Origin of the sequence: Nocardia sp. BMG51109, assembly GCF_000526215.1 — a bacterium.
Classification (GTDB): Bacteria; Actinomycetota; Actinomycetes; order Mycobacteriales; family Mycobacteriaceae; genus Nocardia.
Genome location: NZ_JAFQ01000004.1, coordinates 3786216 through 3843886, shown reverse-complemented (window position 1 = coordinate 3843886; position 57671 = coordinate 3786216). Strand labels below are relative to the sequence as shown.

Below are 57671 nucleotides of genomic sequence, written 5' to 3'. Positions count from 1 at the left end.
GCGGCATGCCCGAGACCTCGCGAACAGGTCTCGAGATCCGCGACCACCGCCGCCGCCGCATCCCGGCCGCGGCGATAGGTGATCCAGACACGATGACCATGCCGAGCCAAAGCCCGCGCCGTCGCAGCCCCTATACCACTGGACCCACCGGTCACCAACGACGTGCGAACCGTTTCACGCACAGCGCTCGCCCCTCCCGATCCCGGCACGGCGGAATCGCCTTCCGCCCAACCACTTCCGCACCGCCGTACCCTCGGCACGCGCAGGCCGCACCGACCGGTGCGCAGTCGACTCTCCCACCGCCGGTCGACGGAATGCAGAGAACGCAACGCATGACGACCATGTGCGCCGCGCATACCGGTCGCGAAAGTCGCTCCGAGATGCAGCATCGTCCTCGAAGGCGATATCCGGTCCGGGACAGACGGTACGGGCGGGCAGTTGCGTTCATGTCCCTCCCGCTGCGGGCCACGGCTAGCTCATGGAGACGTCCACCTTGTACAGCACGGTCTTCTTGTCGGGGAGACTGACGGTGCCTTCGCCGCGGGCGAGCTTGTAGTCCCGGGTGCCGCCGATGACGGCGCACGGTTGGCCCTCGGTGGATCCCAGCTCGTGCTTGGCGTGGCACGTGAGGAACAGGGCGCCGCCGGACAGTTCCAGGGTCACGTCGCAATTGGAGTACGCGTGGGGTGGTGTGTCCTCGCTGAGTCCGGTGACCTTGCAGTCGACCGCGGCGGTACCGGCGGGTTTGCCCGATTCGTCGGTCAAGTCCTCGTCGATGACGAATGCGTCGCCCAGCTTCGGAGCCGCCGAAGCCGTGTCCTCCATTCGGGTGGCCTTCAGCACGAGCGTCTGGTCCGCCTGGGCGCTCGCCGGCGCGGGCAACCCGATTACCACGGCGGCACAGGCGATTCCGGCCAGCGTCGCCGCCGACAACGGACGAAGAATCCTCCGGTCGAACCTCATCGATTACCCCTGTCTCGTCGTATGAAGTAACAGCGGAATCCAGCGGAGCAACCCTAATACCGGCGAGCGCACCGTCCGGGCATCCGCACCGAACCCCGCCACGAATCGGCGTTTCGCGTAGTTTCGTGGACGATGCACACCGGCGCGAGGTCGACCCTGCGCGCGGAGCGGCACCGGCAGCGTGGTTGCGGCGGCATGCGAAAGAGCGCTGCCCGTTCGACATCGTCCGGCCGGACGGTGCCCGAGCGCGGCTGAATGATCGGTAGCCGGTCCGTGGGCGCTACTTGTCGAGGGTGCCGCTGACATCGCGGACGTCGCCCATGCGCAAGCCATCGTCCCCGAGCGGCGGAAGATCGTTGGCCGCGAACAGGTCTCGGGTGCCGACTGCGTTCAGCAGCCCACCGCGGGCGGTCGGGTAGGGGGCCGCGTCGTTGCGCTCACCGAAATATCGCAGGAGGCAATCGCGGCGGTCGCGCATTTCCCGAATGTTCGCGGTATCTCATCGACAGACTTGTAGACAACAGGAAAGACCGGCATATCCGCACACGACAGGCGATACCGGAAATAGTCAGGCGCCCAACTGCTGCGACCGAATTGCGGACGCACAACGCGAGGGTATGGACTCACGGAGCCGCAGGCCGCTAGACTCCCAGACAGGCTCGATAAGCACCGGTTCCGGGCAGCTCCCGCAGGCGGTGGGGCCGTCGGAACCGCCACGTAGCCGGGCTGTTCCCGGAGCGGAAAATTCTGAAAACCAGATAATCCTGCGCGATAGTTTTTCCGGTTCCGCACGTTTCTTCTCATTTTCGGATCCGGAACTCTCATCGGCCTCGACACTCCCCTCTCCGCGCCGAAAATGCATTGCCGGGCGCTGCCGGCACATGCCGTGTTCCGCGAAATCCGGAACACGGCATTTCGGGAGCGCCGCACCGAGTACAGGAAGGAGGTAGTGATGCCCGTTCTATGCCGCCCCGCCGTGGCCGTCCCCGAGCATGTCGTCACACTCGACGACACCCTGGAACTGGCGGTGGAACTTCACCCCGATCACGAGCAGCTGGACCTGGTGGTCCAGCTGATCCGCAACACCGGCGTCCGCACCCGCCACATCGTGCAGCCGATCGAGGACACGCTGCACCACCCCGGTTTCGAGACCCGCAACCTGATCTACGTGCGTGAAGCGAAGGCGCGCGTGCCCGCCGTGGTCGAGCAGGCCCTCGCCAACGCCGGACTGCCACCGGCCGAGATCGACGCGATCGTCTTCGTGTCGTGTACCGGATTCACCATGCCGCCGCTGACGTCGTGGATGATCAACGATCTCGGATTCCGTTGCGACACACGGCAGATCCCGATCGCCCAGCTCGGATGCGCGGCGGGCGGCGCGGCCATCGGCCGCGCCCACGACTTCTGCCTCGCCCACCCGGGAACCAACGTGCTGGTCGTGGCCTGCGAGTTCTGCTCGCTGTGCTATCAACCCAGCGACACCACCGTCGGAAACCTGCTGTCCAACGGGCTGTTCGGCGACGCGATAGCCGCCGCTGTCGTCGCCGGTGAGGGCGGTACCGGATTCTCGCTGGAACGCAACGGCACCCGGCTGGTACTCGACACCGAGGACTGGATCGCCTACGCGGTCAAGGACACCGGATTCCACTTCCTGCTCGACAAGCGGGTGCCGGGCACCATGGAACAGCTCGCTCCCGCGCTGCACGACATGGCGGCCCGATACGGCTGGGACTGCTCGGCGCTGGATTTCTACATCGTCCACGCCGGCGGCCCCCGCATCCTCGACGACCTGTCCCGGTTCCTCGGCGTCGATCCGGCCAGGTTCGCCTACAGCCGCGCCACGCTCACCGACTACGGCAATATCGCCTCCGCCGTCGTCCTCGACGCGCTGCGCCGCTACTTCGACGACGGTGCCGCCTTCGACGGCGCTCGCGGCCTGCTCGCCGGATTCGGGCCCGGCATCACGGCCGAAATGACCCTCGGTAGCTGGACCACCGACACGCGTTCGGAACCCGAACCCGGCCGGGCGGAACGACAACGACCCCGGCCGCCCGCACACATGATGCGGGCCACCTGAAGGAAGGCGGAGACGACCGTGACCACCCCGACTCTCGATCTCGGCGGCGACCTCACCGTCAACCGGCTCGGCTATGGTGCGATGCACCTGACCGGCCCCGGGATGTGGGGCCCGCCTGCCGATCCCGACGCCGCCATCGCCGTGCTGCGCCGCGCGGTCGACCTCGGCGTCGACTTCATCGACACCGCCGACTCCTACGGCCCGGGCTACAACGAACGCATCATCCGCGAGGCCCTGCATCCGTACCCCGACGATCTCGTGATCGCCACCAAGGGCGGAATGCTGCGCACCGGGCCCGCGGACTGGGGCCACGAACCCGGACGGCAGCCCTACATCGTGGCCTGCGGCCGACCCGAATATCTGCGCCAGCAGGTCGAACTGAGCCTGTACAACCTCGGCCGCGACCGGATCGACCTCTATCAGCTGCACCGCATCGACACCGCCGTGCCGCTGGCCGACCAGCTCGGCGTCCTGGTCGAGTTGCAGCAGCAGGGCAAGATCCGCCACCTCGGCCTGTCCGGGCAGCCCGAGGTCACCATCGACCAGATCGACCAGGCCCGCCGCATCGCCGATATCGTCGCCGTGGAGAACCTCTACAACATCGCCGACCGCGCCGGGGAAGAGGTCCTGCACTACGCGGAGGCCAACGATCTCGCCTTCATCCCGTGGTTCCCGCTCGGGCACGGCGACCTCGTCGGTCCCGACGGCATCCTCACCGGCGTCGCGGCGGACTTCGGCGCCACCCCCGCCCAGCTCGGCCTGGGCTGGCTGCTGCACCACTCCCCCGCGACCCTGGTCATCCCCGGAACCACCTCGATCACTCATCTCGAGGACAACATGCGCGCCGCCACCCTCACTCTCGCCCCCGATCGATGGGACGCCCTCGCCGAGTTGTGTTCCCACTCCACCCCGTGGCGGCCGACCCCACACACCGGACAGGAGCGCCGCGCATGACCGCCGTCGTCCACCCGCACAGCGCGATGCTGCGCACGATCTACGCCGACCTGACCCAGCTGGAACGGTTCGCCACCGACGACATCGTCCTGCACCCGGCCGACCGCGACCGGCAACCCCGACAGGTGCGGGGAAAGCACGCCGTGGCGGCGCACGAACACGCACTACTCGATCGCACCGACAACACCCTCGTCATGGACGTCACCGATATCGTCGCCGACGACTACTTCGGTGCCGTTCTGGGCACGCTACGCGCGAGCCGCCCGCGCACGATCGCGGTGCCGTTCTGCGGGCTGTGGCGCTTCGTCGGCGGCCGCATCGCCGAGCACTGGGAGAACGCCCACGACCTCGCGGCCTTGGCGCACCTGCGGGAGCCCAAATGAATTGGCCCTCCTCGGGTTTGCTCCCCGCTCGACGGCTGGGCCGGATACTTCTCCTCGGACACGTTCGATCCGCTACAGCCGACCGCTCCGCTCGTGACGCTTCGCCCGCGGTAGGCATGAACGAAAGAGGTGGTTCGGGTGAACTTCCCTCCGGAGGCCGACGATACGGCGGGAGATTCGCGCCCGGTTCACGTCCTGCTGACCGGCGGGCCCGCGGGGCTCGGACCGGTGGCGCGGGCGACCGAACGCGACCGGGTAGCCGGTCGTCTGATCGTGGACTTCCACGGCCGCCACTGGCATTTCGTGGCCACCGGGGCCGGCACCGAAATCGACGGGCAGATGCTTCCGATCTACAGCTGGAGTTATACGACCGCCATCGCCGAGTAGCGTGCGCCGGCCTCGACAGCCGCGGGGTTGCCGGGCGAAAAGCGGCAACGGCAACCATCTTCGCCTCATCGATCGGGAAACTGTAAGGCGCACACCAGTTCCGGGACGTGGGGTAGCAGTTCGTCGCAGAGTGCTCGGCGGCGCTGCCACACTCGTTCGAGTAGATGGGGTGCCACCAGCAGCTGGTCGGTGACCGATCCCGCATGCTGTTCGACCCAGGAGAGCAGGTGGTAGCGCAGTACGGCGGATATCGGGTGGGGGGCGGTGTCGGCCGCGTCGCCCACCAGTTGGATCACGATGCGGTCGGCACGGGCCGCTCCGGCGGTGCGCGCCAGGGCCAGATTGTCGTTCCAGGCGGTGAACTGGCTGTCGCCGGCCCGGGTCGCGGCCGCTATCGCGTTGATCAGGCGCTGCTGGAAATATCGTTCCACGGAGTGCGCCAGCGCCAGGCACACCCGGGGCATCGTGGGATCGGCATCCGCCGGCGGCGAGAACTCGGGTGCCGGCGACCGGTCGTCGCCGGGGCGGGCCATCGCGTGGGCGGTGTCGAGCAGGATGAGTTCGTTGTCGCCGCCGGCGCTGAAATAGGCGTGCACGAGGCCGTGGTAGCCGTTGAGCCGATCGTCGGCCACGAAGCCCACGGATCCGCTGCGCGCGCGGCACATCGCGATGACGTCCGCGCTCATCCGGGTGGTCGCGGCCTTCAGCAGCGGCAGGTCGGGGTCGACCGCCGACCAGGGCGCCCACGTCGTGTCGGCCCGCGCCGAGGGAACGATCCGGTCGACTCCCGTGACATGGTTGGCCAGGACCGTCGAAACGTAGGCGCCGGAAAGGGATCCGAGAACCGCCTCCTGCTGTGACCGATAGCGCATCAGTGGCTGCTCGGGAGCGAGCCGCCCCATGGTCAACCGGCCTGTCGTATGCGTATGCAGGAGGATGGCCGATTCCCTGGCGACGCCGGCCGCCGCGGCGATGATGCTGCGCCAGACGTGCGGCGCCGGAGCGCTCATCGTCCGGGTGAGCCGGGCGGACGGGTCCGGCCCGGCGGCGCCGTTGTGTGCCCGGGGTGCGGCTGGTCGCCGACGCGGGCGGCGGGTCTCCGCGAATGCGCGCACCGCCGAGGTCGCCGCGCCGACCGACCGGAGAATCAGCGGCACACCGGCCGCCGAATCATCGGCGCCGGCACGAGGATCCGGGGGCTGAACACCGTGGTCGGCCGGATCGCTTGCGGGATCGTGGAATCGGCCCGCCCCGTCGATGCGGGCGCCGTTGCTCAACCAGGAATGGAACGGAATCCGCTTGTAGCAGAACCGCGTATAGGCGAAGTCGCACGCCAGCGCCGAGGTCGCCGGGGCCGGGGTGATCTGGACTCCGCCGGCGACGGCGCCGTGCCGATCCTTGATCGGCAGCACGAAGGTGAATATGCCGCAGTCGGTTCCGCCCACGATCAACCGCGCGTAGACCGCCGCGATCTTGGGGACTGCCGGATGACCGGCGCTGTTGGGGAACTTCGTCGCATCCGGGTCCGGTGTGTGCAGGATGAATTCCCGTGTCAGCGGGTCGAAGCGGGCCTCGGTGCGCAGGTGCACCTGACTGTTGCTGCGGGCCGCCTCGGTCATCAGCGCGCTGCCGAAACTGGTCATCGACTGGAGAGCCGACCGCAGTTCGTCCAACCCCTCCGATCGGCCGTGCGGGTCCGAGGCAAGGATGGGGGCCAGCACCAGGGTGTAGTGCACGAGGAGGATATGGAACATCGCGGGGTCGGCACTCGCCGCACGCGCCAGCAGGGCCGCCAGCGCCGGTGGCTGCGCGAGCAGGACGTCGGCCCGCGGCGCCGCCTTCCCGGCCTCCGCCGCGCGGGCGTACGACAGGCCGATCCGTTGCTGCCGGTTGAGATCGTCGGGCTGATGGAAGAAGCCGGCGGGTATTGCCCGAGATAACCAGGTGGCGATGCCGTCGGGTCCCGAATAGTGCTGTGGCGGAAATACGAAGTGTCGCAGGCTCTCCTGCGCCGACTCGGATCTCGCTGTGACGATCGGTTCGGATTCTGTGCTCATCTCGCCGCCTCGGATGTCAACTCGGTTGGCGTGCCCGGTCATTCGTTCGGATGCTCGGCCTCGGTGATGTCGACGCCGGGACATCGCGGCCGATGTCGTGGTGACCGGGTATCCGACGCCCCTGGTGATGGTCGGCATGGCTGCGTTCCCCTCCGGATAAGGGGTGGCGAACCGACGGTAGGCCCTACAGGGCGGTCGACGGCAAAATTTCTTGGGCATGCGTCCATTGAAAACTCTTGGGTGACAAACCTTTTTGGCCGACCCGCCCGGGGCCGGGGTTACGTTCACGGTCGGTGCTCCGCCGCGCGGCGGGTCGTCTGCTTCTCGTCCCGGACATGCCACTGTGAGAGGGGAAGATCATGGTGACGGACACGTTTCGAACGGGCCTGCTCGACCTGGCGCTCGTTCCCAGGCTCACACCCGATCTCACCCTGCGAGCCAGTCAATGGCTGGCGCAGCTGGCCGGGGTGGACGCGTTGTTCCTGCCGGATCATCTGGTCGGGCTCCTGCCCAGTTCGGTGTGGCGGCCCGAGGACTTCGGCGCCGCCCGGCTGACGCCGAATGCCAACGCGTTCCACGAACCCTGGACGGCGCTCGGCTACGTTGCCGCGCAGAACAATCTGCGCCGGCTGCGGCTGGGCATCGGGGTGACCGACGCCGGGCGCCGCAATCCCGCGGTGACCGCGCAGGCCGCGGCCAGCCTGCACCTGTTCACCCGCGGCCGGGCGATCCTCGGCCTGGGCCCCGGCGAGCGGGAGAACAACGCGCCCTACGGCGTCGCCTGGGATACGCCGGTCGCGAGGTTCGAGGAGGCGGTCGAAACCATTCGGGTGCTGTGGGAATCGGGCGGCGAGCCGGTCACCCGGGACTCGAAGTTCTTTCCGCTGCGCGACGCCGTCTTCGACGTCCCCCGCTATCGCGGGACCAGACCGGAACTGTGGATCGGCGGCCACGGACCGCGCATGCTGCGTGCCGTGGGCCGGTACGCCGACGCCTGGTTTCCCGCCTATCCGCAGACGCCCGCCCAATATCGAGAACATCTCACCGCGGTCCGGGACGCGGCCTCGAACGCCGGCCGCGACCCCCGTTCGATCGTTCCGGCGGCGATGCTGTTCGTCATCACCGGGCTGAGCGACGACGGAATCGAGGAGGCCGTCGAGTCGGTCGCCGCGCGGGCCTTCGGATTGTGTATGTCGTCGGAGGTGTGGGCCCGGCACGGGGTGCAACACCCGCTGGGCGACAACTTCTCCGGAATCCAGGATCTGTTGCCGCACTTGCTGGATCGCGACACGGTGCTGTCGTATGCCGAGAAGGTCAGCCCGGCCATGGTGCGCGACTATTGCGTCGTCGGTAAGCCCGATGAGATCCGTGACCAGATCGCGGTGTGGCGCGATCACGGTCTGCGCTACCCGGTGCTGGTGAACTTCAGCTCGGTCCACCCGAAGTTCGGCCCCGTGCTGACCTCCAACCTGCCCATCATCCGGGCCCTGCGCAAACTGCGGCAGTTGTAGCCGGACCGGCCCGCTACCGAGGCCCCGCTACCGGGGCCTCGAGGCGTGTCCGGCGGAGTTCCGTGAACGGCCGAGGTCGGCCCGCTGCACGGCCAGCGAGCAGGCGGACCCGATGTGCCGGAGATGGTGGTTCGCCGATATCAGGTTGAGCCTGTCCACGTGGTCGCTCACCGCGATCGCGGCGCGCGTGTCGCCACTCGCGTCGGTGACTCCGAGGGCAAGGCATCCGATGTCCGGCACGTAGTTGCCCAGGCTGGAGACGACGCCGTGGGGGCCGGTCGGCATCGTCTCCTCGGCGAGCGCCGCCATTTCCGAGCCGGTGCGCGACGGCCTGCCGCCGGCCCGGACGGCCCGATCCACCGGCTGTGCTCCGGATCCGGCCGACAGCAGAACCTTCCCGATCGCCGTACAGTGCGCCGGGGCCCAGTCTGCGTACCGTGACGGCGTCCGAATAACCCTGTGCCCGAATATCTTCGCGAGGTACCACACCTGACCACGCCGCAGCACTCCGAGATACACGGCCCCGCGGGTGCGGTTGTGCAGATCGACCAGGAATGGAATGGCAACGGCCCGTAGCGATCTGGCGTCGAGATCGGACTCCGGCTGGAGCCAATCGTGGATGCGGCCACCCACCGAATAGGTCCCCTGGTCACTGGCGATCATGTTGTGCGCGAGCAGAACTTGCAACAGCCGGTGAGCCGTGGACCTGGGAAGCTCGGCGCGCCGGGCGATTTCTGCCAGCCGGACCGGCCGTCCGGCGTCCCCGAGTATCTCGAGCACCGTGAGCGCCCGGTCGACGGCATTGGCCCCGGCTATCTGTGGTTGCGTATCGATACGATCCGGGCGATTCATCGGGCGTACCCGGCCGAGCCGTCGACGTCGTCGAATGCCATGGCGATATCCTGTCTCACGGATCGGGGATTCGGAGGCGAGCAATTCCAGGGCGTAGCGCAATTCAGGGCACAGCACGATGCAGGACACAGCGCCGCCGTGTGGATCGGCGACGGTTCTCAGAGTAGGAGCGGTCCCGGGAGCCGCGCCCAAAAATTGTTGGGCACGACAAACTTCCGGCGTAGTCGATCCGGGGCCGATCCGTGCTCGGGCCGGACCGGACGGGCGACCGGACCGGCTAGGATCGTCGCCGGCGATCGCGGAGCCACACCGCGCCACCGACCAGCGCGGCGGCCACGACCGCGGGCTTGCCGAGGCCGTTGCCGTAGGCCCCGGCTCGTTGCAGGGCCGCCGGTTGAACGACCGTGGCACGCACGCCGAATCGTCCGGAGGACAGATCCCGGAACACCTCTCTCGCCTGCCCCGCGACCGTCACGCCACCGATGAAGAACTCCATGGCGTGGCGCGCCAATTGCGGCCTGGACAGCGTCTCCGACAACAGATTTCGCATCACCGGGCCGAGGCATTCCTCGAACTCCACGATCGGGCTGATCTGCGGGGCGAAGCAGCGTATCGATCCCTCGACATTGGAAAAGGACTTGCCGAGCAGACCGACGAGCGGGCTGGATCGGATGCCGCGTTGCGCGGAGGCGCGAAGCACGGCGCTCAGCGTCGCGCCGAAGCTCAACTGCTCGAGCGAGGAGGTCACGAGCCTCGGCACCAGCAGGGACATATCCTGTGAAAAACCCTCGATATCCGCCCACTCGGTGCACTGGCCGGCCTCCATCCAGGCCCGCGCGAGAGCGTTTCCGTCATTTTGGGCGATGCTCGTCAGAATCAGCAGCAGCAGTGCGCTGAGATGCCGGTCGAGGCGGCCCACCATCCCCCAATCGATCAGCCAGGCCCCCGCGCCGGGGTGCACGAATATATTGCCGGGATGCGGGTCGGCGTGGAAGTACCGGTGCACGAAATAGCTGTGGTACATGAATCTGAGGAGATCCCGGCCGATCGCCTCGCGTTCGTGATCGCTGAATGTTCCGGGGTCGACCGCGCTGATCCCGGCTCCGGGCGCCATGCTCTGGAGCAGAACTCGAGGAGTCGTATGAATGACCTCGGGTACCGAGATGTAGGCAAAATCCCGGGCGAGGCGCCGAGCTTCCTTCATATTTTCCGCTTCGACCGTGAAATCCAGTTCGGGACGCATCGCATCGGTGATCACCCGGATGACACTCCCTATGTCGATGACCGCGTCGAGCCGGGGAAACAGCCTGCTGACGATCGCGCCCGTCCGATGCACGTGGACCATATCGGTCAGCACGCGGGCTCGCGTCCCCGGACGCTGTATCTTCAACACGGCATCGGTGCCGTCCGCCAGGGTCACGCGATACACCTGTGCGAGCGATGCCGAGCCCAGCGGATCGACCGTATCGATATCGGCGAACCAGCTCCGCCAGTCGGGCCCCAATTCCTCGCACAGTACGGGCTCGAACAACTCGAACGGTTCGACGGTGACGTTGCTCTGCAGCGCCTCCAGTTCCGCGATCATCTCGCCGGAGACGAAATCCGGCCGGGTGGCGAGAACCTGACCGATCTTGGTGAAGAACGGTCCGAGCTCCTCGAGCGTTTTCCGCACGGTCACCGCCCGCTGCGACCGGCGCCGGGCCATCCGCTGCTCGGCGGTCCCGTCATCGTTGTGGGCGGCCAGGAAATCGGCCGCCAGCCTGCCCGCCAGTCCCGCGTACAGAATGCCTCTGCGCAGGCTCATGCGGGTGTTCGACGCGGTGCGTCAGACCTGTCCTCGTCGCGGGCCGAATCGCTCGGGTCCTGTCCGAATACCGCACGCACCGTATGCCGGGCACCGCGTTCGATGCCGCCGGAATTGTCCAGGACCGCATCCGCACAGTCCTTGGCCCCGTCGACGCATTCCTTCGCTCCGTCCAGGACGCGACCGACATACTTGACCAAACCGGTCCGTTCCGTAGCCATTGCGCTCTCCTTACGTAATACACAAACACTCATTCCGTGGTGGATCGGCCGTGTGCGCTCCTTTCTGTCCGGTCGACGGCCAGCGACCGCGCCAGCGATACGCCGAACGCATTCAGCGCCAGGTCGGCATCCCTGACGATGCCGGCGCTGATGTGGAATACATGGCCCTGATCGGTGTATTCGCTGTACCGCACGGGGATCCCCGCCGCGCGGCACTTGTCCCGGAGCCGTTGCGACGAACGCCGCAACGGGCAGAGCTCGGCGGTATCGAGGACCATCGGAGGAAGGCCGGCCATATCGGCCAGCAGCGGAGACATTCTCGGATCGCTGGTGTCGGCGGAGGCGCAATAGGCGTCACTGAACCGGTTGAGCAGTTCGGTGGTCAGCACCGGATCGCGGTTGTGCGCCGGGAGGTCGACCCGAGCCTCTTCTCTCAGATCCAGCGCGGGACAGATCATGCCGAGCACGGTGGGCAGGGGAAGACCTTGTTCACGTGCCGCCACGGCCAGGGACAGGGTCAGCCCGCCGCCGGCCGAATCGCCGGCGACCACCACTTCGCCCTGCGACTCCACTTCGCCCTGCAACTCGGGCACGTCGTCGACCAGGGCCGAGTACAACGACAGCACGTCGTCGACGGCCGCCGGGAACGGATCCTCCGGCGCGAGGCGGTAGTTCGGAACATAGGCGACCGCGCCGAGCTGGTCCGCCAGGCGGCTGACCAGGCCCCGATAGGTGCGTGCGTTTCCCAGGCAGAAACCGCCGCCGTGGATATACAGCAGCATCCGCCCGGGCACGGTCTCGCACGGCGTGTGCACCTCGGTGTACAAGCCGCCGACGATCTGCCGGGTGACACCGACACCGGATTTGGCCGGTATCAGATGGGAGAGCAGTTCGTGCCGCCGGCGAAGCTCCGGTATCGTCGCGCGGGCCGAGAACTCGCGTGCCGCGATGATCCGGGCATATCCTCTGAGCACGGGCCCCGGAACAGGTATCGAAACCAACGGTTACCCCCTTACCGGCACAGCGGCTCGTTGCCAGAGCCGCGGTAGTTCGTGTAATCCGGGAAAAGCGGTATCCACCGCAAAGAACACATTCGTCACGCCGTTGTAGGCACCCGAGAACATGGAAATGGGACAGTTACTCGGCAATGTCGAGAAGGGAACGATCTCGGTCACCGGGGCGCCCTGAAAACTCAGCGGCCGGTACACGGACAGATGGGACGTACAGACGATGGCCCGCGGCGGGCTCAGCACCTGGAGTATGTGTTGCTGTAATACCCGTGCCGGAGTCACATCGTGCAGCACGCGCATCGCCGCGCGATGGCGCGGATCGCGCTGCGTCCGCGCCGCCGCGATCACGTGCTCCCACTGCCGAGCGGGATCGTCGAGATGGCAGGGCAGGGAGAACGGCGCGAAGGTGAACAGGTTGCCGGGCAGATGCACCTCATCGGCGCGATGCAGATCGACCATCGCCAGGGCCGGGATCGGCCGGCCCACGGCGGGGGGCCAGTATTCTTCGCTCCAGGTGCGCAGCGCGGCGGTCAGACGGGCCAGCACGGTGTCGCGGCTGCGGCCGTCGGGGACCGTGACATCGGGCCGCAACGAATCGGTGGACACGCGGATCCGCGCATCGGTACGGGTGCCGTGCATCGGCCGGTTCGGATCGTTCCAGATGTTGTTGACGGCCAACGATCCGACGACCTTTGCGGCGACGTCGCGGAAGGCGGCGGGCCCCGGCTTGCCGGACGCGTTGTGCGGCACGGACTTCGGCTCGGCCTCCGCGAACAGTGTGTGCAGGGAGTGGGCGACTCCGGCGCCGTCGTGAGTGGTGTGGTGAGCACGATAGGCGATCGCGAAACGCCCCTCCGCATGCCCCCGCAGCAGCCACATGTCCCACGGCGGTCCCGTTGCCGGCAGCGGGATCGCCGGCAGCTCCGCCAGCGTGGCCGCATACTCCCGGTCTCCGGGGTCGAGCGTCTTCTCCCGGACGCGGGCGTCCATGTCGAGCCGGGGGTCGTATTCCCAGTGTGGGCGCAGACCAGGCCCTTTCAGATAGTGGGTGAGCCGGGGAAGCGCATCGAGGCGGGTCGCGACGTGGCGGCGCAACTCGTCCACCGAGGGGGCCCGGCCCTCCAGCTCGAGTACGCATCCCACCGTCATGCTGCGCCAGCGCCGGGAGAGATCGTTCATCGCCCGGTCCATGGGTTTGGCGCGGAAGCGAACACTCACGGCGACACCTCCGGGGAAGGACGTGGATGACTTGGAGACGACACTTGTTAATGTCCAGCACGACCGCCCGCCGCCGATTCGGAGATACCGGACATTCTTCGGCGACGGAATCCGCACGGCTGCACCAGGTTACGCTGGTGTTTTCCAATTGGCTTCTGCCACATGATGTTACCGCCGTCGCGCTACACCGGACAGTACTGTTCCATACCGTGGAACCGCGCGTCCGGTCCGAGCGGCCGGACCAGGACCGGAGGTCAGCCGCCGAAAGCGCTGTATGCACTCCTACTTTCGGGCGAGACAGCTATCATCAAGCATACGAGCGGGGCCCGGGGACACTGTGATTCGAGGAGGCGTCGTGTTTGATTCACTCTCGTCGAGAATCGACAGGCCGACTGTGGGCGAGCGGATCGAATTACGGCGCAGGCAGCGCGGATTGTCGCGGCGGGTGGCGGCCAACCTCGTCGGGCGCAGCGAAGAATGGCTCCGGCTGGTCGAGATCGGGCGGCAACGACTCGACAGCATCGAACTCATCGCGCGACTGGCGGCGGTACTCCGCATCGACAATATCAACGAGTTGATCAGCCTGCCCGTTCCTCCGGTGGCTCCCCATACCGACACGACCGGCGACACGGTGCGGGCGATGGGGCGAGCGATTCTCGAACCCCCGGCGTTCCTGGTACGGGGCGACGGGCCGCCGGTGGCCGAGTCGCCCCAGGAACTGCTCGACAGGCTGTCGCAGTGCCGCCAGGCCTGGATATATTCCGACAGCAGATACTCGACGCTCCGCCGACAACTTCCGCCGCTCATCACGGCATACCGGAATTGCCGCCGGCACCTGCCCACCTCCGATACGGCCGACCCGCTCACCGATGCCTATCATCTCGCCCGGGAACTGCTGACCGATCTCGGCGCCCACGGCCTGGCGTGGACGGTCGCGGACCGGGCGATGACGCTGTCGTCGGACGTGGAGCAACCCTTGCGATTGGCCGCCTCCGTATGGCATACGTCCAACGCCCTCATGCATATCGGCCAGGTGGCCGAGAGTCGCGAGTACGCACTGGCCGCCGCCCGGTTCCTGTCCGTGAGTTCGCAGGGTTTCCCGGATCGGGCCGTGCTGACCGGTGCCCTGCAACTGTTGGCGGCGCAGGCGACGGCCGCGGCGCACGACCTTCCCGCGGCGACCGACCTGATCGCCTCCGCGAATCGGCTGGCCCGTGAACTCGGGACCGATTATTACCGGTACGGTGTCGCCTTCGGCCCGACGGAGATCGGTATCGCACGAATCGAAATGGCTCTGGTTCGCGCCGACTTCGACGAGGCCATCCGCATCGGCACCGAATTGGAGGTCGGCGACGACCACCCGCTGAACGGCCGCCTGCGGTACTACGTCGCGCTGGCCTCCGCATACACGAAGCACGGTGACGACGTCGCGGCGGTATTCATGCTCGCCCGGGTGGCGGAGGCATGCCCGGAACATCTCCGGTACGACTCGGGCGCCTGCGCCACCCTGCAACGTCTCGTACAGAACGACAATCGGGTGATCAGCCGGGAACTTTCCAGGCTCATGTCCCTCGCCACCCTGGGCCGGTCGGCCTGATTCGGCTGCCCGACAGCGGTTTCGGATCGCGGGCCTCGCGTCGGGCGGCCGAATGTGCCGGTTGGTTCCATGGTATGGAACGGCGGCTGCCCGGAATGCGGCATGGTCGGTATCGTCAAGTGGCAGAAGCTATTTGGGGAAACGTCATCGGTCACAGGACAATTCCGCCGGAGGGGGTCGGATGACTTCTCGCACACAAGATCTGGCCGGAATGGTAGCTCTGGTCACAGGCGGTTCGCGGGGCATAGGAGCCGCTGTCTGCCGCGCACTCGCCGACGACGGCGCCATGGTCTCGGTGAACTACCGGACCAGCAAGTCCCAGGCCGACCGGGTCGCCACCGATATCGCCGACCGGGGCGGGCGCGCCGTTGTGCTACAGGGCGATGTCGCCGATTCCGATGCCGCGCAGGGTCTCGTGCGGCAGACGATCGCCGAGTTCGGGGGCCTGGACATCCTGGTCAACAACGCGGGTATCGCCGACAGCAAGCTGCTGCGCGACTGTGGTCCGGGCGACTGGGCCACTGTGATGAGCGTGAACTTCGGCGGGGTCTTCCACTGCACCCGGGCCGCGCTGGAGCATTTTTCCGCTCGACGCAGCGGAGCGATCATCAATACCTCCTCGGTCATGGACTCCCGGGGCTGGGTGGGTGAGTCGGTGTACGCGGCGTCCAAGGGCGCCGTCAGCGCCTTCACCCGCTGTTGCGCGCTGGAGGCCGCGCCGTTCGGCATCCGGGTCAACGCCGTCCTGCCCGGGTTCACCGAAACAGATCTCATCGATACCTATCTCGAGACCGCGACGGCCAGAAAGATCCGCGCCCAGATTCCCGCCCGGCGGTTCGCCCGGCCCGAGCATATCGCCGAGGTCGTTCGCTTCCTCGCCGGTCCGCGTGCCGAATTCCTCAACGGCGCACTGATTCCCGTCGACGGCGGCATCACCGCGGCGCTCGGGCACGGCCGACCCGGGCCCTGAACACCCCACACCACCGGGCCATCACCCATCGACGACTATCCGGAGGATGCGACGTGGCTATCGAAGACACCATCAAGAAGATCCTGGTCGACCAACTGTTCGTCGCCGTCCCGGCCGCGCAGATCGGGCTGGACGACGGCTTGCGCGATGAGCTCGGCGTCGACTCGCTCGGATTCGTCGAACTTCGCGCCCAGTGCGGCGACACCTTCGCCGTGCAGATCACCGACGACGATTTCGTCCCGGCGAATTTCGCGACGGTTCGCAAACTGGCCGCCTTCATCTCGGACCGCCGCGCGACCGCGGCTCCCGAGAATCGAGTCGAATCATGACCGAGACAGCAGACGTGGCCTCGCCGGCCGGCGCGGAGCCCGGGCCGAACCGGACCATGGGCTTCACCGAGCTGAAAGGCTGGCTGCGACACCGTCATCCGATGGTGTTCCTCGACCGGGTACTCGACTACGAACCCGGGGATTATCTGACGAGCCTCATGGTGGTGTCGGGGCAGACCGACGCCATCGCGGGACATTTTCCCGAGCGCGGCATCTTCCCGGCCAGCCACCTGCTGCAGGCGGTCGCGCAGTCGGCGATCATCCTCCTGCAGCTGTCCACCTCGCCGCTGGCCGAGGACGAGATCACCCTCGTCGGTTCGGTGCAGGCCCGGTTCGGCCGCATCGTGGTTCCGGGTGACCAGATCGTTTTCCGGACGACGAAGGAGTCCCTCGACAGCCGGTACTTCACCTTCGCGTGCCGGGCACGGGTGCGGGACCAGCACGCCGCAACGGTCCGGGGCACCCTGGCACGACTACACACCTCCGAATTGGGTGACCAGCTGTGGTGAGCCGCGGCGGCCGGATCTGCGTCACCGGAATGGCGTGGTCGACGGCGCTCGGCACCGGCGTCGCGGACGTCTGGAAGTCGCTGCTCGCCGGTGATTCCGGGCTGGCCGACATCGGCTCGCCGCGCCCGCTCCGAAATACCAGGGCGGCGGTCGTTTCCGAGGTGGCGCTGGATCGACCGGCATGGGAACGACAGCTCGACCTGACGAAAACCACACTCGCCCAGGCAGTTGCGGATGCGGGCCTGCCGGCCGGCGATCCGCGTATCCGGCCGGTGCTGGGCACCAGCTACGGTCCGCACCTCGAGCTGTCCGACACCCGCTCCCTGTCGCGGTGGTCGGCGGTCGCGGCGCGCGAGTGCGGCTACGCCGACGACGCGGTGACCGTGACCACCGCCTGTTCCGCCGGCTCCGACGCCCTGGTCACCGGCGCCGCCCTCCTCATGGCGGAGGCCGCGGACATCTGCGTGTGCGGCGGCGTCGACGTCCTGACGATCGGTAAGCGGATGGGTCACTCGAGCCTGGGCACCATGTCCCCCACCGACTTACGGGCCTTCGACGTCCGCCACGACGGCACCCTGCTCGGCGAGGGCGCCGCCTTCCTGGTGCTGGAACGCGCGCGCTCGGCGCGGGACCGGGGAGCGCGGGTCCACGGGATCCTCGCCGGCACCGGATCGGCCAACGACGCGAGCAGTGCGGTGGCGCCCGACCGGAGCGGTGCGAACGTGCGGCGCGCCGTCCACCGCGCCCTGCGCGCGGCAGAGGTCGGTACCGAGGATATTTCGGTGATCAACGCCCACGGCTCCGGTACGGCCGTGAACGACGAGGTGGAGGCCGCGGCCTACGCGCACCTGTTCGAGGGAGCACGACGTCCCCCGGTCGTCTTCGCGACGAAAGGGGCGTTCGGGCACACCCTCGGCGCCACCGGCGCGATGGAGGCGATCGCTCTCGTGCAGGCCCTGCACACCGGGATGGTCCCCCCGGTACACGCGCTGACCGCACCGATTCCCGAACTGGCACTGCCGATTCCGAAGCGGGATCCGATGGACGTTCGATCCGGCGCCGGGATCAGCGTGACCCTGGGGTTCGGCGGATTCGACACCTGCCTCGTATTCCGGGCGGGAGGGGGCGACCGTGCCTGATACGACGATCACCGAACTGTTGCGGCCGGACGGTCATCTCGCGGTGGCCGGCCGAGGCGTCGCGGTGGCACCCGGTCTCGACGCCGTCCCGCGGCGGCGGGTGCCGTCGGTGTACGCCGACCCGCTCGCCTGGCTGGTACTCGACGCGGTCGAGCAGGCCATCGACGACTGTGCCGACAATCTTGCGGCCGTGAAGGATTCGGTGGGCCACATCGCCGTGAGCGATTACTGCACCACCCACACCATGCTCGGCATCGCCGCGACCGTCGCGGACGGGCACATCTCGCCGTTGCGGTTCTCCGGGGCGAACCCGGGTGCGGTCGCCGGCCTGTCCTGTCAGCTGCTCGCTCTGTGCGGGCCGAGCACAACACTGTCGATGCCGCCGTATGCCGGACTGCCCACGGCGGTCGCCCTCGCGCGAATGTGGCTGCGGCAGGGTGCGGCCGAGTACATGATCATCAGCACTCACCACACCGGCGACCAAGGGCACCACACGATTTCGAGCACGGTCCTCGGGCCGCGAGATCGGAGCGAGCCCACATGACGAGACCGTCGACAACCCCCGCCCTGTCCGACGACGACGTGCAACGCTTCCTCGACGAGATCGTCCACGTCGACCGGCCGCGGGCCGGACATCCGCGGCTGGCCGACCTCGCCGACGATATCGCGCGGACGAATCTCGCCCCCGGCACGCCCGTTCTGATCGCGATGCCCAACGGGGCGGAGCTGATCGCCGTCGTCTTCGCGGTGCGGACGGCGGGACTGGTTCCCGTGCCGATCACCCCGTCGGCGCCGCCGGCGCGAATCCGGCAGATGGCCGAGGCGCTGGGTGCCGGTGCTCTGGTGGCGCCGAGGACATTCGAGCCGGCCGGATACGAGATCGGGCGGACCGTTCCGCCCACGGCGCAGCTGGCCCTCCTTCGGGATATCGAGGCACACCGGCACCATCCCGGCGAGATCATCCTGCTGACCTCGGGCACCTCCGGCGTGTTCAGCGGCTGCCTGCACGACTTCGACTCGTTGCTGCGCAACGGGTCTCGGCACGCCGCGGCGATCGGCCAGCGGTCCACCGACAGCGTGCTGATCAACCTGCCCCTGCACTTCTCCTATGCGTTCGTCGCTCAGATGCTCGCGACCCTGACGAGCGGGGGCAGGGCGGTCATCTCCGGCCCGCCGTTCGCGCCCCGGGCCTACGCCGAGGCGATCCGGCGGTACGGGGTGAACATATCGTCGGTGACCCCGGCGGTGGTCACATCGATCAGCAAGGCGGGATCGAAGCTGCCCCGGAATCTGCGGGCGCTGACCGTGGGCGGCGCCGCACTGGACCCGTCCTACGTGCGGGAGCTGTTGCGGCACAACGCACGAGTCGAACTGTATCTCACCTACGGACTCACCGAGGCAGGGCCGCGGGTGTCGACGCTGGCGGCACACCGGGAACCACCGAGCCGGTACTCTTCGGTCGGCCTGCCGTTGCCGGGAGTCGGTGTGCGCCTGAACAAGCCGGACCCGGACGAACCGGTCGGCGAGCTGATCGTGGATACCGACACCGCGATGCTCGGCCGGGTCGGTATCTCCGATGCTCGCCGAACGACAGTGGACGACAACGGTATTCATACCGGCGACCTGTTCAGCATGGATCCGGACGGGTACCTGTACTGTCACGGGCGGCTGCCCAAGTACGTCGTGATCCGAGGCGAGAAGGTCTGCCTGAGTTCGGTGGCCGGGATCGCGGAGCGGCAGCCCGGCATCACTGCCGCGCGGGCCTGGGCACACCAGGACGATTCCGGTGAAACGGAGTTCACGCTCGACGTCTATCTCGACGAGACCGCCACCGTCCGCGAACAGGACATCCACCGCCGACTGGGCGAACAGCTGCTGCGCGCCGAACGGCCCGCCCGCATTCGACTCCACCCCGCCGCCAGCCTCGGCTGGGCGAAGTCCGTCCCCGAATAGGAGGTCCGCCGATGCAGCTGCCGCACCCACCGCTGGTGTTTTCCGCAGACTCCCCCGACGGCTTGACGGCTGCCGCCGGCCGGTTGTGCGCTCGGGTCGAGGCGTTACCGGACGAGCACGTGTGGGAACTGGCGTGCGCGCAACTCGGACAACGCCATTCGAGTCACCGCGGGGCCGTGCTGGCCGCCGACCGGGCCGGCTTCGTGGCCGGGCTCCAGGCGCTGGCGAACGGCCGCACCACACGAAATACCGTGCGCGGCACCGCCGATATCGCCCGCGCGCCGGTGTTCGTCTTTCCCGGGCAGAGCCCGCTGTGGCCCGGTATGGCCGGCGAGCTGCTGCACGCGGTCCCCGCCTTCCGCACCCTGCTCGAGGGTTATGCACAGGCCCTGCGCCCGCATCTCGGCTGGGATGTGATCGCCGCACTCGCCGACGACGGCGGCCGGGACCGGCTGGAGCATATCCAGCCCATCCAGTTCGCGGTCTCCCTCGCGCTGTCGGATCTGTGGCGGCGCTACGGGTTACGGCCGGCGGCGGTGGTCGGCCACTCACAGGGCGAGTTGGCGGCCGCCCACGCCTCGGGCGGGGTCGGCCGGGACGACGCCGCGCGACTGATCACACTGCACAGCAGCGCGCTGGCCCGGATCGAGGGCCGGGGCGCCATGCTCTCCGTGTCGGCGCCCCTGGACCGCATCGAGCCGGTACTCGCCGACCGGGCCGGGCAACTGGCCGTTTCCGCCGTCAACGGACCCGCCGACCTGACGGTCAGCGGCGCTCCCGAGGCGATAGCGAAACTGCGGGACGACCTCACCGACCGCAACATCTGGGCATGGCAGCTCCCCGGCGTGCGGGTGGCCGGCCATTCCGAGCAGGTCGACTCGCTGGAAAGGCTTGTGCTGGACGACGCTTCGGCCATCACGCCACTCTCGCCGCACACCGCCCTGTACTCCGCCGTCTCGGCGAGCCGGGTCGGCCGCGGCGACCTCACCCCCGACTACTGGTTCCGAAACCTGCGCCGCCCGGTGCACTTCGAGAGCGCCGTTCGCAGCCTGCTCGACGACGGGCATCGGCTCTTCGTCGAAATGAGCACGCATCCGGCGCTGCTCACCCCGCTACGGGCCACGATGGACTCCGCCGGGACATCCGGAGCGGTGGTCGGCAGCCTGGACCGCCGCAGGACGGACGTGGAAGGCCTGCTGCTCGCTCTCACAACAGCATTCGTCAACGGCGCCACCATCGACTGGGATACGGTCCGCGCCGATCTGTGCGCGCCGCGCCCGTCGGCTGCACCCCGGCATCCCCTGCTGTCGCAGGAACTCGCGCTGCCGCACGTGGACGAATGGCTGTTCGGCGGCCGACTCTCCCCGGCCGCGCACCCCTGGCTTCGAGACCATCGGGTCCGGCAGCGAACCCTGTTGCCCGGCACGGCGATCCTCGATCTGATCGGCTATGCGGGCGAGCGAGTCGGCTGCCGGCGGATCGGCGAGCTGGTCCTCGAGGCCCCGTTGGATTTGAGCGCGACGGATGAGCCGACCATTCAGGTCGTCGTGTCCGCCGCCGACGACGACGGACACCGGCCCGTGGCGCTCTACAGCCGGCCGAGCGCGGACGCAGGTTCGGCCTCTTGGACGCGGCATGCCTCGGGGCGACTGGCACCCGGCCTGCCCGGCACTACGCCACCGGCTCCATGGCCACCCACCGACGCCCGGCCGGTCGACGTCGGCGGCCTGTACGCCCGCCTGTCCGGCGACGGTTACCACTACGGTGCGGCCTTCCGGGGCGTGTCCGCGATGTGGCTGTCGGACGACAGCGTCTACGCCGAGATCTCGCTGCCGGAATTCGCCGGACGAGCCCACCCCGCCGCCCTCGATGCGGTGCTGCACGCCTGGCTTTATCACACCCGGACGGCGGATCGGCCACTGCTGCCGTTCATCTGGCGCAACGTGTCACTACATCGACCGCGCGGCACGCGGATGCGGGTCCGCATCACCCCGGGCCGCGCCGACGACCAGCTCACGATCAGCGCCTTCGACGAGCACGGTGCGCCTGTGCTGCAAGCGGATTCGCTCGGTCTGCGCCCGGCTCCGGCACCCGTGCACTGCCTCGTGTGGGAACACTGCGATCCCCAGCCCGAGGGCCGGACGCTCGGCGCCCGAGTGATGGTCGCCGGCCGCCCCGAATCGGTCGATCGGTCCTGCGAGGCCCTCGAATTCACCGACCTCGCCGGCCTCCGGCAGGCCCTGCCCACCGATCCCGGAACGGAACCGCCGGTGGCCGTGCTCGGCTGCGCGAGCGGTTCCACCGCCGTCGATGCCAATGCCGATGCGGATGCCGCGATATCGTTGGCGGACAATGGATCCCGGGAACTCCGCGAGTGGTGCTCGCAATCCGCGCCCACGCTGGCGGTAGTAACCCGCGGCGCGGTCACGGTCCGCCCCGAAGACAGCATTTCCGACCCGGCGGCCGCGAGCATATGGGGCAGCGTCGCTGCCGCTCAACAGGAATGGCCGGGGCGGGTCGTCGTCATCGACACCGACGCGCCCGCCACTACCGCACAACTGACCGCGGCGCTGGCGTCCGGAGAGAATCGGCTGGCCCTGCGGAAAGGGACGTTCCACCGGCCCCGCCGCGCGGCGTCCGAGGACACCCTGACTCTGCCCCACCCGGCCGAATGGCGCTTGGGCACAACGCGACCCGGTTCGGCCGATCGGCTCGAACTCCTCGAGGACACCACGTCGGCCCGCCCGCTCGAACCCCACGAGGTCCGCGTCCGGGTCCGCGCCGCGAGCCTGAACTTCCGCGACGTCCTGGTCGCCCTCGGCCGGTATCCCGACCCGGCCGCCGATCTGGGCTGCGACGGAGCCGGAATCGTCACCGACGTCGGCGCCGGCTGCACCGACCTCGCACCGGGCACGCCCGTGATGGGCATCTTCGGCGCCTACTCCGCCACGGCCGTCGCCGACCGGAACATGCTCGTCGCGATCCCCCGGCACTGGTCCATGGCCGAGGCCGCGGCGGCGCCGCTCGCCTACGCCACGGCGAGCCACGGGTTGATCGGCACCGCCGGATTGCGGGCCGGAGAATCGGTCCTGATCCATGCCGCGAGCACCGGGGTCGGCACCGCGGCCGTGCATATCGCCAGGCGGGCGGGCGCCGAGGTATTCGCCACGGCCCATCCGGCCAAATGGGGCGTACTGCGCGACATCGGCCTCGACCCGGACCATATCGCCGACTCGCGCAGCACCGCGTTCGAGGACCGGTTCCGCCGCACCACCGCGGGCGCCGGAATGGATGTCGTACTCGGCGGGGTGGTCGGCGAGGTCGCCGAGGCCTCGCTGCGGCTGCTGTCGGCCGGCGGCCGCTACGTCGATCTCAGCTGGGTGGACCCGGACACCGGAAACCAGGTCCGCGCACGGTATCCGGGCATCCGCTACGAGCCGATCAACATCCTGGAGATCGACGCCACCCGCATTCGCACGATCCTCGAACGCCTCCGGGCCGACGCCGACGCCGGACACCTTCCGCCACCGCGGCTGCGGGCGTGGGACGTGCGATACGCCAAATACGCCTTCCGCTCCATGAGCGGCGGACGGCACACGGGCAAGCTCGTCCTCACGGTGCCCCGCCGACCCGGCCGCGGCACAACGGTCCTCGTCGTCGGCGAGGCGGAGCGCCCGGTCGGCGAGGTGGCCGCCCACCTCGCCGAGAAGTACGGCGTGCACGTCGTCACCGCCGACCCGGCCTCCGCCGAGACCGTCTTCGCCGAGCATCCGTGTACGGGAGTGGTCGCGCTGTCGCCGGGGGCCGCCGGCGCGGTGAGCCTGCACCACCTGACCGCACGGGCCGACCTCGCACAGTTCGTCCTGCTCGTACCCCGGTCCGAATCGGGCGCCGCCTCTGACGGTGGTGAAAACTCTGCGGAGACAGCGTTTCTCGGTGCCCTGGTGCGCCACCGACGCGCCTCCGGCCTGGCCGGCTGCGCCGTCCGCGGTGTGGACGTGCGGGATGTGCCCCAGGTTCTGGACTGCCTCGACGAGGCATTCGTCCGGGCCGAACCCGTCCTCGAGGCCGGCGCGGTGTCCGCCGAGACAGCCCCTCGGCGCAAGGCCCGGAGGCACGAAACCCGCGAACATCCAGCACTGGACCAGCATTCGCCGACGGAACTCCGGGAACGGCTGCACGAGTTGCTCTCCCGCGAGAGCATTGCCCTGCTGGGGCACGGCCTGACCAGCACCACGACGAGTTTCCAGCAGCTCGGTTTCGACTCCCTGACCGCGGTCGCCCTGGCCGACCGGATCGCCGACGCCACCGGGCTTCCGCTGCCGACCACCGTCCTCTTCGACCACCCCACGCCCGCCGAACTCGTGCGCTGGCTGTGCGACCGGATCGAGCCCGGGTCCGCCGAGGTGCCCGTCGACGAAACCCCGGCGGCCGTCGCGCAGGACCGGGTAGGCGAACCGATCGCCATCGTCGGGATGGCCTGCCGGTTCCCCGGCGACATCGACTCGGCCGAGGACCTGTGGCAGTTGATCGCCGCCGAGACCGATGCCCTCGACCCGTTCCCGACGGACCGGGGGTGGGACCGCGACCGCCTGCACGATCCGGATCCGGACCGCCCCGGAGCCTCGGCCGCGCACCGCGGCGGATTCCTCACCGACGCGGCGGGATTCGACCCGGCGCTGTTCGGCATCTCGCATCGGGAGGCGACCGCGATGGATCCGCAGCAGCGGCTGCTGCTCGAAGTCGGCTGGGCGGCAATCGAAGACGCCGGCCTTGCGCCGACGTCGCTGCGGGGCAGCGACACCGGCGTATTCATCGGCTGCTACGCGCAAGAGTACGGCCCGCGCCTCCCGCAGGCCCACAGCGACAGCGCCGGCCACCTCCTCACCGGCACCACCACGAGCGTCGCGTCCGGGCGCATCGCCTACACCCTGGGACTGCACGGGCCGGCCATCACCTTCGATACCGCATGTTCGTCGGCACTGGTCGCGATCCACTCGGCCTGCGAGGCCGTGCGGAACGGCACCTGTTCGCTCGCGATCGCGGGCGGCGCGACCGTCATGTCCGGCCCCGGCCTGTTCACGGAGTTCACCAAGCAACACGGGCTGGCCCCCGACGGGCGGTGCAAGCCGTTCGCCGCCGCTGCCGACGGCACCGGCTGGGGCGAAGGCGGCGGCCTGCTCGTCCTGGAGCGCCTCTCCGAGGCCGAGCGCCGCGGGCACCGCGTGCTGGCGGTGATCGCCGGATCGGCGGTCAACTCCGACGGCGCGTCGAACGGATTGACCGCGCCCAACGGTCCCGCCCAGGAACGGGTGATCCGCCGGGCCCTCACCGCGGCCGGCCTGACCCCCGACGCGGTCGACGCGGTCGAGGCGCACGGCACCGGCACCGCCCTCGGCGACCCCATCGAAGCGAACGGCCTGCTCGCCGCCTACGGCACCCACCACACGCCCGAGCGGCCGCTGTATCTGGGCTCCGTCAAATCCAATATCGGCCACACCCAGGCGGCCGCCGGCGTCGCCGGGGTCATCAAGATGGTGATGGCCCTCCGGCACGGCGTGCTGCCCGCGACACTGCACATCGACGCGCCCACCCCGCACGTCGACTGGTCCAGCGGCACAATACGATTGCTGACCGAAGCGCTGCCGTGGCCCGAGAACGGCCATCCTCGCACGGCCGCCGTGTCCAGCTTCGGCATCTCCGGCACCAACGCGCACCTCATCCTCCGGCAACCAGCGCCGCCCGGCTCCGAACCCGCGGCCGCCACCGACGAATCCGACGACCGTGCCCCCGTCTTGCTGTTCCCGCTGTCCGGGCACACCCCGCAGGCGCTGGCCGGCAACGCTGCCCGCCTGCGTCGCCATCTGGAGGCCCACCCCGAGATCGCTCCCGCCGATCTCGCCCGCACCCTCGCCACCGCCCGCGCCCAGCACGGCCACCGGGCCACCGTCACCCTCGCGGAGTCCGGAAACGCTTGCGAGACAATAGTGTCGGCGCTGCGTTCACTGGGCGACGGCGGTACCCACCCGAACCTGGTCACGGCCGAGAAGCCGTGCGCCGAGCCGGGCGACCTGGTCTTCGTCTGCGGCGGCCAGGGCGCGCAGTACCCGGGCATGGGCGCCGGGCTGTACCGGTTGTTTCCCCGTTATCGCGACGCCTTCGACGAGACCTGCGCCGCACTCGACCCCCACCTCGACTCCGCACAACCGTTGCGCGACATCATCTTCGCCGATCCGGACAGCCCCGCCGCCGCCCTCCTGGACCGGACCGAATTCACCCAGCCTGCCCTGTTCGCGGTGCAGGTCGCGCTGCACGCCCTGCTCACCTCGCTGGGCCTCACCCCGGACGTCGTGATGGGCCATTCCATCGGCGAGCTCACCGCAGTCCACCTCGCCGGGGTGTGGTCGCTCGACGACGCCGCCGAAATCGTCGCCGCCCGGGGCAGATTCATGCAATCATGCCCCGGCCACGGGCGGATGCTCGCGGTCAACGCCGCCGAAGACGAGCTCGCACCCCTGTTGCGGGATGTCGACGGCATATCGGTCGCGGCCGTCAACGGCCCCGGCGACACGGTGCTGTCGGGCGATGCCGATGCCCTGGCCCGGGTCCGCGAGCGGCTCGACGCACAGCACCGCACATCGACCTTTCTCCAGGTCGGCCACGCCTTCCATTCGGCGCACATGGACGCGGCGCTGCAACCGTTCGCCGACGTCGCGGCCGGCGCGACGTATCACGGTCCGCAGGTGGCGGTCCAATCCTGCCTGACCGCCGGGCCGGCCACCGCCGATCAGCTCTCCGATCCCGGCTACTGGGCCCGCCAGCTCCGCCATACCGTCCGATTTCACGAGGCGGTCACCTATCTCGTCCGGCACGGCGAGCACACGTTCCTGGAATTGTCGCCGCACGCCGCGCTCACTGCGGCCCTCACCCGAACCCTTACGGACACAACCGGTTCGGCGGCCCTCTCGACCTTGCGCCGCAACCGGCCCGACGGCGCCGCCGTCGCCACCGCACTCGCCGCTCTGCACCACCGCGGCCACAGCCCGGACTGGGTCCGGCTCACTCCCGGTGCGCGGTCGATTCCGCTGCCCACCTACGCCTTTCAACACCGGCGGTTCTGGCTCTCCCCTGGCCGCCCCGCCGCCCCCGGGCCGGATCACCCGCTGTTCGACACCGCCACGGAACTCGCCGACGACAAGGGCTGGGTATTCACCGGCCGGGTCTCCCTGCACACCCACCCCTGGCTGGCCGACCACACCATCGCGGGCACCGCACTGTTCCCGGGTGCGGCCGTGGCCGAACTGATGCTGTCCACCGGACAGCACATCGGCTGTCCCCACATCACGGAACTCGTCCTGCACCAGCCACTTTCCCTGCGCGACACCGATGACGGCGTCGACATGCGCGTACAGGTCGGCGATCGCGACGCCGCCGGACCCCGCCCGATCACCGTCCACTCGCGTCCCCACCACCCCGGCGGGCCGGCGCAGACCGCACCGTGGACCCAGCACGCCACCGGCAGCGTGGCGCCGGTCGCCGAGCACGGTGCGGCCGGTGCGACCCGGCCGCCGGATCTCGCCCGGCCGATCGATGTCACCGACCTGTATTCCGTTCTCGCCGAGCGCGGTTACGGGTACGGTCCGGCGTTCCAGGGTGTGCGTGCGGCGCGGATCGACGACACCGGCCCCGAACCCACCGTGTACACCGATGTCGTGCTGCCCGAGGACGTCGACTCCGCGGGGTACGGCATCCACCCCGCGCTGCTGGACGCCGCGCTGCATTCCCTTCTCGTGCCGGCGGTCGGCGACGACCACGAGCACATTCGAATTCCGTTCGTGTTCAAAGGCATCACGCTGCATGCGGTGCGGTCGACACGGTTGCACGTCGCCGCGACCCGCACCGGTCCCGACACGGTCACCGTGCATGCGGCCGATCCGCTCGGTGCGCCGGTCCTCACGATCGAGGCCGTCACGTTGCGCCCCTTGCCGGATCCGGCACCCGCGGCCGCGGTCCCCACGATGCTCGAACTCACCTGGATCCCCACCGCCGACGCGGCCCCGGACATCACCGAATGCGACACCACCGGGTGGGCCGTTCTCACCTCGGAACCCGGGCGGCTCCCGGCGGCGCTGCGCGGCCTGCGCACCTGTGCCGACCTGTCAGCCCTGCTCGACAACGACCGGCTCCCCGCGGCGGTGATCTGGTACCCGGCCCACGACCGGGACGAGGTGCCGGCGGCGGTCCGGGCGACGACCGACGAGGCGCTGACGCTGCTGCGACAGTGGGTAACTCACCCCGGAACCGCCACCGTGCCGTTGCTCGTGTGCACCTCCCACGCGGTCGCGACCAGCCCGCACGACCCCGCCCCGAACCTCGCCCACGCGGCGGTCTGGGGCCTGACCCGCAGCACGCAGAGCGAACACCCGGATCACTCGATCACCCTGCTGGACATAGCAATCGACACCGCCCCGAACATCCTGGCCGCCGTGCTGGACCGACCGGACCCGAGGGAAAACCAGCTCGCCGCCCGCCACGGCACCTTGCACCGCCCCCGGCTGACACACAGCCCCGCCCTCGCCCCGCCCGAGACCCGCGGCGGCAGTTGGCGACTGGGTGTTCGCGACACCGGCGACCTGAATACCGTGGCGTACGTCCCGACCGAGCCCGCGGCGCTGCGGCCCGGCGAGATCCGCATCGCCGTGCGCGCCGCGGGCCTGAACTTCCGCGACGTGGTCGGCGCCCTCGGCCTGGTCGAGACCGCCGGATTCGGCCGGGAGGCCGCGGGTGTCGTCGTCGAAACCGGCCCCGGGGTGGGCGATTTCGCGATCGGAGACGCCGTCACCGGGTTCCTGGACGATGCCTTCGCCCCGACCGCCGCCGCCGACGCCCGGGCGGTCGTCCCCATGCCGCCGAACTGGTCGTTCACCGAGGCCGCCGCCGTGCCGATCGTGTTCACCACCGCCCATGCCGCCCTGGTCGCCCTCGCCGAACTGCGACCCGGACAGCGGGTGCTCGTGCACGCCGGCACCGGAGGGGTCGGCCAGGCCGCCATCCAGCTGGCCCGCCACCGCGGCGCCGAGGTCTTCGCGACCGCCTCGCCGCCCAAACAGCACCTGTTGCGCGCCATGGGAATTCCCGCCGACCATATCGCCTCGTCCCGCACCCTCGGCTTCCGCACCGCATTCCTCGAGGCGACCGGCGGGAACGGCATGGACGTCGTCCTCGACTGCCTGGCCGGTGAATTCGTCGACGCCTCCCTGGATCTGCTTCCGCACGGCGGCTACTTCCTCGAGATCGGCAAGACCGACATTCGTGATCCCGAGACCGTGGCCGGCGCCCATCCCGGCGTGCGCTACCACGCCCTCGACCTGACCGACTTCGGCCCCGACCGGATCGCGGACAGCCTCGCCGCGCTGGTATCGCTGTTCGAACAGGGTGCGCTGGCACCGATTCCGGTCACGAACTACGCGATTCCCCGGGCCCGGCAGGCCCTGCGCGATATGGCCGCCGCCCGGCACACCGGCAAGATCGTCCTCACCCCGCCGCGCGCCCTCGACCCGGAGGGAACCGTGCTGATCACCGGCGGCACCGGCGCGCTCGCCGCCCTGATCGCCGAACACCTGGTCGTCGACCACGGTGTCCGGCGGCTGCTGCTGGTCTCGCGGCGCGGCCCCGCCGCCCCGGGCGCCGGCGAACTGCACCGCCGGCTCACCGCGCTGGGCGCCGAGGTCACCCTCGCCGCCTGCGATGTCGCCGACCCGTCGGCGGCGGCCGGCCTGCTCGACGCCGTCGACCCGCGGCATCCGCTCACCGCCGTCGTCCACACCGCCGCGGTCGCCGACGATGCTCCCGTCACCGCGCTGCGCCCGGACCGGCTGCGGGCCGTCCTGGCCGGCAAGCTCGACGGCGCCTGGCACCTGCACCGGCTGACCCGGCATCTCGACCTCGCCGCATTCGTGCTGTTCTCTTCGGCGGCAGGCATTCTCGGCAATCCCGGGCAGGCCAACTATGCCGCCGCCAACGCCGCGCTGGACGCACTGGCCGAGTACCGCCGACGCCGCGGCCTGCCCGCCGTGTCGATCGTCTGGGGGCCCTGGGACATCGGCCTCGCGAGCCGGCTCGGTGAGCGCGAGCGGCAACGTATCGCGGCCACCGGCCTGATCCCCATCGCGGACGAACTCGGCACGGCCCTGTTCGACCGGGCGCTCACCGACGGCCATCCCGTGGTCGTCGCCGCACCGCTACGCTCCGGCGCGCGCACCGACGGCGACCTACCGCCCGTCCTGTCGGCGCTGGTCACCGCGCGCCGTACCGCCGCCGGCCCGAGCGGCCGCGGCACGGAACTCTCCGGCCTGACCGCCGAACAGCGGCTTCGCCACCTGCTCGATGCCGTGCGCTCCGCGACCGCCACCGTGCTGGGCCACCCCGACACCGCCACCACCGGGGTCGACGACACCTTCAAGGACCTCGGCATCGACTCCCTCACCGCCATCGAGCTGCGCAACGCCCTCGCCCGCTCGACACATCTCGACCTGCCGCCCACCCTCGTCTTCGACCACCCCACCCCCGGCGAGCTCGCCCGGTACCTGGACACCCTGCTCGCACCGTCGAACACCGAGACATCCACTGCCGCACCGACGCCCGCGGCGGCCGACGACGATCCGGTCGTCGTGGTAGGAATGTCGTGCCGGTTCCCCGGCGGCATCGGTTCCCCGCAGGCGCTGTGGGATCTGGTGAGCGACGGCGTCGACGCGATCGGCGCATTCCCCGACGACCGCGGCTGGAACCTCGAGGAGCTGTTCGACCCCGATCCCGATGTGGTCGGCACCACCTATACCCGCCACGGCGGATTCCTCACCGACGCCGACGGATTCGACAACGAGCTGTTCGAGATCTCGCCCCGCGAGGCCACCGCGATGGACCCGCAGCAGCGAGTCCTGCTCGAAACCTGCTGGGCGGCCCTGGAAACCGCATGCCTCGACCCGAAGTCGCTGCACGGCAGCAGCACCGGGGTATTCATCGGCGCCTGCGCGCAGCAGGATCAGGCCGCGCTGCCCGCGACCGCGGAGGGATATGCGCTGACCGGCAACGCGACCAGCGTCGCCTCCGGCCGGATCGCCTATACGCTGGGCCTGCACGGCCCGGCGATCACCGTCGACACCGCCTGTTCCTCCAGCCTGGTCGCGACCCACCTGGCATCCGAGTCGCTGCGCCGGGGCGAATGCGATCTCGCGATCGCCGGTGGTGTCACCATCATGGCCGGTCCGTTCATCTTCACCGAATTCGCCCGCCAGCGCGGGCTCGCCGCCGACGGACGCTGCAAACCCTTCGCCGCGGCCGCCGACGGCACCGGCTGGGGCGAGGGCGCCGGAATCGTTGTGCTGGAACGCATGTCGGACGCGCAGCGCAACCGCCACCCGATCCTGGCGGTGGTCGCCGGATCGGCGATCAACCAGGACGGCGCGTCCAACGGCCTCACCGCCCCGAACGGACCCGCGCAGCAGCGCGTCATCCGCCGGGCCTTGGCATCCGGCGGCCTCACCGCGGACCGGGTCGACGTGGTCGAGGCGCACGGCACCGGCACCACCCTGGGCGATCCGATCGAGGCCGGCGCCCTGCTGGCGACCTACGGGCGGGCCCACACTCCGGACACCCCGCTGTATCTCGGTTCGGTCAAATCCAATATCGGCCACACCCAGGCCGCCGCCGGTGCCGCCGGCATCATCAAGATGATCCAGGCCATTCGCCACGGGGTGCTGCCGAAAACCCTGCACGCCGAGGCTCCGAGCCCCCACGTCGACTGGGACGGCACCATCGCCCTGCTCACCGACAGCACCCCGTGGCCCGACAACGGCCACCCACGCACGGCCGCGGTCTCCAGCTTCGGCATCTCCGGCACCAACGCCCACCTGATCCTCCAACAGCATTCCGCCCCAACCGGATTCGATGAAGCACCCCGCACTGCCGCACCGGCGCTGCTGTTCCCGGTCTCCGCCGCCGACCCGGCCGCGCTGGCCGCCCAGGCCGCCCGGCTCCGCGAACATCTCGACGACCATCCCGACCTCGACCCCGCCGATCTGGCCTACAGCCTGGCCACCACCCGCACGCACCACGGTCACCGCGCCACCGTCGTGGGCAGCGCCACGACCGGCGAGGACATCCGGACGACGCTGGCACGAGCGCTGACGGCCGCGGAAACCGGACAGCCGGACGCAAACCTGTTCCGCGACAACCCCTCCGCGAGCCAACCGAGCGGACTGGTCTTCGTGCTGCCCGGCCAGGGCGCCCAGCACCCGGGCATGGGCCGCACCCTCTACCACCACTACGCCGCCTACCGGGACGCGCTCGACCGCGCGTGCCTCGCCCTGTCGCCGCACCTGGACCTGCCCGACGGCACCGGGTTACGGGAGATCATCCACGCCGACCCCGACACCGCCGAGGCCGCGCTGCTCGACCGCACCGATATCGTGCAACCCGCGCTGTTCGCCGTGGGCGTCGCCCTCGCGGCTCTGCTCGAATCCGTCGGTGTCACACCGGATATCGTGATCGGCCACTCCCAGGGCGAGATCACCGCGGCCTGTGTCGCCGGCGCGCTGTCGCTCGAGGACGCCGCCACGGTGATGGCCCGGCGCAGCCGGCTCATCGCCCGGCACCTGGCCGGCACCGGCACCATGGCCTCGCTCGGGTGCGGGGCCGACACGGCCGAAACGCTGCTGCGGCCGTGGCGCGAGCGCATCGCCGTGGCGGCGGTCAACGGCCCGGCGAACGTCACCGTCGCCGGTGCGGTCGACGCCGTCGAGGAACTGGTGCACACCTGCGGCCGGCAGGGCATCCGGGCCCGGGGTGTGCGCGTCGACTACGCCTCGCATTCCGCGGGTGTCGAGGCCGTCCGGGAACGGCTGGCGGCCGAACTCGGCGGGCTGGCGCCGCGCCCGTCGCGGGTCGCGTTCCACTCCACCGTGGCGGGTCAGCCGCACGCCGTCGCCCTGGACACGAGCGCGCTCACCGGCGAGTACTGGTATCACAACCTCCGTCGCACGGTCCATTTCAACGACACCGTCACCGCGCTGCTCGGCACCGGTCCGCACACATTCCTGGAATTGTCCCCGCATCCGGTGCTGACCCCCGCGATCGAGGAATCGGTGAACGCCGCGCGGGAGGACGATCCGTCCGGCGCGAGCGCGGCGTCGGCGGCGGTGGCCACCCTGAACCGCGACCGCGATGACAGCGTCGCCTTCGCGGCGGTGCTGGCGCGGCTGCACAACCGCGGCCACCGGCTCGATTGGGAGGCGCTCCAGCCGGGGCGGCGAATACCGTTGCCCACCTATGCTTTCCACCGCCGCCGGTACCGCCGGGCCGCGCCCGCGACGGTCGCCGCCCGCGCCGACGGTGGTCCGGCAGGCGATCCGGCGACCGACTCCGCTCCGCCGGCCGTGCGGCGCATGGCGGAGCTGGCGCCGTCCGACCGCCGGGCGTTCGTCGTCGACCTGGTCCGGCGGACCGCCGGCCTCGCCCTCGGCCGCGGCGACGGCGCGGACGTCGGCATCGACGCGTCACTGATCGAGCAGGGCCTGACCTCCGTCAAGGGCACCGAGCTGCGCGGCGAGCTGACCGGCGTGACGGGAGTCGCCATCCCCACCGGCCTCCTCATGAGTTCCGTCGCCACGGTTGAGCAGATAGCCGACTACATCCTCACCCGGCTCACCGCGGATGGTCCGGCGACCGACGACGAGTCGCCGACCGGGCTCGTGTCGCTGCTCCGCCGCGCCCTCGAGAACGGCCTCGCCGAGCAGGGCTTGCAGACCGTCGACGCGGCGGCACTGCTGCGTACTCAACTGGAACAAACCGACGAATACCACTGGACCAAGCTCCTGCAATTATCGCCCGGCCGCGACGGTGCTGAATTGCCGCCGACCCGCGACCGTGCCGAACTGCCGCCGACCCGCGACCGTGCCGAACTGCCGCCCGGCCGCAACGGTGCCCAATTGTCGCCGCGCGGCGATGGTCCCGCGATCGTCTGTTTCCCGTCTCTGCTCCCGCATTCCGGTCCACTCGAATATTCGGCGCTGGCGAAGAGCCTCCCCCACCGCAACCTGTTCGCACTGGCCCAGCCGGGCTATCTACCACAGGAAAAACTCCCCGGAACCCTGGCGGCGCTGGTCTCGGGACACCTCGCGGAGATCCGGCGAGAACTGCCGGACAGGCCGCTGATTCTCCTCGGATACTCGACGGGCGGCTGGGTCGCCCACGCCGTGGCCGCCGAACTGCTCGCCCGGCGCCGCCCACCGGCGGGCCTCGTCCTCATCGACACCTACGGCCCACCGGACCTCGACAACTCGCTCCTACGCACCCTGATCCACCGGGCGATCACGGCCCACGAGGACATGGTCACCGATACGTCGATCACCGCCATGTCGAACTACCGCCGGATATTCTCCACCTTCAAACCGCGCCCACTCGACATCCCCGGACTACTCCTGCACGCCGGCCACCACCGAATAGACGAGACAATCAATTTTCCTCAGCACGGCAGAAACAGATGGACCCGCCGCCCGAACACCACGACAATCCCCGTACCCGCCAACCACCTCACCATACTGACCGACGAGACCGACCATGCCGCTGCCGAAATCGATAGGTGGCTCAGCGAACACAGGGAAAGCCACCCGTGAACCGCAGGCCGCAGCACCCCGATCCTGCTGACCATGCTGCGCATGGTGCGGGGCGTGGGAGTTTCGTGCTTCCTATGTCGGCCTGGCCCCGATCTCGTCCGAGACCGACGCGCTGACCGGCACGCTGGTCGGCTGCGCGCTCGGCCTGGCGAGCCTGCCGCTGTTCGGCGCGGTCATCATGATCGTCGTCGCCGTCGCGCCGGCGCTGCTGCTGGGCCACGATCCGATCTTCGCGGTGGAATCCAGGGCGTCGGGGTAGGCCGCCGGACAGCTCTACGACGTGTTCGTCGAGCACCGCGGCCTGGTGGTGACGCTCCCGGCGAACGCGGTCGTCGGCGTATTCAGACCTTCTTCCCCACGCCGCCGTACAGCGATACCCGCTTGTCGTGGCTGGGCGGGTGGTCGATGCCCTCGTTGTGCCAGCGGTGGATCACCTCGATGCCGGGAGGCACGAGTTCCAGCCCGTCGAAGAACCGCGCGACCTCGGCCCGGGGGCGGGGGTGCACGGGTATTCCGCGATCCACGTACACCTGCAACAGCCGGGCCATGCCGTCCGGATCCTCGGGACCGTCGTCGAATTCCATTGTGACATGGGACATCGCGAGATACGACCCGGGCGCCAGCGGCGCCATCAGGGTGTCCACCATCTCGTAGACGTCGCCGGGCACGAAGTGCACCAGGGCCATCAGCGACACCGCCACCGGCCGGCCGAGATCCAGCGTCTCCGTCAGCTCCGGCGCCGACAGGATCGTCTCCGGCTCCGCGGCGTCGGCCTGCACGTAGGCGGTGCGGCCCTCGTCCGAACTCCGCAGCAGCGCCCGTGCGTGCGCGAGCACCAGCGGGTCGTTGTCGACGTACACGACCCGTGATTCGGGGGCCTGCTGCTGGGCGACCTGATGGAGGTTCGGCGCGGTCGGGATTCCGGTGCCGATGTCGAGATACTGCCGAATACCCTGCTCGGCAAGGTAATGCGTGGCGCGGTGCATGAACTCGCGGTTGGTGCGAGCGGTCAACCGGACCGACGGAAAGTCCCGCAGCGCCTGCTCGGCGGCGAGGCGGTCCGCCTCGTAGAAGTCCTTGCCGCCGAGGAAATAGTCGTACATCCGAGCCGGGTGCGGCACGTCGGTACGCAGGTCGGGTGGGCCGTCCGACACGCCAGCGTCTCCTCGTATGTCGGGATCCGTACCAGGGAGGTATACCGCGTCCGGGCCGGCGATCCGACCTGAACAGCACGAATCATAGTAGTCGGTCGACCGAATGGTGCCCGGGCGGGCCCGAGTGAATCGGCTCCTCCGGCGGCGTGCGCCACCTGCGCCCACTCCTTCACTTCGGAGCACGGCGCGACGGCCCCGGCGCCTGGGAGCCGCTTTCTCCCACAATGAATTCCGATCCGCCGAACACTCCACAGCGAGCGCCGCACTACGAACCCGGGGACGGTCCGGCGATACCCGTTCGCGCGAGGATCGCCGCGGTGAGTTCGTCCGGGGCCTCCTCGGGCAGCCAGTGGCCCTTGTCCTCCAGCGCCACCACCGTGAGATCGGCGTGCACGAACTCCGCGCACAGGTCGACCCCGCTGCGGGCGACGGCGATATCGCCCGCACCCCACACCAGGGTCGACGCGACGGCCACCGGCGGCACCCGCGCCCAGTCCTCGCCGATGGCGCGGTACCAGTTCAGCGCGGCTTTCATCGCGCCCGGTTCCAGCAGGGGCGCGAGGTGGCGATCGGCGATCTCGGGCGCGACGACGTCACCGAACCCCAGCCGCAGGGCGGCCGCACCGTCGGCGGCCAGCAGGTCCTCGGAGCCGGGCTGCACGAGGTACTCGATATAGCCGGACTTCTCCCGCTGCACCGGATCCTCGGCCCGCGCCCGGGCGAAGGCCGCCGGATGCGGCACCGACACCGCCGTCAGCGACGCCACCCGCTCCGGGTGGCGGGCCGCCGTCGCCCAGGCGACGATCGCGCCCCAATCGTGGCCGACCAGGTGCACGGCGTCGAAGGGCAGTGCGTCGCACAGCGCGATCACGTCGGCGACGAGTTCGTCCAGGCGGTAGTCCGCCACCCGCTCCGGCCGGGCGCCCGGCGAATAGCCGCGCTGATTCGGCGCCCACGAGGAGACTCCACGGGCGGCGAGCGCGTCGCCCACCACGTCCCAGGACGCCGAACTCTGTGGAAACCCGTGCAGCAGAACCGCTCCCGCGGCACCGGTGCCCGCGCGCACGTCCACCTCGAACTCCCGGCCGCGGATGCGCATTCGTTCCGTCACCACCACACCCGCAGCGTAGCGCCGTCCGCCCGATTTTGTGGACAAATGTACGGACAATCGTCCACAGATCTGCAACTTGTTCTATTTTTAGGGGTAACCGGCGCGCGGCCACGCGAACCATCCACCGGTCCAGGAGCAGGCATGTCGGACCACACAGCGCAAGACACCTCGATCGTCGGCGTCTTCCGGGAGATCGAGCGCGAACTCACCGCCGAGGGCGCACCGTTCGAGACGACGGAGGTCGAGATCGGCGGCCACCGGGTGCGCACCTTCCGGCACGTCGCCGCCACCTTCTACGACGTCGTCGCGGAGTCCGAGACCCGGTTCGCCGATAACACCCTCACCGCCGGTGCCGAAACCCTCACGTACCGCGAGGTTTTCGCGCGCGCCCGGCGGCTCGCCGGCGCCCTGCACCGGCGCTACGGCATCGGGCCCGGCGACCGGGTCGGGATCATGATGGCCAATCGGCCGTCGTACCTCGTGGCGCTGTTCGCCGCCGCCCGGCTCGGCGCGGTCGCGGTGCTGTACAACAGCCGGTCCAGCGCGGCCGAGATCGCCGAGGCGGTCACCGATGTCCGCAGCGCGGTCGTCCTCGCCGATCCCGCGCGCCTCGAGATCCTGCGGTCGGTGGACCACGGCGCGGCGCTGGTCTCCACACAGGACGGCGATCCGGCCGTGCCCGCGATCGACGCGCTGATCGCCGCCGCGGACCGCGACGGTCCGGCCGGCGCGGTGCCGAGCGATGCGGTCGCCGCGATCCTGTTCACCTCGGGAACCTCCGGGCGAGCGAGGGGCGTCCAGCTGACCCACCGCAATCTCGGCAACGTCGTGCTCAATATGAGATTCGTCGCCGAATGCAATCTGCGAATCGCCGCGCGCCGGTACGACATTCCGGTCGACGACCTCCGCCCGGCCGTGCCGCCGATGGCCGCCTTGCTGATCTTCCCGCTCTTCCACGTGTCCGGCCTGGCCGGGCTGCTCACGACGATGAATACCGGCGGCCACGTCGCGACGATGACGCGCTGGGATCCGGCCGCGGCGGCCCACCTGGTCCGCGAGCATCGGCTCACCCTGATGGTCGGCCCGCCGACGGCCGTCGACGAACTCCTGAAACTCCCTGGCGCACAGGAACAACTGGCCTCCCTGCTGAACGTGACGCCCGGCGGCCAGGCCACCCCGCCGAACCTCGTCGGCCGGATCGCCGCCACGGTGCCGAACGCCCAGCGCAGCGCGGGCTGGGGCATGACCGAGACCGCGGGCAGCGTCTGCACCGCCGGCGGCGCCCTGCTCGCCGCGTTCCCCGACACCCTGGGCCCGATGAGCCCGACGATGGACGTCCGCGTCACCGACGCCGGCGGGCGCGAGGCGCCGGCGGGCACCGTCGGCGAACTCGAACTGCGCGGCGGCCTGGTCATGGCCGGCTACCTCGACGCCGGCGGCGCCACGAGCACCGATCACCTCCCCTGGCTGCGGACCGGCGATCTGGGCTACCTCGACGAGCACGGCCTGGTCTACGTGGTGGACCGCAGCAAGGACATCGTCATCTCGTCCGGCGAGAACATCCCCTGCGCCGAGGTCGAGGCCGCGCTGCTGACCGGTGACGAGTTCACCGAGGTCGCGGCGTTCGGCGTGCCCGATCCGCGGCTCGGGGAACGCCTCGTCGTCGCGGTCACCCTCGCCGACGGCCGGACCCTCGATGCCGACCGGATCCGCGACCTGGCCCGCCGCACCCTTCCCGACTACAAGATCCCCGCCGAGGTCCTGTTCGATATGAGCCCGCTGCCGCGCAACGCCACCGGCAAGCTCCTCAAGCGCGAACTTCGGGCCCGCTACCTCGCCCGTCCACGCTGACCGCCGCATCCGGGGTGTGCACGCCCCGCCGACCGGGGGTCATCGATCCCCGACGGCCGGGCTCGGCAGTCGACGGCCTCCACAGCCGCGAGGAGGCCGGGGCGAACAGCCGTCGCCGGAGCGTATCCGGTTGCGGCCGTGGGTTGCACCGCACCGGGTTGCGCGGACCATCCGCACCGCCACCTCCGCCGATCCACCCCGGAACCCGACAGTCCCCCTCGCCCGGCATGGCGGCGTGGATGGCAAAGACCGTGGCACCGGGACCGTGACGCCGAGCGGACGAGGCCCCCGGAACGTCTGCCGTCGTCGCACCGGGACGGCGACTACGAGCCGCGATTCTGCTAGCGTGCTGTCGATTATGCGAACCGATCTTCCTGGCATGTGCCGCTTCCGGACGCTGCTCGGTGGTGGGGAACCTCGGCGCGGCGAGATCGGGCCGGGTGACCGGCCGCCCGCAGGGGGAACTTCGGGAGCGTGGGTATCGAAGGGTGACCGTTGTGCCTGATGATCAGCGGAGTTCCCCCGGAGTGCACCTGTGCGGCAGCCTGCCGTTCGAGCGGACGCAGGAGGCGTTCCGCTGGATAGGGAGCGAATTCGGGTCACGGGTCAGCCGGGTGCCGGACGAAACCGGCCCTCGTGCGGGTTTCATCCTTACCCAGAAACGCTATTTCACCGGCAATCCGGCGTTCGAACCCGCGGCACCCGCGCCGGGGCAGCTGATTCCGCTGACCTGTGTACGCCTGCGTGCGGGATTCACGGCAGCGGACGTTCACTTCGAGCGGTTCGGTTACGCGAATGCGGCCGAGGCGTCGTTCGCCGCTTTCCGGCAGGCCCGGCAGGACGGCGTATTGCCCTCCGAGGCAAAGTTTCTGTTTCCGATACCGAGTCCGCTCACCCCGGTCGCCATATTCGTCGCCGCCGAGTCGCAGGCACAGGCCCTGCCCGCCTATGCGGCACAGACGCGAGCCTCGGTGCAGGAGATCCTCGATACGCTGCCGCACTCCGAGCTCGCGATTCAGTGGGATGTTCCCGTCGAGGTCGTCAGCTGGGAGGGAATGATCCCGAACCCGCTGACCAACAGGGAGACGCTGCTCGAGTCGATGGTGGCGCTGGGCGACTGGATTCCGGATGACGTCGAACTCGGATACCACCTGTGCTACGGCAATTCGGAGACGTTCCGGCACCCGAGCGCACCGGACGCCACCGGCCTGGCCGAGATCTGGAGCGGCCTGACCGGAAACCTGCGCCGGAGAATAGATTTCGTGCACATGTCGGTGCCTGTCGAATGGCAGTCGCCGGAGCACTACCGCCCCCTGGCCGGGCTCGACTTCGATCCGGGCACGGATCTGTATCTCGGGCTGGCACACCATCAGGACGGCCTGGCCGGGGCGCGGCGACGAGCCGGTGCCGCAGCGCGGATCCTCGGGCATCCGTTCGGAATCTCCACCGAATGCGGCATGGGCCGGTACGGTTCCGAGGAAAAATTCCAGGCTGCGGTCCGGGCGCTCGAGGACCTGGCCGCGGAGAGATGATCCAGTGACTCGAAGGAATCGAATCATGATCAAGGTCTCCGCGGCGGTCTTTTTCGTTGATCGCCGGCCTGCTGGTGGCCCCCGTTCCCGCCGCCGCGGCACCGGGAACGGTCAGTCTCCCTCTGGGGTGTCCGTGAAGCGCTGGAGGTACAGCGGCTCGCCGAGCCTGTCGAGCAGCTCGAGTTCGGTCTCGAGATAGTCGACGTGCTGCTCCTCGTCCTCCAGAATGGTTTCGAAGATGCGGGCCGAGGTCACGTCGCCGCGGGAGCGCATCAGCTCGATGCCGCCGCGCAGCCGGGTCGCCGCCTCCATCTCGATCTGCAGGTCGGCCCGCAACTGCTCGGGCACGGACTGGCCGATCCGCAGCGGGTTGAGCCGCTGGTAGTTGGGCAGCCCCTCGAGGAAGAGGATGCGGTCGGTGAGGATCTCCGCATGCTTCATCTCGTCGATGGACTCGTAACGGGTGTGCTTGGCGAGTTTGGTGAAACCCCAGTTCTCCTGCATCTTGGCATGCAGGAAGTACTGGTTGATCGCCGTGAGTTCGGCCGTCAACTGCTCGTTGAGCAGCCCGATGATTTCCTGGTCGCCTTCCATAGCTGTGAATGGTGTCACAGCGCGCGACGGGCGGACCTGTTAGGCAGCCCTGAGTTGCTGGTCAGGCGGCCGGAGCCTCCGCAACCCCGGCCGAATCCGGCGCCTGAGCCCGCCCGATCACCTCCGCCAGCCGGGCGGTGCACGAGCCGCAGCCCGGCTTCCAGCCGCAGGCCTGCTTGACCTGCCGCGTCGAGCAGGCACCGGCGGCTACACAGCTGTGCACGTCTTTCTCCGAGACGGCGTTGCAGATACAGACGTACACGGTGGGCCTCGATCACGCAGGAACAAATCCGGCGAGGTTAGCCTCGTCTCAACAAGGTAAGCCTCCCCTAAGGTATAGCATCCCGACACTCGGGCCTGTCAATAGGCCGGCCGCGCACGAAGGAATCAGACCCGGACCAGCCGAGCAACGGCCCCCGCTCCGACTTCGTACCGGGCCGGTCCCTCACCGGCCGCTGTCCGGGCGGAACCTATTGGGGCACATCATATTCCGGTATTCGGGTCGAGGAGGTGGTCGCGGACCCGCATCCAGTTCTGTCCGGTGAGGCGGCGGAAGGCGGCGACGACTAGGTCGGCGAGGGGGACGCTCGGGTCGATCAGCCACTGCGCTTGCAGCCCGTCCCAGGTCGCGAGGAACTGGCGGGCGACGTCGGCCGGATCCAGTCCGGGGTGGGCGGCGCCGGCGGCCTGCCGGTGGCGGACGAGTTCGGCGTAGGTGTCGACGGCCCGGGCGTAGTGGTAGGCGAAGTACTCGCGGGCCGGATGGCCGGGAGTGGTCGCCTGCGCGGCGAGCACCGCGTAGAGGCGCGGGATGTTCGCCGGCGGCGCCCAGTCGCCGAGGAAGGCGTGCAGGTTCTCCGGCAGGTTCTCGGCCACCTCGATCAGCGCCGGCAGGGGCGCCGCCGCGGTGTCGGCGGCATGGGCGAGGGCCGCGACCAGCAGGTGGTCCCTGGTGGGGAAGTGGTAGAGCACGGTGGCCTCGCTGGTCGCGCTGCGTTCGGCGACCTCGGCGGTGGTGACCTTGTCGTGCCCCTTGTCCACCACGATGTCGAATACCGCCGCCGCGATCTCCGCCCGCCGCTGGGCGCTGCGCGCGTACGGGCCCCGCGTCCCGCGTTCACCGGTGGTGGGCATGCGCAGACCCTATCCTGCGCCAATACTGAGTACCAAATAGTTTTGGTGGGGTCGGATCGGCAATCTATCGGGCGATCAGCCAGAGAACCCTCTCCAATGCTAATGTCTGCTCGTGTTTGGACGACGCGATAGGCGAGTGACCAACCGGCTGCACGACCCCGACAACCCGACGCCGACCCGGCATCGGCCATCGGGCGCGACCGGCAGGACTCGGCGCTCGCATCGCGCCGGGCCCATACGCTCGATACCGCGACTCCTCACCGGCGGATTGGCCACGGCACTCGGCGCGATGTCCCTGCCGGCCGCTCCGGCGGCAGCCCAACCACCGGAGATCTGCGCCCCGCTGTGGATCACGGCCGACTGCCTCGACCTCGAGTACGCCGATCCGGTGATCGACCGCGCGGAGGACCGGCCCGACCCCGTGCCACATCACCGGGTATCCGGGCATTTTCAGGGGACCGACAAGAGGTTCACCATCGCCCTCCCCCCGAAACAGCAGTTCCAGGGCCGATTCTTCCAGCACGTCTATCCGTTGACCGACGAGAATCCGACCGGCGACGACGTCGCCTTCGGCGCGGACAGCGGCGCCTATACCGTACAGACCAACGGCGGCAGCGGATTCCGGGCCGACGCGGCCGCGGCCAAGTTCGCCGAGCGGGTGGCCGCCGACCACTACGGCTGGACCGGACGAATCTACGGCTACGTCTGGGGCGGCAGCGGCGGCTCCTACCAGACCCTCGGCGCCGCCGAGAACAGCACCGGGGTCTGGGACGGCGCGGTCCCCTATATCGTCGGCGTCCCGACGTCGATTCCCAGCAACTTCTTCATCCGGGCGCTGGCCCGACTCGTCCTGCAGGACAAGGCCACCCAGATCGCGGACGCCGTGGCTCCCGGCGGCAGCGGCGACCCGTACGCCGACCTCGACGACACCGAACGCGCGGTGCTGACCGAGGTGACGAATATGGGTGTGCCCCTGCGGTCCTGGGAGGACTACCCCTACGTCCTGGGCCTGACCGACTCGCAAGCCTACGGGCTCCTCGGATTCGGCGATCAGGTGCGCACCATCGATCCCGGCTATGCCGACGACTTCTGGAGCAAGCCGGGCTATCTCGGCACCGACCCGTCGCCGCTGGGTGATCTCTTCCGGGCCGCCCGCGTCGACCAGCTCGCCACCGTCACCCAGGTCGAGCGCGACGCACAAGACAACCCGACGCGACTGCTCCTGGACGCCGCGCCCGCCAACCCGAGGAGCACGCCGCTGGATATCGCGCTGTCCGCGCCCGACGGCGCCACCGGCGGAACCGTCTCGGGCACAGTCGATCCGGCCACCCGCACCATCACCCTCACGCCGGGCACCGCGCCCGAAGTCCTGCAATCCCTCGACGCCGGCGCCACCGTGCGCATCGACAACCGCTGGCCACTGGCATTGACCGCCTATCCGCGCCACCAAGTGCCGCCCACACCGGGATTCGCCGCCTTCGACCAGTACCGCGGCCCCGACGGACAACCGCTCCACCCGCAGCGTCCCATCCCGATGGGGCCGGCCATCTCCACCGCGGTCTCGGGCGGCGGCACCCACACCGGCCACATCAACGGCAAGGTCATCGCGGTCTGCAACCTGCTCGACAGCGATGCCTTTCCCTGGGACGGCGACTGGTATCGCGGCCGGGTCCGGCACGCACTCGGCGGCACTGCCGACGACAGTTTCCGCCTCTGGTACAACGACAACGCCGACCACATCGCCCCCGGCCGCACCGACCGGCTCGTCGACTACACCGGCATCCTCCAGCAGGCGCTCCGCGACGTCAGCGCCTGGGCCGAAACCGGAAGTCCCCCGGCGCCTTCCACCAACTATCAGGTGCACGACAATCAGATCACCGTCCCCGCCGCGGCCGACGAGCGTCACGGCATCCAACCGGTCGTCGACCTGACCGCCGATGGCACCGACCATCTCGAGGTACCCGCCGGAACATCCGTCACCCTGCACGCCACGATCCGGACCCCACCGGGCACGGGACCGATCGTGCGCACCGACTGGAACCCCACCGGCACAGGCGAATTCGTCACCGAACCACTGCCGGGCCCGCCGGCCGACACCCTCGAGGCGACGCACACGGTCACCTACGACACCCCCGGCACCTACTTCCCCGAACTCCGCGCCACCGCCCAGCGCGACGGCGACCCGAACACCCCGTACGCCACCGTGCACAACCTCGGGCGGGTCCGCATCACCGTGCGCTGACCGGAACCGGCGGCCCGATACCGACAAAACGGACACCGGGTGGTCGGCTGCCCCCTTCGCAGTCGACCACCCGGCGTGTACGAAAATCATACGAAAATTTCGCCGAAGATCAAGTGCCTAGTACGCACCGGACAGTTCTCCTACGGTGTCCAGCAGCTACTTCCCTGTACTACGATCGATCACCAGGTTGCAGATTTTCGTATTACTATGAAAATGGTATCTGTTACTGGTCGTCCTCCCTAAGGTGTCTGGATGGATAACGCCCCTGCGGCGCGGCTGGCCGATGCGGTAGCCGCGCGGATGGCGAAGCTGCACCGGTCGCGGCGCCAGGTGCATCTGCGCGGCGGGCCCACCGAACCGACGATGCTGAAGATCGAACGCGCCGAGGCGCAGGGACTCACCTCGAAGACGCTGCGGAAGCTCAACGCCGGGCTGGACTGGGCGGCGGGGTCGGCGGAGAACGTCTACTTCGCCGCGGGCAACCCCACCGAACTGCCGCACCGGTCCGGGATCGCCGTCGGCCCGCCGGGCGTGTTCGCCGACGTCGAGACCATCACCGCGCTGATCGTGGCCGCCCAGGAGATCGGCGACCTCGCCGAAGCCGAGAGCCCCGCCATGCGGGCCGCGGCCGACCGGCTGCACACCGCCGTCCAGCCGCTGTACGCGCGGTTCGTCACCCAGCTGCTGGAGTCGAACCGCCGGCAGGGCGGCGCGCTGGGACCATTGATGACGGTGCTGGGCCCGTTCCTGGACCGGCCGCTCGACCCGGCCCGCGACGACGAAGAGGAAGGACTGTATCGGCGGTGGTTGGCAGGGATGCGCCCGGACATCGACGAGTCGACGAGGACGAGGTTCGAGACCAGACTCGCGGAGGCAAGCACATGAGACTGTCCCCGGCGCAGCGCGTCGACCTCCTCTTCCGCGCTCTGCACGGCCCCGGTGAGGACGAACTCACCGTCGAGTTCGTCGCCGCCGCACTCGAGGATCAGGGTATCGAGGTGTCGGCCGCCCGGCTGGCAGCGGTGCGCGACGGCACCGAGAGTGCGCCGCCGCATACGTTATTGGTCTCGCTCGCCGAATACTTCAGTCAGGCGCCGTGGTACCTGACCGACCCGGGAGACGCGCCCCGGGTCGTCGACGCCTACAGCCAGTTGGATCTGCTTCGGGCACTGCGGGATGCCGGTGTACAGCGAGTCCGCCTGCGCGGCCGCCCCGGCACCGCCGACCGGCAGTCGCTGACCGAATCGCTCGGCGCCCGAACGGATTCCGATACCGATCGCTAGCCGCGTCGAGATACCTTCAGGCGCAACCGGTCCGGCTTCAAGGTGATCGTCTCCTTGACCGTCAGCCGGTAGTCCGGATCGGGAATCAGGTCGTAGTTGCGCAGGATGGTGGCCAGCACGAGCACGATCTCGTGGTAGGCGAACTGGCGGCCGATGCAGGCGCGCATCCCCACCCCGAACGGCCGGTACAGCTCGGGGTGCCGGGACCGGACGCGTTCGGGCAGAAAACGATCGGGGTCGAACCGCTCGGGATCCGCACCCCACAGCCGGTGGCGATGCAGTTGCAGCAGCACGATGAACACCCACTCCCCCTGCTCGAAGGGGTACTTGCCGCCCAGCACGGTGTCCTCGCGGGCCTTGCGGAAATAGCCCGGCGCCGTAGGCCACAGGCGCAGCGATTCGTCGACGATGCGGCGGACGTAGCGCAGCTTGGCCACCTGGCCGAACTCCAGCTCGTCACCCGTCCACACCTCGTCGATCTCCCGCCGGGCCCGCTCGGCGATCTCGGGGTCGACCGACAGATAGTGCAGCGCGAACGCCAGTACCCCGGCCGAGGTCTCGTGCCCGGCGGCGAGGAAGGTCAGGATCTGGTGCCGGATGTTCCGCGCGTCCAGGCGCTGACCGGTCTCCGGATCGTCCGCCGTCAGCATGCGGTCCAGCAGGTCGCCGTGCTCGCCGGCGCCTGCGCGCTGCCGCTGCGCGATGACGGCGTCCACTTCCCGGTTGACGAACTCGATATCGGCGCGATGCCGGGCGCGCTCCTTGCGGAACACGGTGCGTTCCACCAGCGGATGCGAGTACGCCGACCGATTGACGTAGGTGAGTATCCGCAGCATCGCCGCCACGATCGGGTGCTCGTCGGTGCGCGCGAAAGAGTCGAAGCCGTAACCGAATCCGGTGCGCCCGATGACCTCCAGAGCAACCTTGTTGGTATCACCGGGAATATCGATCCACTCGCCGCCCCGCCCCGCCCAATGGTCGATCAGTTCGCCGACGCAGGCCCGCATGGTGTCGTGGTAGGTCTTCATGGCGGCCGCGGTGAACGACGGCGCCAGGATCGCGTGCGCCTTCGCCCAGTTCGGCTCGCTGTTGTGCGCGGTGAACAACCCGTCGCGGACCACCGAGCGCAGGTCGCGGATCGGGACGCCGAGGAACTTCGCCCACTTCCGGTCGTCGTTGATCTCGCGCAGCAGTTCGGGCGAACTCACGTAGGTCACCCGGGCGCCGAAGATGTTGCGCTCGTAGATGTCTCCGTACTTCTGCGCGCCGCGCATCCCCCACTGGCTCGAATCGGTGACGTGCAGGTCCCAGACGTCGCCGAGGATCGGTAGCCGATACGGCGGATGCGGCAGCACCCGGTCGGCGGCTCGGATCCGGTCCGTGGTCGGTGTCGTCGAGGTCGGTGTCGTCGGGGTCATCGTGCGCTGTCTCCGTCCAGTGCGGGAATGGCTTCCGGGTAGCGCTGCGCATCGTGCCAGTGGGCGGCGATCCTGCGCAGTGCTCGTGTTTCGTCGAGTACGTCGCGGCCCGGCGCGGACGCCTGCAACCGCAGGTATTGTCCGGGCGGCGCACCGGATCGCTTGCGCCGCAACGCCCGGACGATCTGTACCGCCTCCGCGCCCGCCGTGCCGTCGGGGGTGGGCTCGGCATAGCGGCCGAGAACCAGTAGCGCGTCGCGGATCTCGACGGTCATCCGATGCACGCGCCGGCGCGGATCCGCCGGTGTGTCCGAGCGCGCGGGTCGCGGGATCTCCGGGCACGCCTCGACCAGGGCCTCCCACATGGGCGCGAGCCGGCGCACGGCCCGCGAGGCCGGATCGATCCGCAGCCGGCGCGCGGATTCGGCGACGACGCCGGCCGCCGCGACCACCGCGCCGCAGGCGAGGAGGTAGATGTAGTTGTTTTCGTTTGCCTGGAAACGGAATTCGACGAACCCGCGGCCGGTGCCGGTCGACGCGCACATCGCACTCACGAAGATCGATACCGCTTCCTCCAGCGCCCACGCGCCGACTATCGAGATCATCAGGTAGGTCAGGCGATGCGTCGGACGCAGCTCCCCCGCCCGCAACTCCCTGACGCTCGTGAACAACATCAACGCGCCGGTCGCACCGCACCACACGGAGAAGAACGCGAAATAGACCGGGGTCTGCCAGCCTTCGGTGCGATCGATGTACTGCCCCAGCGACCGGGCGTGCGTGCCGACGGCCACCATCGCCAGGCCCGACGCGTACGCGCTCGCCCACACCGGGCGCCAGAGGGCGCCCTGCCGCATCGACCAGCGCTCCGACCACGAGATCGCCAGCAGGCACAGCGGCGCGAACGTCAGGACCATCACCACCGTCGAGAGCTGCCGAGTGAATCCGACCGACAAGAGGCCCAGGTCGGCGAGCCCGTCCTGCACCGCCCGCTCCCGCAGCAGCCCCGACGCCGTCCCGAGCAGCAACCCGTAGGTGACCAGCCGTTCGCTCGACCGCGCCCGGCCCGGCAGCCACCACAACCGCAGCACCGCCGCCACCAGGCAGAACACGAGGATCCCCCAGGCGACCGGCGCCGGCGCGGAGGACGTCACGAGTCTCCCCAGAACGACCGCATCGGCCGGCTCGCCCGCCACCGCGACGTGCTCGACAGCAGCAGATCCGCGAAGAGTTCGGCCTCGTCCTCCTGGTAGTCGGCGAAATCCGAGCGGCCCAGCACCCGCCGGATCGTATCCGGGTCGATATCCGGTAAGAGCTGCTGTAAGCCCGTCAGGCCGTCCGACCCCGCGTCGTGATCGAGCACCATGTGCCCGGCCTCGTGCGCGATGATCTGATCGACATGGAAATCCGTCGTTCCCGCCGCATACGCGATCACATCGGACACGTCGGTATCCAGCCACAACCCGCACGGAGTCCCGCGCGCCGGCCCCCACACGCCGGGCATATCGACCGACTCGATCGGCATCAGCCGAATCGGCCGCCCCCGCCAGTCCCCCAACGCCTCCAGAAACCTCTCCCGGTTCCACGGTGTGGGGACCAGGTGCGCGATCGCCGCCCGCCCCTCGAGCACCCGCCGCGCCGAATCATCCACCATCAGCAGCCACAGCGTTTCCGGTCCCCTCCTGGCCACCCACCGACTGTCGGTCAAGTGAGCAATACATCGCAGCCGATGATACCCATCGGGGTACCGAGGGGCGGCCACCGATACGACGAGCCGGGGGCCTACGTCTTCCACGGCTCGGTCACCGTAGCCGCGGTCCGGCTCTGGCTTCGTCCATGTTCCGCCGGATGGAGCCTGGCGGTGAGGCGCTCGAAAACCGGTGGCGCAGCGTCGCTGTGCGCCATTACCGTACTGCCGATCCAAGTCGTCCAGTCGAGGATGTGCCGTTGTACACCCTGTGAGACCTCCCGAGCAGTGATTCGTCGCGCGTCGCGCATGTGCGTCGCGCTGTTTTCGCTGCGGACTTCTCACTGAAACGGGTGTACTTCTATGCTCACAAACTGGGTGGTCGTGCCCACCTGCCTGCCGCTGGTTCGCCGCCGGTGCCACGCGTGCGCGTCCGAGCGTTTCCGGGCAAGCGGCAAATTTCGCGTCAACGCACACCACAAGCTCATCGACGTCTGGCTCCTCGCACGCTGTACCGCTTGCGGCGACACTGCAAAGTTCACGGTCCTGGAGCGGGTGAATGTGTGTTCCGTACGACCTGAGCTGCTGGACCGGCTGCACGACAACGACCCTGCCCTGACAGCTGAGCTGCTCCAGGACCCGGTCGTGCAGCACCGTGCTCGCATCGCCCTCGACTGGGACAACGCCTGGCGCCTCGACACCGGCGGATCGGATCACCTGGACCACGAGGCGATCGACGTCTCGGTCCGCTTCGAGGCACGGATCCCTGTCCGGCCGGTGCGACTGATCGCTGCGGGTTTCGGTCTTTCGCGAGCCGAGGTCGAGAGACTGATCGAAGAAGGGAAACTTGTTTCGGCAATCCGGCTGAGCGGCAAGCGCTCCAGCGACTTCACCTTCACGCTCAAACGCTGAGCCCTCCTCGGGGTCACGGGACTGTCCGGCGCCATCTGCCGGACAGTCCCCGGTCCGCCGAACCGCAACGTCCGCACATGCCGCTGGGCGATCCATCGGCCCCTCGCGTGGTGCGGACACGCCGACGGGCGCGTTATGTCGTCCCGGCTTCCAGGTCGGCGGGGAGTAGCTGCTCGGTGAGCAGGCGGCGGACTCGCAGGGAGCGGTCCGGGGTGTCCAGCCAGGTGCGCAGGAGGCGCCAGCCGTGGTAGTAGCCGAGCAGGTACACGGCCATGCCCGGTGCCCGTATCGAGCCGAAAGCGGCGGCGACCTCGTCCTCGCTGTACAGCGCCCATCGTGTCAGGTAGGCGGCCAGTTCGGAGTCGGGGCGGCCCTCGGCCGCCAGGAAGGCCGCGTTGGCCCAGACACCCCACAGCACGTTCTTGACGTCGTGAATGGTGGCGAAGTCGCTGCCGTCGGACGGAATGCCTTCGGCGGCAAGGATATTGCCGGTCAGCCAGGCTTGCGCCTCGTCACCGGGGAAGATGATGGACTCGGCGTGCAGGCCCAGGCCCTCGCCGAGGGCGAACGACGGCGACACCATGAACCGCACCTGCTGGTCGAGGCGACCTTGCTGCTCGACGAGGTGGATCTGTTTGAGCACCGCCTCGGCGATGTGTCCGGGATGGCACTCGTGGGCGACCAGATACAGCAGGTCGGCGAGGTTGAACGGGATGTCGGTGTTGATGTGCAGGGTCGACTTCCGCCCGCCCTCGTAGGCTCCCGCGCCCCAGAAGTGCGTACCGGTCACCAGCATGCAGTCGACGACCTCGTCCGGTGGTAGCGGGATGATGGTGGAATCGGTGCGGGCGCGCGCCTCGGTGACGGCTTCGTCGACCATCGACGGCAGGTGTCGCCGCACCCGGTCCGCGGGCAGGGTGTGCGCGGCCTGCCAGGCGTGCAGCCGATCGGTCAGCGATCCGCCACCCGCGGGCAGGGCGGTGTCGAGCCGGTCGTGCGCGTGCTCGAACCGCGTCTCCGGCACCCAGCCCACCGTCATCCCCAGGCACTCGCGGGCGTAGTCGGCCAGCGGCTTCTCCTCGCCGTTCCCCTGCCGTGCCACCGCGCGCATCGCCCGGATCTGCGCGGCCAGATAACGGGAGCGCGGCGGCTCGAAGGGAAGCGTTTCCAACAGGCTGTCGGCGTCGTCGGCCAGTTTCCCGGCCGGGACCGGCATTTCGGCGGCGACCTGCTCGCTCCACTGCCGCGGCCCCTGATAGATGAGCACGGTTCCCCCGGTGTCACCGGTCACCTGCCGATCGAGGCGCAGTGCCAGCAGCGCGTAGTCGCGCATCCATTCCTGTTCGGGCGTAGTCATCTCGGGCGTAGTCATCGTCGTCTCCTTGCACAGCTCGTACGGCCCGGCCGGTTCTCACGGTTAAGCTATCTGTACGTTTTTTCGTACAGTGCACGAAGGAAGTGCCGGGATGCCGCCGCCACCTCGCGCCGTCTGGCTGCGCGACCAGGGACCTGCCCGCAAGCCCCGGCTGTCGCGGGAACGAATCGTCGCCGCCGCGGTGGATCTGCTGGACGCCGAGGGGGTGGGCGGATTCTCCATGCGCCGGTTGGCCGCCCGGCTGAACGCCGGCACGATGTCGCTGTACGCCTACGTGGCCACCAAGGAAGACGTGCTCGACCTCGCTCTGGACGCCGCGATCGCCGAAATCGACCTGGACCCGCCGGACACCGAAACCGACACCGCCGGGAATTCCTGGCGGGACTTCCTCGCCCGACAGCTGTCACAAAGCCGCGAGGTCATGCGGCGACACCCCTGGGTCCCGGCCCTGACCGGCACTCGCCCGCTGCTCGGACCCAACGCTCTCGCCCGCTCCGAACGCTTCTACACCGCGCTCGGCCGGGCCGGACTCACCGGGCCGCCGCTGCTGGCGGCCGTGGCCGCCCTGAGCTACTACGTCAACGGGTTCGTCGCCTCCGAAAACGTCTGGCGAACCACGATCAGCGATCCCGACGACGAACGCGAGTTGCGCCGCGACGCCCGAGCACACATCGAGCAGCAGGCCGGCGACTACCCGACGCTGTCCGCCCACGCCCAGCTCGAGTACTCCGATTTCGACGAATCGTTCGCCCTCGGCCTGAAGATCATCCTCGACGGAATCGAAGCCCAGCTTCCGAAATGACCACGGCCACACCGTCGAAGACATCGACGACATCCTCGACCGCTTGCGGCCGCAGACTTCTGCCTCGCCTGGCGATTCGAGCGTCCGGGATAAGGTTCAGTGGGTGAGTTTCAGGATCGCGGCGTATGGCGTCTGCTTCGAACAGGGCCGGGTGTTGCTTGCTCGCCATGTGGCCGAAGGCGGCGAGACCACCTGGACGCTTCCGGATGGTGGGGTCGAGCACACAGAAGACCCCTTCGATGCGGTGACCCGGGAGCTGCACGAGGAGACCGGCTACGAAGGGGTCGTCGAACGCCTGCTGGGCGTGGATTCCAGGGTGATCCCGGCAGCTGTCGCCCGTGCGGGAGTCGAGCATCAGAACGTTGGGATCTTCTACCGCGTCCGCGTCACGGGCGGTCGGATCAGTACCGCCACTTCGGAAGCGCAGGAACGATCGGATCGCCCACGAAAGAAGGGAGGGATGCCCGACTACTCGGCGCCGCGACTGGTGAAGTCGAAGGATCCGCCATCGATGCCCCAGGAGATGATCCGTTCGGGGTGAATTCGGATGACCGCGCGTTCCTGGGGTTGGAACGGTGGCTCCTCGTCCTCGAGCGCCTCGGCCGTGCCGCGTACCTCGATGCCGCGAATCACATAGGGTTCCAAGGAAACCTGTTGGTCGACGACGAACGACACCCGGCTGCCCGCCTCGACGTTGCGGTACTTTCGAGTGGTACGCATCCGTATACCCCCGATGTCGATCGTGCCGTCGGCGTTCACGCGATAGCTGGTCGGGTTGTTCTGCACAACTCCGTCGGGCGACATCGTGGCCAGCCGACCGATCCCGGCCTCTGCCAGAAACCGCTGTTCATTGATGGTGAAGGTCATGTCGGTTACTCCTCGGTGAATTCGATATCAGGTGTGCCCCCGGCGAATCAGCCGGAAGTTCAGAACAGGATCAGCGCGGCGCACAGTCCGGCAACGGCAATGAACTGCAGGGTGATCCGGTACTTCAGAATGCTGTCCCACTTGTCCTGCAGCGCACGGGCATCGGCCGGAATGATGCCGCTCTGCGCAGCGGCGGTCTGCTGGGAATTGATCGGCTTGGCGATGCGGACGTAGAAGGCGAGCCAGGTCAGCAGCGCCGCCACCGTGGTCCCCGCCGCGATTGCGGCGCCGATCTGCCCGGCCCACAGCGCGATCAGCAACGTGAGCACTGCGGCGACCAGACCGCCCGCACCGATCACCGGCATACGTTTATCGCCGTAATAGTGACCCCATCCCGCACTCACGGTCACGGTCGCATCATCGAGCTTGCGGTATACGGACCGGAAGATCACGGCCGCGCAGACATCGGTGCCATAGACGACGGCATTGGCGAGAACGGCGACGGCGGCAACGATCTGGCCGGTGACAACGAGCATTTCGGCTTCCCTCTCCTGAATACTAGCTGCGCTAGAATATAAAGCAACGGTAACACTCGTTCGCTAGCTTGTCTAGCGTTGCTATGTTTCAGGCGTTACCGCAGGATCGCGCTCGGATCAGCAAGCCGCACCTGCCCGTTCCGGCCGAGCGGACGCCGTCGCCCCGGCAAGCCGCTCACCGACGCCGGCAGACCTTCGACCTGCTGATCCCACTGGGTCGCCCAGGCCCACCGGCCGATCCCGGATCTGAACGGCACCGACCAGGAACCAATGCTTTTCGCCTCTCGCACAACTCCGCCCAGACTTCCTGACAGTCAGCCGTCCAGCCGCGTCGTGCTGCCCGTGCAGGTTCGAGCGCGCTGGACTACGCAGGGGCGCAGCGGAATTCAACCGGTCCGGGGCGCCGAATCGACCGCGACCCGTGATGTGTCGCCAGGTCGTCATCCACCTATCAGTGTTCGACCACGCCGATCGGCCCGACGACCTTCGCGCACACACCCAGTTCCTCCTGGAGTTCGACGTCGAGTGCCGCGCGGCGGGGGTCAGATCAGTTGCAGTTCCTCTATGCGGGCGTCGATCGTTCTCGCGGCGGCGGATCCTGGAGCCCGGACGTGAATGAGCGTGCGGGCGCTCTGCAGTTGTCCGGACAGCCGTGTCGACCCGTTTGCCGTCTCGTTCTCGGCACCCTTCAGAATCGCCTCGAGTCCGGCGTCCACATCCCCGGCGTCGACGTGGATCGTGCCGAGCAGAATATGGGACGCTGCGCGGTCTCGCACGGCTTGGAGGCGTAGCGAGTCGGCGGCAGCGCCGATCGCCGCACAGATCGCGGCGCGGACGTGCGGGCGTAGTGGGTGCTCCACCGGCGGCGCCGCTACCGAAATCACGAGGGGAAGTGGAGCACCTGGCCGGAGAAGAGCGTGTCGGGGCGATCGACGTAGTTCGCCGCAGCCGCCACCCCGATCCGGGTGTCCGGATCCGCGGGGCCGTACTCCTCGCTGCACAGGGTCCGCAGGGTGTCGCCCGCGACGGTGCGGCGGCGGTTGAGGCCGGGGCGGATGAGCACTCGGCCGGGGGCCGGTTCGGCGCCCGCGGGCAGGTGGTTCGCCAGCTGGATCAGCAGGGCGAGGTGATCGTCGCCGTACCAGCGGGCGGCCAGGCCGGCGAGGGTCTCCCCCTCGATCACCGTATGGTGACCGACGTCGGCCAGTTCCGGCATGTGCAACCACGCGCCCGGCTGTATCTCGCGTTGCGCCACGCCGCTGACGGTCTCCCAGATCAGCTGGACCTCGGTGTCCTCGGTGCCGTAGTAGCGCTGGGTGATCTGCTTGCGCGCCGCCGGGCTATCGGTGGTGGCGGCGAGGTGCCGCCTGGTGATGTAGGGGATCAGGAGTTCCTGTCCGACATCGATCGAATCCGGGTCGGGGAGATGGTTCTGACGCGCGATCGCAGGAAACAGACCACCGTCTCCGTACTCGCGATGCGCTATCCCCGAGAGCGTGTCGCCGGGTTGCACTGCGTACTTCTTCATTTCTCCGCCTTTGCGAGACAGCCGGCAACCGGTGCCGTGGATGTCGATTCCGGGAGTTGCCCCCGCACACATGCCCGGCACGGATCGTTTCCGCACTGTCGAATGCTCGTCGCGATCGGCCGCCCGAGCACGCGTAGGCGACTACTCGACCTGCCTCTTGCGCCTTCCCCTCGATGAGTGCCGCGATCCGCCGATCGACGCGCCACCGCACGGGGAATGCCATGTGCAGCAGGCTGATTCAGGTCCGGACGACCCGCCTCGGAGGGAAAGGCAATCGCCTTCTCCGATCGGAATGCGGATCAACAGCCGACGCGCAGTACGCGGTCGGGTACCTGCGCCCGCGCGATACCACGAAGGGCGGAGGAACCGGCGCGGGACCCGCCCACGCGGAGCGCGCCGGATCAGGGAACCAGGGCGTACACCTTCACGACGAATCCGTCTTCCACCGGGCCGGACGGGGCGGCGATGTAGAAACCGCGGCGGGTCAGGGATTGCCGCTCGCGCGGGACGGCCGTTCTCGACCCGGAGGCGATATTCGACAGCACACGCTGGTCGTAGTTGCCCCGGACATCCGACATCACGCTGAACCTGATCGCCCCGGTATCGGGTTCGGTCCGCCAGAGAAGCTCCCGCGACCCCTCCGGGACGGTGGCCAGGGAGAAGTTCTCGCTCGATCGGTCCCGCTGTCCCGACCGGGGGTGGCCATCCGACCGAATCTCCGCGACCAGGACCTCAGCCATCCCTACTCTCCTTCGTGCGTCACGGTCGTCCCGCCTGCCGAACTCTGCCAACGAATATCGAGCGCCGGCGCCGACGCCGAATGCGCGGCGGCGCAGGCATTCACCGGTCCGCTTACTCGTGATCATAGTCGGTCAACCGCTCGTACAGCGGCATTACATGGCGGCCTGCTGAACTGTCACCATGCGTCCTTCGAGGTCCGCGACGAGGGCGAGCAGGTTCGGCGCCACGCCGGGGCGGCCGCTACGAGACAGAATGTAACGGCACGTTTTCGGCTCCGGTGATCGTTGCGCAGCAAGGGAGCCCGAGCGGATGGATCGCCGGAACAAGGGAATCAGCCGGCGCGGCGTGCTGCTGGCGGCCGGAGCCTCGATCGCACTCACCGCCATCGGGCAGCCGACGCAGGCGGGAACGATCACGCCGAAGGCGCCGACCGGCCCCGAGGAGCTCGGGAAGCGTGCCGACCTAGCGGAACGGGCGATCGTGCGGCGACATGTGCGCATGCCCTGGGCCCAGCCGGGGACGCGGCTGGGCACGCTCGTCTGGCCGGCGTCCCTGTTCGACCAGTCGTTCCTGCGATGGTGCTACTGGTGGCAGGCCCACCTGCTCGATTGTGCCGTGGACGCCGCCCACCGCGCCCGCACCCCCGAGCGCATCGACCGGGTCGCTGCCCTCGCCCGCGGCATCCGGGCGCGCAATCTCACCGGCTGGACCAACCGGTACTACGACGATATGGCGTGGCTGGCACTGGCTCTCGAACGCGCCGACCGGCTGCTCGGCGTCCGGTTCGGCGACGCCGTCGGGGACCTGCGGGCTGCCCTGATCGGCGGATGGAATCCTGAGGTCGGCGCGGTGCCGTGGCGGCACGGCGACGATTTCTACAACACCCCCGCCATCGGCCCGACCGGCATCGCGATGGCGCGCTTGGGCGAACTGTCCCGCGCCCGGCACCTCGCCGACTTCCTGCACACCCGATTACGCGACACCGGCAGCGGCCTGATCCTCGACGGCGTCCACGAGCCCGGCGGACGAATGGACCGGACCGTGCACACCTACAGCCAGGGCGTCGTCATCGGGCTGGAGACCGAATTGGCAATGCGCACAGGCGAGTCGAGCCATCGCGGCCGCGTGTCGGCACTCGTCGCCGCGACCGGTAACCGCCTCACGAACGCGGGGGTGATCGCCGGGGCCGCCGGGGATGATTCCGGTCTGTTCATGGGCATCCTCGCCAGGTATCTCGCCGAGGCCGCACTGTCCTCGGGCGACACCTTGGCCGCGAATATCGTGCACGCCTCCGCGCGGGCGGCCTGGGACAACCGTGCGGAGGTGGACGGTCTCCCCCTGTTCGGCATGGACTGGACCCGCGCCGTCACGGTGCCGGCCCACCCGGGAATCGTTCCGCCGCTGACGCTTTCGTCCGGCGGTTCGTCGGCGAACCTGAGCCGCGACCTCTCGGTGCAGCTGAGCGGGTGGATGCTGCTCGAGGCGGACTACCGGCTCACCGCCGCAGGTCGCTGAGTTCGCGGCGGGCGGCGCGTCGCCGGGCGCAGACGGCGGTGTCCTCGAAGAGTTCGACGGTTGACGGTACCGGCCCAGAGGGCGTCGAGCGGGGAACTCAGCGGTGCCGCATGGCCTTCGGACTGCGCTCCACAGCGCTGCACGACGCTCGAACCGGCGCACTCAGCGACGTCGCGCGACGTTCGAACCAGTGTGCTCGGCTGCTCCAGCCGCCGGACCGGCACCGGCGCCCGGCCCGGTAGGGCTCGGCAGGGCGAGGGATCGGTGTGATCGGCCGACGGATACCAGTTTTCCGTGCCGCAGGACGTACCGATCGGCGGGTGCGGTCGCGACGGCGTCCTCGAGGTTCGTCGCCGCGATGGCGAGCAGGTCGGCCCGCGCTCCCGGTTCGACACCGGCCCGGGGTAGCGACATGACGTCCCGGGCGGCCTCGCTGACCGCGTGGTAGGCCTCGCGCGGGGTCAGGTGGGCCGCCGTGACCAGCAGCATGGCGGTCTCCAGGGCGTCGCCGCGGCCCATCGGGTTGTACGGGTCGCGCAGGTTGTCGGCGCCGCCCGCGACCCGCACGCCGGCGTCGAGGAGTGCGCGGACCGCGGTGAGTCCGCGCGGGGTCGCCGTCGGGTGGCCGCGGCCCTGCAGGAAGAGATTGGTGATCGGGAGGGTGACGATCCCCAGATCGGCGGCCCGCACGGCGTCTATCACCCGGGCGCGAGTGCCGGGATCGGTCATCCCCAGGCTCACGCAGTGGCTTGCGGTGACCGATCGCGGGGCGGGCCACTCACGAAC

General features: G+C 69.3%; 46 protein-coding genes (2 of these 46 cut by a window edge). 22 read left to right on the top strand and 24 right to left on the bottom strand.

The window, feature by feature from the left end:
- From D892_RS0119020 to D892_RS0119010, 3 genes are all read right to left on the bottom strand, one after another.
- Nucleotides 1–356, bottom strand: partial view of an SDR family NAD(P)-dependent oxidoreductase gene (locus D892_RS0119020; RefSeq protein ID WP_084161603.1) — the beginning only. 625 nt of this gene lie to the left of the window's left edge; only the first 356 of its 981 coding nucleotides appear in the window; it begins with the start codon at nucleotides 354–356; the stop codon falls past the left edge of the window.
- A gap of 115 nt (nucleotides 357–471) precedes the next feature.
- The gene (locus tag D892_RS0119015) at nucleotides 472–963 is read right to left on the bottom strand and encodes a hypothetical protein (protein WP_156959573.1); all 492 of its coding nucleotides are present in this window, start codon (nucleotides 961–963) and stop codon (nucleotides 472–474) included.
- 280 nt (nucleotides 964–1243) lie between these two features.
- Nucleotides 1244–1441 (bottom strand): hypothetical protein, encoded by a 198-nt coding sequence (locus D892_RS0119010; RefSeq protein ID WP_024802775.1) that lies wholly within the window; start codon nucleotides 1439–1441, stop codon nucleotides 1244–1246.
- 474 nt (nucleotides 1442–1915) lie between these two features.
- Between D892_RS0119010 and D892_RS41505 the strand changes: the two genes are divergently transcribed.
- The 4 genes from D892_RS41505 to D892_RS41495 all read left to right on the top strand — a co-directional run bounded on the left by D892_RS41505 (nucleotide 1916) and on the right by D892_RS41495 (nucleotide 4764).
- Nucleotides 1916–3040 carry a type III polyketide synthase gene (locus D892_RS41505; RefSeq protein ID WP_051499780.1) on the top strand — a complete coding sequence of 375 codons (1125 nt, stop codon included), beginning with the start codon at nucleotides 1916–1918 and terminating at the stop codon, nucleotides 3038–3040.
- Nucleotides 3041–3121: 81 nt separating this feature from the next.
- Nucleotides 3122–3994, top strand: coding sequence for an aldo/keto reductase (locus tag D892_RS41500; protein WP_084161601.1), 873 nt, complete (start codon nucleotides 3122–3124; stop codon nucleotides 3992–3994).
- Nucleotides 3991–4377, top strand: coding sequence for a nuclear transport factor 2 family protein (locus D892_RS0118995; protein ID WP_024802774.1), 387 nt, complete (start codon nucleotides 3991–3993; stop codon nucleotides 4375–4377). The genes D892_RS41500 and D892_RS0118995 overlap by 4 nt, the downstream gene beginning before the upstream one ends.
- A gap of 138 nt (nucleotides 4378–4515) precedes the next feature.
- Nucleotides 4516–4764: a DUF5988 family protein gene (locus D892_RS41495; RefSeq protein ID WP_024802773.1), complete on the top strand. Its 249-nt coding sequence runs from the start codon at nucleotides 4516–4518 to the stop codon at nucleotides 4762–4764.
- Nucleotides 4765–4829: 65 nt separating this feature from the next.
- On the opposite strand, the gene D892_RS0118985 is transcribed toward D892_RS41495, so the two are convergent.
- Nucleotides 4830–6821 (bottom strand): acyl-CoA dehydrogenase, encoded by a 1992-nt coding sequence (locus D892_RS0118985; RefSeq protein ID WP_198036928.1) that lies wholly within the window; start codon nucleotides 6819–6821, stop codon nucleotides 4830–4832.
- Nucleotides 6822–7180: 359 nt separating this feature from the next.
- Here D892_RS0118985 and D892_RS0118980 point away from each other — a divergent pair, with 359 nt between their 5' ends.
- Nucleotides 7181–8332, top strand: coding sequence for an LLM class flavin-dependent oxidoreductase (locus tag D892_RS0118980; RefSeq protein WP_024802771.1), 1152 nt, complete (start codon nucleotides 7181–7183; stop codon nucleotides 8330–8332).
- Between the two features lie 27 nt (nucleotides 8333–8359).
- Here the strand turns inward: D892_RS0118980 and D892_RS0118975 are convergent, their stop codons facing one another.
- The 5 genes from D892_RS0118975 to D892_RS0118955 all read right to left on the bottom strand — a co-directional run bounded on the left by D892_RS0118975 (nucleotide 8360) and on the right by D892_RS0118955 (nucleotide 13554).
- Nucleotides 8360–9184 carry an IclR family transcriptional regulator gene (locus D892_RS0118975; RefSeq protein ID WP_024802770.1) on the bottom strand — a complete coding sequence of 275 codons (825 nt, stop codon included), beginning with the start codon at nucleotides 9182–9184 and terminating at the stop codon, nucleotides 8360–8362.
- Nucleotides 9185–9461: 277 nt separating this feature from the next.
- Entirely contained in the window at nucleotides 9462–10988 is a 1527-nt protein-coding gene (locus tag D892_RS0118970; protein WP_024802769.1) for an AarF/ABC1/UbiB kinase family protein, read from the bottom strand.
- Nucleotides 10985–11209, bottom strand: coding sequence for a hypothetical protein (locus D892_RS0118965; RefSeq protein WP_024802768.1), 225 nt, complete (start codon nucleotides 11207–11209; stop codon nucleotides 10985–10987). The genes D892_RS0118970 and D892_RS0118965 overlap by 4 nt, the downstream gene beginning before the upstream one ends.
- Nucleotides 11210–11238: 29 nt before the next feature.
- Complete coding sequence (locus tag D892_RS41490) at nucleotides 11239–12183, bottom strand: alpha/beta hydrolase (protein ID WP_024802767.1); 945 nt, start codon at nucleotides 12181–12183, stop codon at nucleotides 11239–11241.
- A gap of 30 nt (nucleotides 12184–12213) precedes the next feature.
- Nucleotides 12214–13554 (bottom strand): wax ester/triacylglycerol synthase domain-containing protein, encoded by a 1341-nt coding sequence (locus tag D892_RS0118955; RefSeq protein ID WP_156959572.1) that lies wholly within the window; start codon nucleotides 13552–13554, stop codon nucleotides 12214–12216.
- A gap of 238 nt (nucleotides 13555–13792) precedes the next feature.
- Between D892_RS0118955 and D892_RS0118950 the strand changes: the two genes are divergently transcribed.
- From D892_RS0118950 to D892_RS46780, 8 genes are all read left to right on the top strand, one after another.
- Nucleotides 13793–15034 carry a helix-turn-helix domain-containing protein gene (locus D892_RS0118950; RefSeq protein ID WP_198036927.1) on the top strand — a complete coding sequence of 414 codons (1242 nt, stop codon included), beginning with the start codon at nucleotides 13793–13795 and terminating at the stop codon, nucleotides 15032–15034.
- 181 nt (nucleotides 15035–15215) lie between these two features.
- Entirely contained in the window at nucleotides 15216–16004 is a 789-nt protein-coding gene (locus D892_RS0118945) for a 3-oxoacyl-ACP reductase family protein (RefSeq protein ID WP_051499103.1), read from the top strand.
- A 53-nt stretch (nucleotides 16005–16057) separates the two neighbouring features.
- The gene (locus D892_RS0118940) at nucleotides 16058–16333 is read left to right on the top strand and encodes an acyl carrier protein (protein WP_024802763.1); all 276 of its coding nucleotides are present in this window, start codon (nucleotides 16058–16060) and stop codon (nucleotides 16331–16333) included.
- On the top strand, nucleotides 16330–16842 hold the full coding sequence (locus D892_RS0118935; RefSeq protein WP_051499102.1) for a 3-hydroxyacyl-ACP dehydratase FabZ family protein: 513 nt from the start codon (nucleotides 16330–16332) through the stop codon (nucleotides 16840–16842). The genes D892_RS0118940 and D892_RS0118935 overlap by 4 nt, the downstream gene beginning before the upstream one ends.
- The gene (locus tag D892_RS0118930) at nucleotides 16836–17981 is read left to right on the top strand and encodes a beta-ketoacyl synthase N-terminal-like domain-containing protein (protein ID WP_036567230.1); all 1146 of its coding nucleotides are present in this window, start codon (nucleotides 16836–16838) and stop codon (nucleotides 17979–17981) included. Before D892_RS0118935 ends, D892_RS0118930 begins: the two co-directional genes overlap by 7 nt.
- The gene (locus tag D892_RS0118925; RefSeq protein ID WP_024802760.1) at nucleotides 17974–18525 is read left to right on the top strand and encodes a hypothetical protein; all 552 of its coding nucleotides are present in this window, start codon (nucleotides 17974–17976) and stop codon (nucleotides 18523–18525) included. The genes D892_RS0118930 and D892_RS0118925 overlap by 8 nt, the downstream gene beginning before the upstream one ends.
- Complete coding sequence (locus tag D892_RS0118920; protein WP_024802759.1) at nucleotides 18522–19934, top strand: class I adenylate-forming enzyme family protein; 1413 nt, start codon at nucleotides 18522–18524, stop codon at nucleotides 19932–19934. Before D892_RS0118925 ends, D892_RS0118920 begins: the two co-directional genes overlap by 4 nt.
- An 11-nt stretch (nucleotides 19935–19945) precedes the next feature.
- Nucleotides 19946–34606 (top strand): type I polyketide synthase, encoded by a 14661-nt coding sequence (locus D892_RS46780; protein ID WP_156959571.1) that lies wholly within the window; start codon nucleotides 19946–19948, stop codon nucleotides 34604–34606.
- A 341-nt stretch (nucleotides 34607–34947) separates the two neighbouring features.
- Here the strand turns inward: D892_RS46780 and D892_RS0118900 are convergent, their stop codons facing one another.
- Both D892_RS0118900 and D892_RS0118895 read right to left on the bottom strand, forming a co-directional pair.
- Complete coding sequence (locus D892_RS0118900) at nucleotides 34948–35760, bottom strand: SAM-dependent methyltransferase (protein ID WP_232236116.1); 813 nt, start codon at nucleotides 35758–35760, stop codon at nucleotides 34948–34950.
- 265 nt (nucleotides 35761–36025) lie between these two features.
- Nucleotides 36026–36877: an alpha/beta fold hydrolase gene (locus tag D892_RS0118895; RefSeq protein WP_024802756.1), complete on the bottom strand. Its 852-nt coding sequence runs from the start codon at nucleotides 36875–36877 to the stop codon at nucleotides 36026–36028.
- 135 nt (nucleotides 36878–37012) lie between these two features.
- Between D892_RS0118895 and D892_RS0118890 the strand changes: the two genes are divergently transcribed.
- Both D892_RS0118890 and D892_RS0118885 read left to right on the top strand, forming a co-directional pair.
- Nucleotides 37013–38722, top strand: a complete 1710-nt coding sequence (locus D892_RS0118890; protein WP_024802755.1) for a class I adenylate-forming enzyme family protein — start codon at nucleotides 37013–37015, stop codon at nucleotides 38720–38722.
- 497 nt (nucleotides 38723–39219) lie between these two features.
- Complete coding sequence (locus D892_RS0118885; protein WP_156959570.1) at nucleotides 39220–40254, top strand: hypothetical protein; 1035 nt, start codon at nucleotides 39220–39222, stop codon at nucleotides 40252–40254.
- Between the two features lie 111 nt (nucleotides 40255–40365).
- Here the strand turns inward: D892_RS0118885 and bfr are convergent, their stop codons facing one another.
- From bfr to D892_RS0118870, 3 genes are all read right to left on the bottom strand, one after another.
- Complete coding sequence (gene bfr / locus D892_RS0118880) at nucleotides 40366–40848, bottom strand: bacterioferritin (RefSeq protein ID WP_024802753.1); 483 nt, start codon at nucleotides 40846–40848, stop codon at nucleotides 40366–40368.
- A 61-nt stretch (nucleotides 40849–40909) separates the two neighbouring features.
- Complete coding sequence (locus tag D892_RS0118875; protein ID WP_024802752.1) at nucleotides 40910–41110, bottom strand: bacterioferritin-associated ferredoxin; 201 nt, start codon at nucleotides 41108–41110, stop codon at nucleotides 40910–40912.
- A gap of 221 nt (nucleotides 41111–41331) precedes the next feature.
- The gene (locus D892_RS0118870) at nucleotides 41332–41982 is read right to left on the bottom strand and encodes a TetR/AcrR family transcriptional regulator (protein ID WP_024802751.1); all 651 of its coding nucleotides are present in this window, start codon (nucleotides 41980–41982) and stop codon (nucleotides 41332–41334) included.
- Between the two features lie 289 nt (nucleotides 41983–42271).
- On the opposite strand from D892_RS0118870, the gene D892_RS0118865 reads away from it, so the two are divergent.
- The 3 genes from D892_RS0118865 to D892_RS0118855 all read left to right on the top strand — a co-directional run bounded on the left by D892_RS0118865 (nucleotide 42272) and on the right by D892_RS0118855 (nucleotide 45507).
- Nucleotides 42272–44224, top strand: a complete 1953-nt coding sequence (locus D892_RS0118865; protein WP_051499779.1) for a hypothetical protein — start codon at nucleotides 42272–42274, stop codon at nucleotides 44222–44224.
- Between the two features lie 252 nt (nucleotides 44225–44476).
- Nucleotides 44477–45109, top strand: coding sequence for a hypothetical protein (locus D892_RS0118860; RefSeq protein WP_024802749.1), 633 nt, complete (start codon nucleotides 44477–44479; stop codon nucleotides 45107–45109).
- The gene (locus tag D892_RS0118855; protein ID WP_024802748.1) at nucleotides 45106–45507 is read left to right on the top strand and encodes a hypothetical protein; all 402 of its coding nucleotides are present in this window, start codon (nucleotides 45106–45108) and stop codon (nucleotides 45505–45507) included. Before D892_RS0118860 ends, D892_RS0118855 begins: the two co-directional genes overlap by 4 nt.
- On the opposite strand, the gene D892_RS0118850 is transcribed toward D892_RS0118855, so the two are convergent.
- The 3 genes from D892_RS0118850 to D892_RS0118840 are packed head-to-tail and all read right to left on the bottom strand — an operon-like array spanning nucleotide 45504 to nucleotide 48612.
- Nucleotides 45504–46925 (bottom strand): cytochrome P450, encoded by a 1422-nt coding sequence (locus D892_RS0118850; protein ID WP_024802747.1) that lies wholly within the window; start codon nucleotides 46923–46925, stop codon nucleotides 45504–45506. The genes D892_RS0118855 and D892_RS0118850 overlap by 4 nt on opposite strands.
- Complete coding sequence (locus D892_RS0118845; RefSeq protein ID WP_156959569.1) at nucleotides 46922–48076, bottom strand: MAB_1171c family putative transporter; 1155 nt, start codon at nucleotides 48074–48076, stop codon at nucleotides 46922–46924. Before D892_RS0118845 ends, D892_RS0118850 begins: the two co-directional genes overlap by 4 nt.
- On the bottom strand, nucleotides 48073–48612 hold the full coding sequence (locus tag D892_RS0118840) for a hypothetical protein (protein ID WP_232236114.1): 540 nt from the start codon (nucleotides 48610–48612) through the stop codon (nucleotides 48073–48075). The genes D892_RS0118845 and D892_RS0118840 overlap by 4 nt, the downstream gene beginning before the upstream one ends.
- 375 nt (nucleotides 48613–48987) lie before the next feature.
- On the opposite strand from D892_RS0118840, the gene D892_RS0118835 reads away from it, so the two are divergent.
- Entirely contained in the window at nucleotides 48988–49521 is a 534-nt protein-coding gene (locus tag D892_RS0118835; protein ID WP_232236113.1) for a DUF1062 domain-containing protein, read from the top strand.
- A gap of 133 nt (nucleotides 49522–49654) precedes the next feature.
- Here the strand turns inward: D892_RS0118835 and D892_RS0118830 are convergent, their stop codons facing one another.
- On the bottom strand, nucleotides 49655–50893 hold the full coding sequence (locus D892_RS0118830) for a hypothetical protein (protein WP_198036926.1): 1239 nt from the start codon (nucleotides 50891–50893) through the stop codon (nucleotides 49655–49657).
- Between the two features lie 94 nt (nucleotides 50894–50987).
- Between D892_RS0118830 and D892_RS0118825 the strand changes: the two genes are divergently transcribed.
- Nucleotides 50988–51698, top strand: a complete 711-nt coding sequence (locus D892_RS0118825) for a TetR/AcrR family transcriptional regulator (RefSeq protein WP_024802742.1) — start codon at nucleotides 50988–50990, stop codon at nucleotides 51696–51698.
- A gap of 103 nt (nucleotides 51699–51801) precedes the next feature.
- Nucleotides 51802–52239 carry an NUDIX hydrolase gene (locus D892_RS45280; RefSeq protein WP_084161119.1) on the top strand — a complete coding sequence of 146 codons (438 nt, stop codon included), beginning with the start codon at nucleotides 51802–51804 and terminating at the stop codon, nucleotides 52237–52239.
- Here D892_RS45280 and D892_RS0118820 read toward each other — a convergent pair.
- The 5 genes from D892_RS0118820 to D892_RS0118800 form a co-directional block, all read right to left on the bottom strand.
- Nucleotides 52167–52565: a PPOX class F420-dependent oxidoreductase gene (locus D892_RS0118820; RefSeq protein ID WP_024802741.1), complete on the bottom strand. Its 399-nt coding sequence runs from the start codon at nucleotides 52563–52565 to the stop codon at nucleotides 52167–52169. The genes D892_RS45280 and D892_RS0118820 overlap by 73 nt on opposite strands.
- Before the next feature lie 59 nt (nucleotides 52566–52624).
- Nucleotides 52625–53101: a hypothetical protein gene (locus tag D892_RS0118815; RefSeq protein ID WP_024802740.1), complete on the bottom strand. Its 477-nt coding sequence runs from the start codon at nucleotides 53099–53101 to the stop codon at nucleotides 52625–52627.
- A 542-nt stretch (nucleotides 53102–53643) separates the two neighbouring features.
- Entirely contained in the window at nucleotides 53644–53985 is a 342-nt protein-coding gene (locus tag D892_RS0118810) for a hypothetical protein (protein WP_156959568.1), read from the bottom strand.
- Complete coding sequence (locus D892_RS0118805) at nucleotides 53982–54629, bottom strand: LysM peptidoglycan-binding domain-containing protein (RefSeq protein WP_024802738.1); 648 nt, start codon at nucleotides 54627–54629, stop codon at nucleotides 53982–53984. The genes D892_RS0118810 and D892_RS0118805 overlap by 4 nt, the downstream gene beginning before the upstream one ends.
- Before the next feature lie 401 nt (nucleotides 54630–55030).
- Entirely contained in the window at nucleotides 55031–55369 is a 339-nt protein-coding gene (locus tag D892_RS0118800; protein WP_024802737.1) for a hypothetical protein, read from the bottom strand.
- Nucleotides 55370–55679: 310 nt separating this feature from the next.
- Here D892_RS0118800 and D892_RS0118795 point away from each other — a divergent pair, with 310 nt between their 5' ends.
- Nucleotides 55680–56885, top strand: a complete 1206-nt coding sequence (locus D892_RS0118795) for a glycoside hydrolase family 76 protein (protein WP_024802736.1) — start codon at nucleotides 55680–55682, stop codon at nucleotides 56883–56885.
- A gap of 162 nt (nucleotides 56886–57047) precedes the next feature.
- Here D892_RS0118795 and D892_RS0118790 read toward each other — a convergent pair whose 3' ends face one another.
- Nucleotides 57048–57671: the 3' portion of an amidohydrolase family protein gene (locus tag D892_RS0118790; protein WP_024802735.1), read on the bottom strand. Its footprint extends 717 nt past the window's final position; only the last 624 of its 1341 coding nucleotides appear in the window; its start codon lies beyond the right edge, outside the window — the gene reads right to left on this strand; it ends in the stop codon at nucleotides 57048–57050.

What these genes read in the sequence shown, in the direction of transcription:
- D892_RS0118985 (WP_198036928.1), bottom strand. Translation starts at nt 6,821, where the DNA reads ATGAGCACAGAATCCGAACCGATCGTCACAGCGAGATCCGAGTCGGCG.
- D892_RS0118995 (WP_024802774.1), top strand. Translation starts at nt 3,991, where the DNA reads ATGACCGCCGTCGTCCACCCGCACAGCGCGATGCTGCGCACGATCTAC.
- D892_RS41500 (WP_084161601.1), top strand. Translation starts at nt 3,122, where the DNA reads ATGCACCTGACCGGCCCCGGGATGTGGGGCCCGCCTGCCGATCCCGAC.
- D892_RS0118825 (WP_024802742.1), top strand. Translation starts at nt 50,988, where the DNA reads ATGCCGCCGCCACCTCGCGCCGTCTGGCTGCGCGACCAGGGACCTGCC.
- D892_RS0118945 (WP_051499103.1), top strand. Translation starts at nt 15,216, where the DNA reads ATGACTTCTCGCACACAAGATCTGGCCGGAATGGTAGCTCTGGTCACA.
- D892_RS0118815 (WP_024802740.1), bottom strand. Translation starts at nt 53,101, where the DNA reads ATGCTCGTTGTCACCGGCCAGATCGTTGCCGCCGTCGCCGTTCTCGCC.
- D892_RS0118860 (WP_024802749.1), top strand. Translation starts at nt 44,477, where the DNA reads ATGGATAACGCCCCTGCGGCGCGGCTGGCCGATGCGGTAGCCGCGCGG.
- D892_RS0118890 (WP_024802755.1), top strand. Translation starts at nt 37,013, where the DNA reads ATGTCGGACCACACAGCGCAAGACACCTCGATCGTCGGCGTCTTCCGG.
- D892_RS0119015 (WP_156959573.1), bottom strand. Translation starts at nt 963, where the DNA reads ATGAGGTTCGACCGGAGGATTCTTCGTCCGTTGTCGGCGGCGACGCTG.
- D892_RS0118855 (WP_024802748.1), top strand. Translation starts at nt 45,106, where the DNA reads ATGAGACTGTCCCCGGCGCAGCGCGTCGACCTCCTCTTCCGCGCTCTG.
- D892_RS0118965 (WP_024802768.1), bottom strand. Translation starts at nt 11,209, where the DNA reads ATGGCTACGGAACGGACCGGTTTGGTCAAGTATGTCGGTCGCGTCCTG.
- D892_RS0118935 (WP_051499102.1), top strand. Translation starts at nt 16,330, where the DNA reads ATGACCGAGACAGCAGACGTGGCCTCGCCGGCCGGCGCGGAGCCCGGG.
- D892_RS41505 (WP_051499780.1), top strand. Translation starts at nt 1,916, where the DNA reads ATGCCCGTTCTATGCCGCCCCGCCGTGGCCGTCCCCGAGCATGTCGTC.
- D892_RS0118980 (WP_024802771.1), top strand. Translation starts at nt 7,181, where the DNA reads ATGGTGACGGACACGTTTCGAACGGGCCTGCTCGACCTGGCGCTCGTT.
- D892_RS0118795 (WP_024802736.1), top strand. Translation starts at nt 55,680, where the DNA reads ATGGATCGCCGGAACAAGGGAATCAGCCGGCGCGGCGTGCTGCTGGCG.
- D892_RS0118805 (WP_024802738.1), bottom strand. Translation starts at nt 54,629, where the DNA reads ATGAAGAAGTACGCAGTGCAACCCGGCGACACGCTCTCGGGGATAGCG.
- D892_RS46780 (WP_156959571.1), top strand. Translation starts at nt 19,946, where the DNA reads ATGCAGCTGCCGCACCCACCGCTGGTGTTTTCCGCAGACTCCCCCGAC.
- D892_RS0118820 (WP_024802741.1), bottom strand. Translation starts at nt 52,565, where the DNA reads ATGACCTTCACCATCAATGAACAGCGGTTTCTGGCAGAGGCCGGGATC.
- bfr (WP_024802753.1), bottom strand. Translation starts at nt 40,848, where the DNA reads ATGGAAGGCGACCAGGAAATCATCGGGCTGCTCAACGAGCAGTTGACG.
- D892_RS0119010 (WP_024802775.1), bottom strand. Translation starts at nt 1,441, where the DNA reads ATGCGCGACCGCCGCGATTGCCTCCTGCGATATTTCGGTGAGCGCAAC.
- D892_RS0118870 (WP_024802751.1), bottom strand. Translation starts at nt 41,982, where the DNA reads ATGCCCACCACCGGTGAACGCGGGACGCGGGGCCCGTACGCGCGCAGC.
- D892_RS0118800 (WP_024802737.1), bottom strand. Translation starts at nt 55,369, where the DNA reads ATGGCTGAGGTCCTGGTCGCGGAGATTCGGTCGGATGGCCACCCCCGG.
- D892_RS0118920 (WP_024802759.1), top strand. Translation starts at nt 18,522, where the DNA reads ATGACGAGACCGTCGACAACCCCCGCCCTGTCCGACGACGACGTGCAA.
- D892_RS0118865 (WP_051499779.1), top strand. Translation starts at nt 42,272, where the DNA reads ATGTCCCTGCCGGCCGCTCCGGCGGCAGCCCAACCACCGGAGATCTGC.
- D892_RS0118830 (WP_198036926.1), bottom strand. Translation starts at nt 50,893, where the DNA reads ATGACTACGCCCGAGATGACTACGCCCGAACAGGAATGGATGCGCGAC.
- D892_RS0118975 (WP_024802770.1), bottom strand. Translation starts at nt 9,184, where the DNA reads ATGAATCGCCCGGATCGTATCGATACGCAACCACAGATAGCCGGGGCC.
- D892_RS0118850 (WP_024802747.1), bottom strand. Translation starts at nt 46,925, where the DNA reads ATGACCCCGACGACACCGACCTCGACGACACCGACCACGGACCGGATC.
- D892_RS0118970 (WP_024802769.1), bottom strand. Translation starts at nt 10,988, where the DNA reads ATGAGCCTGCGCAGAGGCATTCTGTACGCGGGACTGGCGGGCAGGCTG.